Origin of the sequence: Flavobacterium sp. I-STPP5a, assembly GCF_009764685.1 — a bacterium.
Lineage (GTDB): Bacteria > Bacteroidota > Bacteroidia > Flavobacteriales > Flavobacteriaceae > Flavobacterium.
The window spans coordinates 1-57,671 of sequence record NZ_VHLM01000004.1; the positions used below are offsets into that span (position 1 = coordinate 1).

Consider the following 57,671-nt stretch of genomic DNA (forward strand, 5'->3'; position numbering starts at 1 on the left):
TAACCACGACAAACACGAATGTTACGCCAATCACTACAGGAGCAATTTTAGTAGATGCAAACGGAAATGTAACCATTGCAGCGAATACCCCAACGGGAGCTTACACGGTTACCTATACCATCTGTGAATCAGATACGACCACAGGAGTTAATGTAAGCCCATCGAATTGTACTACAGCTACGCTAACGGTAAACGTAGTGGGTCAAATCATTGCCGCAAACGATACTTTAGGCACACCAGCAGCACCATTAGCTTCAGGTACTATAGCAGTAGCAGCAGGAAGTGTTTTAGGAAACGATACCTTAAATGGAGTTGCCGTAACCACGACAAACACGAATGTTACGCCAATCACTACAGGAGCAATTTTAGTAGATGCAAACGGAAATGTAACCATTGCAGCGAATACCCCAACGGGAGCTTACACGGTTACCTATACCATCTGTGAGTCAGATACGACCACAGGAGTTAATGTAAGCCCATCGAATTGTACTACAGCTACGGTAACCGTAAACGTAGTGGGTCAAATCATAGCAGGAAACGATACTTTAGGCACACCAGCAGCACCATTAGCTTCAGGGACTACACCAGTAGCAGCAGGAAGTGTATTAGGAAACGACACCTTAAATGGAGTTGCCGTAACCACAACAAACACGAATGTTACGCCAATCACTACAGGACCAATTTTAGTAGATGCAAATGGAAATGTAACTATTGCAGCGAATACCCCAACGGGACCTTACACGGTTACCTATACCATCTGTGAATCAGATACGACAACAGGAGTTAATGTAAGCCCATCGAATTGTACTACAGCTACGGTAACCGTAAACGTAGTGGGTCAAATCATTGCAGGAAACGATACCTTAGGAACACCAGCAGCACCATTAGCTTCGGGTACTACACCAGTAGCGGCAGGAAGTGTATTAGGAAACGACACCTTAAATGGAGTTGCCGTAACTACAACAAATACGAATGTTACGCCAATCACTACAGGACCAATTTTAGTAGATGCAAACGGAAATGTAACTATTGCAGCGAATACCCCAACGGGACCTTACACGGTTACTTATACCATCTGTGAGTCAGATACGACCACAGGAGTTAATGTAAGCCCATCGAATTGTACTACAGCTATTATAACGGTTGTAGTATACAACCCAATCGTAGCTAACGATGATACAATTCCATCTGCAGGAGGAAATGTTACAGCAAACGATACTTTAAATGGAGTACCGGTAACTACAGCTAATACTGATGTAACACCAGTAACAAATGGACCATTGAGTATTGATGCCGATGGAAATTTAACAGTAGCGCCAAATACACCAAATGGTACGTACACCATCACGTATGAAATTTGTGAAGCAGGAGCGGTACCAGTAAATTGTACCACAGCTACGGTTACTGTTAATTATGTAAATCCATTAATTGCTAGTAATGATACTTTTACTGGAGCAGGAGGGAATGTGTTAGGAAATGATAGTGTAAATGGAGCACCGGCAACCATGACAAATATTGTTGTGACACCAGTAAATAATGGTCCATTAAGTATAGATGCTTCTGGAAATGTAACATTGGCGCCAAATACACCAAGTGGTACCTACATTATCGTTTATGAAATTTGTCAAACAGGAATGACACCTGCAAACTGTACCACAGCTACAGTAACGGTTGTAGTAAACAATATCATTGTTGCCAATAACATTACATTTCCACCAACAGGCGGTAATGTAACATTAAATGATACTGTTAATGGCGTACCAGCCACACCATCTAATACCGATGTAACACCAGTAACAAGTGGTCCATTGAGTATAGATGCTAATGGAAACTTGACAGTAGCTCCTAACACACCATCAGGAACATACACAGTAGTATATGAAATCTGTGAAGTAGGAGCAACACCATCAAATTGTTCACGAGCTACTGCAACAGTAGTTGTAGCAAACCCAATTTTAGCCAATAACAATACATTCCCATCTACTGGAGGAAATGTAACAGGTAACGATACGTTAAACGGAGTACCGGTAACTACAGCTAATACTGATGTAACTCCAGTAACAAATGGACCATTGAGTATAGATACAAATGGTAATTTAACAGTAGCACCAAATACCCCAAGTGGCACATATACGATAACGTATCAAATCTGTGAAGTAGGTGCAACACCAGCAAATTGCACCACAGCTACCGCAACGGTGGTGGTAAACAATGTTATTGTAGCCAATAATGATACACTACCAGCCACGGGAGGAAATGTTCTAGCAAATGATACCATTAACGGAGTGCCGGTTACAGCTGCCAATACCGATGTGACGCCAGTAACAAGTGGTCCATTGAGTATAGATGCTAATGGAAACTTAACCGTAGCGCCAAATACAATAGCAGGAACGTATACCATTACGTATCAAGTATGTGAAACGGGCTCTAATCCGTTGAATTGTACCACAGCCACAGTTACAGTTGTTATTGCAGAAACGCCAATGATTGCCATTGTTAAAACAGCCGTATTCAATGACGAAAATGGAGATGGTTTTGCACAAGCAGGAGAGACCATTACCTACAGTTTTGCGGTAAGCAATACAGGAAACACGCCATTAAACAATGTAACGGTTACCGATGTTTTACCAGGTTTGATACTATCGGGTAATAGCATATCTTTATTGCCAGTAGGAGCGACAAACAATACAGCCTATCAAGGAGTGTATCGCTTGAAACAATCCGACATCAATTTAGGAAGCGTAACCAACCAAGCAACCGCAACAGGAGTTACCCCTCTAGGATTAGTAGTAAGTGATTTATCAGATGATTCTAGTGCTTTAAGTGATAGACCAACTGTACTTGCTATTCAAGGATGCGTGATCGAAGTGTTTAATGCAGTAGCACCAAATGGAAGCGGAGATAATAAGGTTTTCCGCATCAGAGGACTTGAGTGTTATAGTGACAACAAGGTAGAGATCTACAACCGTTGGGGAGTTTTAGTATTTGAAAGAACAGCCTACAACAATGACGATAGAGCCTTTAGAGGAGTTTCAGAAGGAAGAGTAACATTCAAAGAATCTGAAGAGTTACCAGAGGGAACGTATTATTACATCTTGAGGTATAAGGACAGCGCTGCCAACAGTTTCGAAAAAGCAGGATACCTATACATCAACAGATAATAAAAAAGTAAAGCTCATAAGTTTAAAAATGGAAGCAATATGAAGACAAAATTAGTAATATTCGTACTCTTACTTTCGGGTATAGTAAATGCCCAGCAAGATGCTCAGTTTACACAGTACATGTACAATTCTATCAATATAAATCCAGCCTATGCAGGTTCGCGTCAGTCCATGAACATTTTTGCCTTGCACCGTACCCAGTGGGTTGGGCTACAAGGTGCTCCTGTAACCAATACGGCCTCGATTAATACTCCAATCAAAGACACCAAACTAGGTCTAGGGGTATCTATAATAAATGATAGGATAGGGCCTTCAGATGAGAACAATCTATCTGTTGATTTCTCATACTATATCAATACTTCAGAAGCCTTTAAGCTCTCTTTTGGATTGAAAGCATCAGCAAATCTTTTGAATATCAATTTTGATGAATTGAATCAATACGATCCTAATGACTATAGTTTTGAAAATAATATAGACAACAAGTTTTCACCTAATATTGGAATAGGTCTTTATTTGTATTCTGATAAAAGCTATATCGGACTTTCCGTGCCAAATTTACTTGAGACAAAGCATTTTGATAAGTACGCAGGGGTAGGAGCTAGTTCTTACATAGCCAGGGAACGCGTAAACTTCTACTTAACAGCAGGTCACGTATTTGATTTAGATTATAATTTAAAGTTCAAACCCGCCATGATGACTAAGATGGTTCAAGGTGCACCATTACAAGTAGATTTATCAGCTAACTTTTTAATCAATGACAAGTTTACACTAGGGGCCGCCTACCGCTGGAGTGCTGCATTGAGTGGTATGGTAGGATTTCAGGTGTCTGATTCGTGGTTTATTGGGTATGGATACGATATGGAAACTACACGACTTGCGAATTACAATTCAGGATCACATGAAGTATTTCTTCGTTACGAAATATTCAAAACCTATAATAAAATTACATCACCTAGATTCTTTTAATTTAATATAACGTTATGAAATTAAGCGCCAAACATTTCGGATGCTGTGTGGTTTTTTTAGTATCAACAGTAATGGGGTATACACAAAAAAAAGGAGTGGCAACCGCAGATAAAAACTTCGATAATTATTCTTACGTTGATGCTATAGCTACTTATGAGAAGGTGGCAGAGAAAGGGTATAAAGACGAGAAAATGTTTCAAAAACTAGGAGACTCCTATTTTTTCATTGCCGATTTGATCAAGGCAGAGAAATGGTATTCTGCACTTTTTGAGATGAACGCCACTCAAGAGCCAGAGTACTATTACAGGTATTCCCAATCATTAAAAGCCGTAGGGAATTATGCTAAGGCCGATAAGATGTTAGAGCAATTCATAGCAAAATCAGCCGCAGACCAGCGTGGAAAACTCTTTGCTAGTCAGCGTGATTACTTAAAAGACATCAAGGAAAATTCAGGAAAATATGAAATATTTGATGCCGGAATCAACTCCCCGTACTCAGATTATGGAAGCGCTTACTACAACAACACCTTACTTTTTGCTTCGGCGCGCGATACAGGCGGAGTAGCTAAAAAAGTGTTCAAGTGGAACAATGAATCTTTCACTAACTTGTACAGCTCCCAGATAAGTACAGATGGTAGTGTGGGTAAACCAGAGGTGTTTAATAAAAACATCAACAGTAGGTTTCATGAGTCTACACCTGTTTTTACCAAAGATGGTCAAACCATGTATTTCACGCGTAATAATTACCTCAACGGGAAAAAGCAAAAAGACAGCAGACGAGTTATATTATTAAAACTCTACAAAGCCACAAACCAAGACGGAAAATGGGTCAATGTACAAGAGCTACCTTTTAACAGTAATGAGTACAGTGTAGCGCATCCAGCTTTGAGTGTAGACGAGAAAACCTTGTATTTTGCATCAGACATGCCAGGTACCAAGGGCTTATCAGATCTTTTTAAAGTAAGCATCAATGCTAATGGCGCCTACGGGACACCAGAGAACTTAGGATTACCTATCAACACAGAGTCAAGAGAAACCTTTCCGTATATCTCAGCAGACAATAAAATGTACTTTGCTAGTGATGGCCATCCAGGACTAGGCGGGTTAGATGTGTTTGTGATGGATTTGTCCTCAAAAACTCCCGGTAGTACTATAAAAAACTTAGGAACACCTATAAACAGTACCCAAGATGATTTTTCATTTGTGATTGATGCAGAGGATAAAAAAGGATTTGTAACCTCTAATAGAGCGGGTGGATTAGGATCTGATGACATTTATAGATTCAATAAATTTCCTGTTCCTGTTTGTAAGCAAGCACTTCAAGGAGTAATTAAGGATCAAGATACAGGTTTAGTTTTGGCCAATGCCAAGGTAAGTTTGTTTGACGCGAATTTTAATTTGATTAAAGAAATCACCACGCCATTATCAGGGGCCTACAGCTTTGAGGTAGAATGTGAGAAAACGTATTACTTACGTGGAGAAAAACAAGATTACGAAACCAAAGAGAACAAGATTGTAATAGCAAAAGTATCTGGAGCAACACAAGGTCCATTGGCCCTAGAGCCAAGAAAAAAAGCTATTGAAGTAGGTACAGACTTAGCTAAGACCTTGGATATTCCAATACTTTATTTTGATTTAGACAAGTCATTTATTCGAAAAGATGCGGCATTTGAGCTTGAAAAAGTATTAGCAGTGATGCAACAATATCCAAAGATGACCATCGATATTAGATCCCACACCGATTGCAGACAAACCGCAGCATACAACCAAGCACTATCTGATAGAAGAGCTAAATCAACGAAAGCCTGGTTGATCAAAAACGGAATAGCTGCAAATAGATTAACCGCCAAAGGATACGGAGAATCACAACTTGTAAACGATTGTGGATGTGAGCCAACGAACAAATCAAACTGTACAGAGGCACAACACCAAGCCAATAGAAGAAGTGAGTTTATTATTGTATCTATGCAATAATTCTTTTTAAAACAATAAAAATCAAAAAAGGCTATCCAAGTTATATATGGATAGCCTTTTTTGTTGGTTATGCAGTATTAGATAAATGAATGATAGAGTAGGAGTCTATTCTATAATATTAGTAGTTTCTCTCGAATTTTATAGCGTATGTGTTTTACTGTAATTCACCATTAAATTCACAAACTTACTATAGCTTTCCATGCCGTCTTTTTGTTGATTGATCTTCAAGAATTGGTCATAGAAAGCATGAAAACCTTTGTCAATAAAGGTGTCGTATTGCTTCCAGAACTCTTCGCTTTCTTTGTAGTTTTTTAAAACACCGGGATGTATGGTTTTTATTAATTGTTTGTAGATACCTTCATTACGTGCTTGCCAATTTCCTAGACAATAGCGTAAAGCCATACTGTAGCCAGAATATTGGATGTACTTGTCTTCATTTTCAACACAAGCTAGGAATCCAATGAAATTACATTCACTTTCACTAGCATAACCCATTTGGTGTGCCATTTCGTGATTTACAGTCATAGGAAAACCATAAAGCGGTACGAGATCATTTACCTGAGCCTCATTTGTAAAAGGATTTAAATAACCTCCAAATCCCATGTAGGTCAAGGGTAGACTAAATAATGATTTTTTGGTGCTAAGTGTGTTGAATTTAAAAAAAGAATGCTTTTTTGCAATGGCATTATAACCGTTCAAGCTCTTTTTAAAAATTTGTTCTTGTGTGTACGGAATGGAAACTTTTAAACCTTTATTAGTGGTTATGGCATATTGAAGGGTATTAGTTTTTGAAATAATCATTTTTGTAAAAACAAGTAAATCGGTATCCGTGTATTCTTTTTTAATTTTCATTTTTTCAAAAAGCGGTTCACGGTAGTAGTTGAGTGCCCAGAGCACATGAAACAAAAAGTAAAGTACAGATGTAAAACTCAGGATTCTTAAAAGTGTATTTTTCCACTGGGATCTATAAGTTTTTCGGTTGTTCCAAAACCATCTCAAAACGCAAAGAATCAAAATAAAATAAAGACAATCACCAATTGAAAAAGGAATCCTTCCTAAAATTGTGCGCAAGAACTGAGATAATACAGGATACATGCCATTGCTGTACCAACGCTCTATTTGTTCAGGATAGAAAGGGGCAATTTGGAGCAATATAATTTGGATGAGGAAAAAACTCGGGAGAAAATATTTTGTTTTCAAGATAAAAAATTTGAGTTGTAAATATAATTACAATATTAATTAGTGCCTATTGGAATTTAAACTTTGTAACTTTGTATTGTAAAATTAAAACATCAATTACCAATATGAGTCAAGAAATAAGAAATCTAGAGCCAAAAGCACTTTGGAATAAGTTTGCGGATTTAAATGCAGTGCCAAGGCCTTCTAAAAAAGAGGATCGTGTGATTGCTTTCATGAAAAATTTTGGCGAAAGCCTGGGACTTGAAACTTTTGAAGATGAAATTCGAAATGTAATCATAAGAAAACCGGCTACTCCAGGGATGGAAAACCGTAAAGCAATTGTGCTTCAAGGACATTTAGATATGGTGCATCAAAAAAATGGAGAAACTGTTTTTGATTTTGATACACAAGGAATAGACATGTATGTTGATGGTGACTGGGTTCGTGCTCAAGGTACTACTTTAGGTGCTGACAACGGTTTGGGAGTTGCTGCTATCATGGCTGTTTTAGAAAGTAAAGATATTCCTCATCCAGCTATTGAGGCCTTGTTTACTATAGATGAAGAAACAGGAATGACTGGAGCTCTTAACCTAAAAGGTGGTGTTTTACAGGGACAAATCTTACTGAATTTAGATACTGAAGAAGATGATGAAATTGATATTGGTTGTGCTGGTGGAATAGATGTTACAGCTACTGCAGAATATGATGAAGAGGAAACTCCTGAAGGTTCTGTGGGGTATACCATTACCGTGAAAGGCTTGCAAGGAGGACATTCTGGTATGGATATTCATAAAGGTTTGGGCAATGCCAATAAAATAATGAACCGTTTATTGTTTGATGGTTTTGATAATTTTGGGTTGCAAATCTCCGAAATAAAAGGAGGAAGTTTACGCAATGCAATTCCAAGAGAAAGTGTAGCGAAAGTAATCATTGCCGAGGTGTATGACGAAGCGTTTGTGTTTGACATGCAGCAAATTGTAAACGAAATAAAAACCGAACTAAAAACTACAGAGCCTAATCTAGAAGTTGTTTTTGAAAAATTAGAAACAACACCTGCTAAGGTTATGCCTTCAATTGCTCAGTTTTATTTTGTGAGAGCTATGTATACTGCTCATAATGGAGTGTACAGCATGAGTGCTGATTTTGAAAATCTAGTTGAAACGTCAAATAATATAGCAAAGGTAGTTTTAGGTGATGGGCAACTTTCGGTTCAATGTTTAACACGATCTTCTGTAGAGACTTCAAAATTTGATTTGGCAAATGGGTTGCGTTCTGCATTTGAATTAATGGGTTGTGAAGTTGAATTTTCAGGTTCTTATCCTGGATGGACTCCAAATTCTAAATCGGAAATTTTAGATGTTTTAGTTCCTCTTTATGAAAAGCAAAACGGTGAAAAACCAAGAGTGGTTGCCTGTCATGCAGGACTTGAATGCGGTATTTTAGGAACAAATTATCCTGAGATGGATATGATTTCTTTTGGTCCAACAATTCATGGTGCACATTCACCTGATGAGAGAGCTAGTATTTCATCATCACAAAAATTCTGGAAATTTTTTGTAGAAATTTTAGCAAATATTCCAGTTAAATAATCTTAGTAATCAGGAACAGTCTCAGTATTCAGTTTCAAAGAACTGCAAACTGAGACTGTAAACTGAGTATTAATCTCTTTTAGGAGCATTTTTCTTTTCTCTTTTTTCTTCTTTCTTTTCTTTAGCGGTTTTTAAAGGCTCTTTTTTCGCAGTCTTTTTCGCATCCTGACTTTTTGCCATGATAATATATTTAGTGGTTAATGTTCAATTTAGTAAATGTATGTATTATTTTGATTTATTACCTATTTAATTAAAAAATCCCCAATTTTTTTGAATTGAGGATTGATTGTTTTTACCTAAGAAATGTTGAAATTTATTTTTTCTTCAAGATCTTATATTCTTCATAACAGCCACTAATAGCATCCATTATTTGTAGATCATTAGCCGTTTTAATAAAGGAGTCCGAGTAATTACAACGTTGTAAAATTTCAGGAATTTCATCTTTGTCAATGCCTAAAAGTACAGCAATAGTTTCTCTATCATATTTTGATTCTAATAATTTTCGTACCGTGTCATCCTTTTTCATTTCTTTTAACTTCTTCAGCTCTTTTGGATTTTTACCAAAAAAATTATAGAGCATATCAGCTGGATTGAATATGGAACCCAAAACTTTTCCAAAAGCATTTGGAGAGTACTGACCAGCTTCATAACCTTGGGTAAGACCAGAAATGCTATAACGGTAATTTTCTTTTACGGGAATTATTTTGGTATCTACCTCAAGATACCCCGTCAAATTAAAAGGTCTTATGATAACCTCTTCTAGCGCAATGGCTTTCTCTGTAAGTTGAATTTTTGTACTTCGGTTTTTGATCCAGTCATTTGTGACGCGCACACGCAAAGATTGGAAACCTAAACTCGTTATGTGCAATGTATCATTAACTTGAACATCAATCTCAAAATGTCCGCTTTCATCAGTTGTGGCACCACGCACTTTGTTGATGTTGATGATATTTACACTTGATAAAGGTTGTTTAGTTGTATTGCTAAGAATAATTCCATCTACTTTTTGAGAAGGTTCTTTGACTTGAGCTTGAGCTGTAATTGAGAATACAGTAAATAAAAAAACTACAAAATATTTCATACTTTAATTTAAGACTTTAAAAGTAATAAATCAAGATTAAATATTTTGTAGTTCCAGTATAATTATAAGAATATTAACTAAACTTTAGTCTCTTCTTGGTCTTCTTGGTCTTGGTGCATCACCAAAGCTTTCAGAACGTCTAGGTACTCTATCAGATGATCCTTCAGTTCTAGGTCGATCAGATGAAAAACCACCTTCTCTTCTTGGAGCTGCTCCTCTGTCACTTCTAAATCCACCTTCTCTTGGTGCTGAACTTCTATCGCTTCTAAATCCGCCAGAACCTTCTCTTCTTGGAGCAAAACTTCCTTCTCTTCTAGGAGCTGAACTTCTTCCGCCGCCAAAACCTCCACCAGAACTTCTTCCGTTGTGGTCACGTCTTCCGCCACCGTCATTTTTAGAAATCTCAACATTGATTCTACGTCCTTCTAATTGAACGTTATTCAATATTTCCATTACTTTATCAGTATGCTCAGGATCAGTATTAAAGAAAGAGAATCCTTCTTTTACGTCTACTTTGAAAACGTCATCACGACCTAAGTCTAATGTCTCTTTCAAGTAATCTTTAAGTGACATCCAATCAAAGTTGTCTCTAGAACCAATGTTTACAAAATAACGAGTTGCTCCGCCATTATTGTTTTCTCTTGGAGCACCATCTCTATCATCACTTCTTTCGCGTCTTTCACCTGATTGAGTTGAAATATCTCTGTTTTTCTTGTAGTAATTGATAAAACGGTTGAATTCTACCGATACCATTTTCTTGATTAACTCTTCTTTTGTTAAGCCTTCAAGTACACTATTAATTGCAGGAAGGTAAGTATCAATTTCGTGATCAACCTCAGTATCTTTAATTTTGTTAGCTAGGTGTAGTAATTGAATCTCGCAAATTTCTATTCCAGATGGAATTGATTTTTCTGCAAATTTTTGCTTGATGATTCTTTCAATAGATGAAATTTTACGCAATTCGCTTTTAGTAACAATTACAATCGATGTTCCTAAACGACCTGCACGACCAGTACGACCAGAACGGTGGTTGTATGTTTCAATTTCGTCAGGTAATTGGTAGTTTACTACGTGAGTAATGTTGTCTACGTCAATACCACGAGCAGCTACATCAGTAGCAACCAGCATTTGTATTTGACGACCACGGAAAGATTTCATAACTCCATCACGTTGTGCTTGTGATAAATCACCGTGTAATGCAGCAGCACTGTATCCGTCTTCAATTAATTTTTCGGCTACAGCTTGTGTATCTCTTTTGGTACGACAAAAAACTACAGAGAAAATATCTGGGTTAGAATCTGCCAAACGTTTCAAAGCTTCGTAACGGTCACGTGCATTTACAAGGTAAAATTCGTGAGAAACGGTAGCAGAACCTGAGTTTTTAGCTCCAACAGTAATTTCAATAGGATCAGTCATGAATTGTTTTCCAATACGAGCTACTTCAGCAGGCATTGTTGCAGAAAACAACCATGTGTTTTTATCGTCTGGTGTAGTTGAAAGGATGTTTACGATATCTTCGTAGAAACCCATGTTCAACATTTCGTCAGCTTCGTCAAGAATACAATAGTTAATTCCAGTAATGTTTACTAGACCTCTATTAATCATATCTTGCATTCTTCCTGGAGTTGCTACAATAATTTGTGCCCCTCTCTTTATGTCTCTTGCTTGTTCTGTGATGCTAGCTCCTCCGTAAACGGCTACCACATTAATACCTTTTTCGTATTTAGAGTAGTTTTTAAGTTCGTTGGTAATCTGCAAACACAACTCGCGTGTTGGAGATAAAATTAATGCTTGTGTGTTTCTGTTGTTAGCATCAATTTTTTGGATAACTGGAAAACCAAAAGCTGCCGTTTTCCCTGTCCCTGTCTGAGCCAACGCCACCATATCTGTATCTTTTTCCAATAATAGGGGAATCGCTTTCTCCTGTACTTCGCTCGGATTTTCAAATCCTAGATCTAAAACCGCCTTCAGTAACGATTCACTCAATCCTAATTGTTCAAATTTATTCATATGTATTTTTAAAATAGGGTGCAAAATTACTCTAAATTATTCATATAAACTAATGCTATTTCAAGATTTAATGATTTATTATAATTTGATTATCAGAAAGTTATGATTATATGTTTAATTTGGGGTTGTTTTTGATACAAAAATTATAGCTTAGCAACTATATTTTTTAAGTAAAATTTCATTGTTTTTGCTTAACTTTTTTTGTTGAGATGCGCTAGTAGTTGTTTTGTTGCCTTACCTCGATGGCTTATTTCATTTTTTAGTTCTAAAGGTAGTTGAGCAAAAGTTTCGATATATCCCTCTGGTTGGAATATGGGATCGTAACCAAATCCTTGATTACCAATTTTTTCTAGCGTAATTTCTCCTTTGGCAATGCCAGTAAATAAATGTTGTTCACCGTTTATATTTAAAGCAATTACGGTTTTAAATTGTGCGGCTCTAGTTTGTTTATCTGCTAAATTTTTTAGCAATAGATCCATATTGTCTTCAGGATTACGCTGTTCACCGGCATATCTGGCGCTGTACACTCCGGGCGCTCCATCAAGCGCTAGTACCTCAAGACCTGTATCATCTGCGAAACAGTCGTAGCCGTATTTTTGAGTTACATAGTTTGCTTTTAAAATAGCATTTCCTTCTATTGTAAGTGCTGTTTCTGGAATTTCTTCATGGCAACCTATAGTTTCAAGGCTCAATATCGATACGCTATCTGGAAGCATGCTTTGAAGTTCTATGATCTTATTTTTGTTATTGGATGCAAAAACTATTTTCATGATTTTAGTTGAGAATTTTAAATATACTTTTTTAATTAGAAACTCGATTTAAATTTTCTGGGAAATACAAATCAGATAATTCGGTACAGATAAGTATTCTGGCAAATATCTTATTTTCCTAGCTATTTTTGATGCTTTGTGTATATTTCAAAGAAAATAGAACTTTGATATTATTTAGGTTTTAAGTTTAATATTTTTTTTATTTTTATGATTTGATTGTATATTGTTTAAATAAGTTAGGAATTTGTTGTACCCGCATTTGAAGATGCGGTTTTTAATTTCAACTAAATCGCAATCTTACATAAACGTGTTTGATTCCTTTTTTATCTGAGTCGCGCTCATCTATTTCAAGAATATCTGTTAAGGATTTCAACATCGGAGTTAGTTTTGAAAAACCATAATTCCTTGGATCAAACTCGGGTTTCTTTTTTACAATTAAATTTCCAACATCACCTAGAAACGCCCATCCGCTATCATCACCAATATCTTCAATGGTAGATTCAATTAATTCTATAGTTTGCAGGTCTACTTTATTTAAGCTTTTAGGAGATGGTTTTTTAGGATCAGTTGCTGTTCTTTTTGGTTCTTTCTTTTTGATTGCTCCGTCCAAGACTTCAATGTATACAAATCGGTCACAGGCTACAATAAATGAATTAGGTGTTTTTTGTTCGCCAATTCCTATGACCTTCATTCCGGATTCTCGCAATCGAATGGCAAGTCTTGTAAAATCAGAGTCGCTGGATACAATACAAAAGCCATCTACTTTATCAGAATAGAGTAAATCCATGGCATCAATAATCATGGCTGAATCTGAGGAATTTTTGCCTACCGTATAACTGTATTGTTGTATAGGAGTAATGGCATGTTCTAATAATACACTTTTCCAACCGCTAGCATTTGGTTTTGTCCAATCGGCATAGATGCGTTTTGTAGTAGGCGTGCCAAACTTAGCAATCTCTTCCATCATTCCTTTTACATTACTGTAGGGAACGTTGTCAGCATCAATAAGTACTGCTAGTTTTAATTCCTTTGTATTGTTAGACATAAATTTAAATTTATTTTAGTAAGTCAAATATACAAAGTTTATTGTGTTATGGTTGGAATGTTTAGTATTTGATTTGTTCAAAAATGCACTATAAAAAGGGATTCTTAGAATTTTAGTATCATTATGTTTGAATTTTGGCGTTTGAAATATCTTAATTTACGTAGGATTAGATTGCTTGAAAAATAAATTTACTTTCAAGTCCTTTATAAAATTTAAATAATTATTTTTGCAACTTCTTAAAATTAAAATTATTACTTTACATATTATGGTAAAAGATTTATTCGAAAGAATTCAAAACAATAAAGGTCCTTTAGGGAAATGGGCTTCACAAGCTGAAGGGTATTTTGTTTTTCCAAAATTAGAAGGTGAGTTGGGACCAAGAATGCAGTTTGGAGGTAAAAATATTTTGAATTGGAGTTTGAATGACTATTTAGGTCTAGCCAATCATCCTGAAGTTCGTCAGGCTGATACAGATGCCGCTGCACAGTATGGAGCAGCATATCCTATGGGAGCTAGAATGATGAGTGGTCACACTAAATATCATGAGCAGTTAGAGAATGAGTTAGCCTCTTTTGTTATGAAAGAATCAGCTTACTTGTTGAATTTTGGATACCAAGGAATTATGTCCACTATTGATGCATTAGTAACGCGTAATGACATAATTGTATATGACGTAGATGCACATGCATGTATTATAGATGGAGTACGTTTGCACAGTGGAAAAAGATATACTTACAAGCACAATGATCTTGAAAGTATGGAGAAAAACCTGCAACGTGCTACAAAAATGGCTACTGAAACAGGTGGTGGGATTTTGTTTATTACCGAAGGTGTTTTTGGTATGCGAGGACAACAAGGTAAATTGAAAGAAATTGTTGCTTTAAAAGAAAAGTACAATTTCCGTTTGCTAGTTGATGATGCACACGGTTTTGGAACCTTAGGTAAAACAGGAGCTGGAGCAGGTGAGGAGCAAGGTTGTCAAGATGGTATTGATGTATACTTCTCTACATTTGCAAAATCTATGGCTAATATTGGTGCTTTTGTGGCAGCTGATAAAGACGTTATTGATTATTTAAAATACAATTTACGTTCTCAAATGTTTGCCAAAGCATTGCCAATGATTCAAACTATTGGTTCTTTAAAAAGATTGGAATTGTTGCGTAACAACCCAGGATTGAAAGATAAACTTTGGGAAAACGTAAACGCATTACAAAACGGATTAAAAGAGAGAAACTTTAACATTGGTGATACTAATACTTGTGTTACTCCAGTTTATCTTGAAGGAAGTGTGCCAGAAGCAATGGTGATGGTAAATGACCTAAGAGAAAATTATGGTATCTTTTTAAGTATTGTAATCTATCCTGTAATTCCAAAAGGAATTATTTTATTGCGTATGATACCTACAACTACACATACTATTGATGATGTTAATGAAACATTGACAGCATTTGAAGCTATTCGTGAAAAACTAGAAAATGGTACTTATAAAGAGATTGCAAGTAGAACTACTGTTGATTTAGACGCTTAAAATCTTATTCTAAAATTATAAAAACCATCTGTTACTAGACTGCACCCAAAAGTTTAGACAAATTTATAATTAATTTTGATAATAATGAGCCCGATATTGTGTCGGGCTCATTCCCTTTAAATTCAGTTTTATTCTTTCATTATTGTAATATTTGATATACTCTTTAATTTCGTTTTTCAAATGATTGATGTCTTTGAATTTCATAATATAAAACAGTTCTGATTTTAATATTCCAAAGAAGTTTTCAATAATTGCATTATCTAAACAGTTCCCTTTTCGAGACATACTTTGTATTAATCCTTTTTCTTTCAAAAGCATTTGATATTGTTTCATTTGATACTGCCAGCCTTGGTCTGAGTGCAATATTAGATTAGAATTATTAGGTATACATTTAAAAGACTTTTTAAGCATATTGCTTATTTGATTAAAATTGGGTCTTTCCGATAATTCATAACTTATTATTTCTCCGTTAAATAAATCAATAATAGGCGAGAGATACAATTTATTGCCTGAGACATTAAACTCCGTTATATCGGTTGCCCACTTTTGGTTGGGTGCTGTTGCCTTAAAATTTCGCTGTAATATATTAGGAGCTATCTTCCCTTGTTCTCCCTTATATGATTTATATTTTTTTAATCGTATTAAACTTTTTAATCCTAGAACCTTCATTAATCGCAATACCGTTTTGTGATTAATTACAATTCCTTTTTGTTTGATTGCCAAAGTAATACGGCGATATCCCAATCGACCTTTATGGTAGTTGTAAATCTGCTTAATCAATTCTTTAATGTCTTTGTATTTGTCGATTAATTGACTTCTTTTTTCATGGTAATAATAACTACTTCTAACCATTTTCATACAATTGAGAAGAACCTCTAAATCATATTTATGCCTTAATTCCATTATGGTTTGAGCCTTTTGTTTTGATTGGCTTGTTCGGCTTGAATTAAGGCATTGAACTTTTTTAAAATTTCGTTCTCTGCTCGCAAATATTCTAGTTCCTTTAAAAGTTCTTCTTCTCTGGTTAATGGTTTGTCTGTTTTTCGTTGTTTTCTCTTAAAATTCATAGATGCTGGTCTTCCTTTGGATTTAGGTTGTAAACCTACCGAACCTTCTTTTGCATATTCCCTTTGCCAACGTCTTATTATCGAACTTGTGGGAATATTAAATGTTAAACAGGCTTGATTCAAAGATAATGACTTACTTTCAATACTATGTAGAACTTTTAACTTAAAACGTATACTATAACTTGCGTTTTTTTGGACAGGCAAAAGACCTTCGTTTCCAAATTTAAGATGCCACCTAATCCAATCTTTAAGGCTAGTTATGCTTACATCATTCTCTTTAGCGATGACACTTAGTGATTGACGATTTTTTAAAACTTCATTTACACAGCGAAGTTTAAATTCATAATTGTAACTGACTTTTCTTTCCATAAAAATACCCCCAGATAATGTCTAATTATTTGGGGGCAGTTCATACTTTTAAACAGATGGTTTTTTTATGGGTTAATGTTTACAATTCAGCTCTAAAAGTACAACGCTTTTTGTGTACTTGAGGGTCAAAATGTTTCCACAGATTTTGAATGGCAACATTATCTGCAAGTTCAGGAGTTCTAAAACAGTTTAGAATCCCTTTTTCTTTAAAAGTCTCATAACATTCCTTGAATAAAATTGCGGTTACAGCTTTGTTTTGGTATTCGGGTAGTACACCAATAAGGTAAAAAATCACATTTTTACTTTGTTTTCTAGCCTTGAGCATGTGCAAGAACCCAAACGGAAACAACTTCCCTTTGGATTTTTGTAAAGCCTCAGCAAAATCAGGCATTACGATACTAAAAGCGACAATGTTATGATCTTTGTCTTCTACAAACTTTATAAATTCAGGATTGATGAAGCTAATGTATTTTTTCTTGAAATACTCTTTTTGTGTATCAGAAATAGCTACAAAAGAGGATAGGGAAGCGTAGGATTTATTGAATAAATCAAACATTTTATCCACGTGCGGCATTACCTCTTTTGTGGTTTTAAAGTTCAACGGACTCAATTGATATCTTTTTTTAACCAAATCATTTGCCTTTTCAAAAAACTCAAGTTTTACATTTTCAAAAGGGAATTTACTTTCTAAATATTCTTTCTCAACTTTAAAGCCTAGTTCTCTAAAATGGTTTGCGTAATAAGGATGGTTGTACCACGTGATCATGGTGCTAATTTCATTAAAACCCTCAGTCATAACCCCAACTTTGTCAAGATTTGAAAATCCCATAGGTCCCTCTGCATGATCTAGATTGTTTTTTTTGCCTAGTTCGTAAACTTTTTCTAACAGAGCTTTTGTCACCTCAATGTCATCAATTACATCAAACCAGCCAAAACGAACTTTTAATTTCTGTTGGTTTTTTACTTCGCTCCAATTTATGATTGCTGTAATTCGGCCAACGATTTCATTGTTTTTTTTGGCAACATAAAAATAGGCTTCCGCATTTTCAAAAGCTGGATTCTTTGTTTTGTCAAATGTTTCGAGCTCATCCGCAATAAGCGGTGGAACCCAGTAAGGATTGTTTTTGTAAAGGGAAAAAGGAAATTTAATAAACGCTGTTAATTCTTTTTTTGATACGGCTTCGTGTATTGTAATCATGTTGTGTTTTAGAATGTTTTTATTATCCTTTTTTAATTTTTTTGGCTACTTTCTTAGCTTTAGCGTCTTTTTTATCAGGTTTTACATCAATGCGAACTTCTTTGTATTTGCCATCATATCGCCATGCAAAACCGATTCCGCCAAATAAAGCCGAAGGAGTCTCTTTTAAACTAGTACCTATTGATGCGTCTACTTGCATATTTTTGTTGAGTAAATAAGCTGCTCCACCTCTCACAATGGCATCTGCATATAAGTCGCTTTTTATGCCTTGATTTTCTACAAAACCAGACCATTTGTTGTTAAAACCACGTGTAAGTGTAACGGCATAACCATAGCTAGGGAAATCTGTACCAATATAATCTGCTGTGAAATTTGAAACTAAAACCCATCTGCCGTCACCCAGATTGTTTTGAGTAATCAATATTGCTTTTGGTGAGAATTGCGCTGGATATCTACTTGCGGTTGGGTTTCTGTTTGAAAATGCATACGGATTATTCTCTGCCGAATAATTTACACCTACAAAACCAGATACGGCAGGAATTAGCTGTCGCCAGTAAAATGAATGGTTCGCTTTCCAGCTGTAAAGGTTTACTTTTTTCTTATAATTTTTATTTGGGTCATATACTAAATATTTTGCTCCTAGTACAAGTTGTTTAAAATCAGCAATAGCCGTTTTGCTGAATAAAGAGGTATACGTTTCATTTTGATATTGAATGTCAGCTATCAACTCTAAACGCTCCAGAAACAAACCCCAGCGCAATGTGGCATCAATACCAAAACCATTTGCTTCATACTCCAATAAATTGTGTTTTTGATTGATCCCGTAAACTCCTGTTTCAACCTGAATAACTGATTTACCCACGGCAAATGCAGACATGGTTTCTCCGGGTCTATTAGAGTTTATTTCATCGGTATACTGTGCATATTGAATACTTGGAATTGTAAAAAGAGCCGCTACAAGTAATGATTTAAATGTTCGCATGATTGTTTTTTTTGTTTTTGGTCTAACATAGCTTTTCAAAAGTACTATAATTTATCATTTAATTAAGAATGATATCTTAATTTTGTCCCCAAATATAGTTCTGAATTTATTATTTTTGGAAAAAATTACCTTTATGCAAACAGCTTCTTTTAAAAGTGTTTTAAATACAATTTTATTTATCATTGCATTTTACTACATATTCAAATTTTTAGCAAAACTATTTTTGCCATTAATTTTAAAAAAGGTAGTAGAAAAAGCAGGTCAAAACATGCAGCAACAGCAGTATCAGCAAAAATCTTGGAACAATACGCAGCAACAGCCACAACAAGATGAAATAATTTATAACACAGAGAACGTAAAAAAACCTCGCGAAACTAAAAAAGTAGGGGATTACGTGGACTATGAAGAAATAGATTAAAACGTTATGCTTGAACCACATCAATACATTTATTAAATCCAATACAATATAAATTGAAAATAATTAATAAGTTTTACCCACACGCTCTTGCCATTTTTGGTTTTGTCCTTGTTTCCTTGATTTACTTTTATCCAGTTTTGCAAGGAAAACAAATTTTCCAATCGGATATTGTTCAATATACAGGCATGGCCAAGGAGCAAAACGATTTTAGAGCCGCAAATGATGTAGAACCGTATTGGACTAATTCAGCCTTTGGAGGTATGCCTACGTATCAATTAGGTGCCAAGTATTCGCATGATTATATTGGTGCTCTGGATGATACATTGCGATTTTTACCTCGTCCTGCTGATTATTTATTTCTTTACTTTTTAGGTTTTTATGCATTATTATTAGTGCTGAAAATAGATCCTCTAAAGGCCTTCTTCGGAGCCTTGGCTTTTGGATTTTCCACTTATTTGATTGTTATTTTGGGAGTAGGGCATAATGCAAAAGCACATGCAATTGGGTACATGCCACTTGTTGTGGCTGGATTTATTTTGGTTTTCCAAAAAAAATACGTGTTGGGTGGTTTGATCACACTTTTTGCGACAGCATTAGAGATCAATGCGAATCACTTTCAAATGACGTATTACCTCTTGATTTTCCTTTTAATACTTTCTGGGTATTTTATATACAAACACATAAAGGATAAAGAATATAAGACGTTACTATATTCTTTTGGAGCTTTAGCAGTAGCTGGTATTTTTGCGCTTGGTGCCAATGCAACGAACTTGTTGGCTACTTCTGAATATACTAATTTCAGTATCAGAGGGAAAAGTGAGCTTACCTTTAACCCTGATGGAACTAAAAACCAGACTACTTCATCTATGTCTAAAGATTATATTACCGAATATAGTTATGGTGTAATGGAAAGCTTTAACCTTATTGCACCGCGTCTTTTTGGAGGTTCAAATAATGAAAAAGTAGGCAAGGATAGTCACATGTTTGAATTCATGATAGGACAAGGAGTTCCAGAGGATCAAGCAACTGATTTTGTCTCAGGAATGCCTACTTATTGGGGAGATCAACCCATCGTGGCAGCACCGGCTTACATAGGAATTGTAGTTTTCTTTTTGGCAGTAATGGCTTTGTTTTTAGACCAAAGAAAAATTAAATACGTTTTCTTAACAGGTGCATTTGTTTCCTTACTGCTTTCTTGGGGAAAAAATTTCCCTTTAGTAACTGATTTTTTTATTGAGTATATTCCGTTGTATGATAAGTTTAGAGCAGTGTCCTCTAATCAGGTAGTTTTAGAAATGTGCTTTCCAGTACTTGCAATAATGGGATTGCAATCGTATTTCAAATCAGATAAAAAAGCACAGTGGAAATCCTTGTATGAAACAACAATTCTTTCTCTAGGTATACTTCTTATTTTGTTTTTAAGTAAAAGCATGTTTAGTTTTTCTGGTGGTACCGATGCGTATTTTCAAGAAAGCTATGGTCCTGACTTTGTCAACGCTTTGAAGGAAGATAGAATGAGCTTGTTTAGTGCAGATTTGCTTCGCTCTGCTTTCTTTATAATATTGGTAGCTGGAGTTTTATGGCTGTCTTTAAAGGAGAGATTTGCTCAAAATACTGCTATCGTAATTGTAGGTTTATTGATGGTTTCTGACTTGTTTTTTGTTGCTAAAAATTATGTTTCAGGTAAAGATTTTGTGAGTAAATATCAAGTAGAAGCTCCTTTCCAAGAATCTCCATCGGATGCAGAAATTTTAAAAGATACTTCAAATTATAGAGTATTTGAGGTAGGAGATATTATGGGTGCTAGAGCCTCTTATTTTCATAAATCTATTGGTGGTTACAGTGCTGTGAGACCAAGAAGGATGCAGCAATTAATGGATTATCAAATTGTAAAAAATAATATCGAAGTTCTTAATATGCTTAATGTGAAGTATTTGATACAAAAAGATAAAGAAGGTAAAGAATTTCCGGTTGCGAACCCCGATGCAAATGGTAATGCATGGTTTATTAGTCAGGTGAAACAAGTAAATTCTCCCGATGCCGAAATGAAAGCTTTGGATAAATTAGATTCTAAAAATACGGTTGTCATTAATACAAAGGAGTTTCAAGTAAAAAATACGGCTTTCGCCAAAGATAGCGCGGCTACAATATCTGTAGTTACGTATAAACCAAATTACATCAAGTATACTGCTACCAATAAAAATGAAGGCTTCGCCGTATTCTCTGAAGCTTATTATGGTAATGGGTGGATTGCTTACATTGACGATAAAAAAGTAGATCATTTGAGAGTTGATTATCTTTTAAGAGGATTGCCGATACCTGCAGGAAAACATAAAATCGAATTTAAGTTTGAGCCTCAAGTTGTAAAAACGGGTAGTACGATTACGCTGATAAGTGCAGTTGGAATATTGTTACTGCTGATTGGGGGAATTTATTACGAAAAAAAGAAGAACCCGAAGAACGTTGATTAATTAATGTTGTTTTATATTTTCGGAGTAGTTGTCAGGAATATTTTAATTCAACAGGAATAAATTGAAAAATAATAAAGTTTTAATAATTACCTATTATTGGCCACCGGCGGGAGGACCAGGAGTGCAGCGTTGGCTTAAGTTTGTAAAGTATTTACCAGATTTTGGCGTTCAGCCTATTGTTTATATTCCAGAGAATCCTACCTATCCTATTGTGGATCAAAATCTTGTAAGTGAGGTGTCTGATCAAGTAATTATTATCAAGCATAGGATTTTTGAGCCTTATCAATTGGCCTCTTTTTTATCCAAGAATAAAACTCAAAAAATGAATTCCGGGATTATTCCTAATCAAAAAAAGCAATCTTTTCTTGATAAAACTTTACTTTGGATTAGAGGGAATCTTTTTATTCCTGATGCCCGCGTTTTTTGGGTAAAACCATCAGTATCATTTTTAGAAAAATACATTCTAGAAAATGATATTGATACCATTATTACTTCGGGTCCGCCACACAGTTTGCATCTTATTGGATTAGAATTAAAACAAAAACTAAATTTAAAATGGTTTGCTGATTTTAGAGATCCGTGGACTACAATAGGCTATCATAAATCCTTACGGTTATCAAGTTTTGCCGCCAAGAAACATAAAGCTTTGGAGCATCAGGTTTTGAATACAGCCGATACGGTTATTGTAACGAGTAAAACTACTAAAACGGAATTTCAAGCGATTACAAATAAACCAATTTCGGTAATTACTAATGGTTATGATACAGAGCAAGTTGAAAAACAAGTATTGGATTCTAAATTCTCACTGGCACACATTGGTTCTTTTCTTTCTGAGAGAAATCCAAAGATGTTATGGGAAGTGCTGCTGGAACTGCTAGAGGAAATCCCTAGTTTTAAATTGAATTTAGAAATAAAACTAATAGGAGCGGTCAGTCAGGAGGTTTTAGATACCATTTCTCAATTTGAACTTCATTCCTACGTGAATAATTTAGGTTATGTTTCGCATGCTGAGGCTATTGCGCATCAAAGAAAGTCACAGGTTTTGCTGCTAATCGAAATCAACTCTGAAGACACTAAAAGCATTATCCCTGGTAAACTTTTTGAATATATGGTTTCCAATAGGCCAATTATAGCAATTGGGCCTCAAGATTCTGATTTTGCTGAAATTATCACCAATACCAACACAGGTGTATTTTTTGATTATTCTGAGAAAATGAAACTTAAAAGAGTAATTTTGGAATTTTATAATCAATTTTTAGAAGGAAGGTTGCAATCCAATGGAGTTGGTTTACAAAGCTATTCTAGAAAAAACCTTACCAAAGAATTAGTTCAATTGCTTAACAAAATATAGTAAAGTAAAGCCTGTTTGTGTTTTACAATCAATAAATAATGGGAATCGTATTAAATCAATCATTAAAGAATACCATAATTACCTATGTAGGTTTCGGAATTGGTGGGATAAACACTATTTATTTGTATCCTGTTTTTCTTGGGGCAACTTTTTATGGTTTAACTAATTACGTAACTTCTTGTGCAAATGTTATTATGCCCTTATTTGCCATTGGGATGCAAAATACCTTGGTGAAATTTTATTCTCAATATAAAACTGAAGAGGAAAAATGCCGTTTTTTATCCTTTACTGTTTTATTTCCTTTATTATTAATAATTCCAATGTTGTTGATTGGGCTTTTCTTTTACGATGAAATTTTATTCTTTTTGTCCAAAAAGAACGCAATAGTCAAAAATTATATCTGGTTGATACCATTTATTGGGTTGTGTATGGCGTATTTCGAGATTTTTTATGCTTGGGCAAGAGTTCACATGCACTCCGTTTTTGGTAATTTTATTAAAGAAGTAGGTTTGCGATTGTTTTCGTTATTTCTACTGATAGGAGTTTATTACAAATGGCTCACGGTTGAAGGATTTGTTTACGCAACAGCTGGATTGTATTTTTTGGCATTTCTAGTCACCATGTTCTATGCATTTAGCATACAAAAACCCACTTTTCAGTTTACAATACCCGTAAACACGAAAGAAATATTAACATATACTTTTTATATTATATTGTCAGGTAGTGTTGCTAATTTACTTTTGGATGGAGATAAAATGATTCTTAATCAATATATGCATATTGAGAATATTGCCTTTTATTCTGTTGCAACCTATATTGCGTTAGTAATTTCTGTTCCAAGTAGAGCGATGCATCAAATAGTGTATCCTATCACTGCACGACTAATGCACGAAAATAAGCAAGAAGAGTTAAATGATCTTTACAAGAAAACTTCGATTAATCTTCAGGTAGTTGGTGGTTTGGTTATGTTGGGTATTTTTGTTAATATCAATCAATTGTATGACATGGTTCCCAAGGAGTACAGCGGAGGTATTTTGGTGGTTTTTATGATTGGGATTTCTAAATATTTTGATTTGATATTGGGGAATAATAATGCGATAATTTTTAATACGAAATATTACCGAACAGTTTTGTTTTTGGGCGTAGGTTTAGTAGCATTAACCATAGGGTTGAATATGATTTTCATCCCAATATATGGTATTATGGGTTCTGCTTTTGCTACTTTATTATCGATTACAATATACAGTTTGGCGAAGTTGCTTTTTGTTGTCAAACGATTGCATTTATATCCTTTTACAAAGCAAACTTTACATTCGTTATTAATTACATTTTTGTTATTCCTTATGTTTTATTTTTGGGAATTTCCTTTTAATCCTATTATAAATATTTTATTGAAATCAATCTTGATTACAATTTTATATGTGTATGTTAATTACAAATTTGTTGTCTCTATTGAGATTAACGAAGCTATAAATGTTGTTCTTAGGAAAATTAAGATTTTATAGTTAGGCAATATAGATGTAAATGGCGTTATTTAAATTGTTTTTAGTCTATTTCTTGTAATTAAATTTTCTTGCTGTTTTCCGTTTGAATTTTGATCAAAAATAATTGAAATATCACTAAAAGTGGGTATTGCTGTTGAGTGATTAAGGTGGTAATTTTGTCGTGCGTTATAAAATTATATAATAGTACACAAGCACTCATTTAAATGGTAAATACTACTTCACAAGCAGAAAACACGGACGCTAACTTAGTTAAATTTTCAACCCTATTGAAAGGAAAAACTAAAGAAGGATTTGTAGTTGTAGAACGCAATGATAAACTCCCTTACGCGGTGTTGTTAAAAAAGAAAAAAAAGGTAAACCACATCTATAATTTTGCCATATTTTGTGCCACTCTGGGACTGTGGTCTTTCGCATGGATTTACATTACCCAAGTATCATCAAAAGCGAAAAAGATTTTAATTGCAATAGATGAAGACGGAAATCCATTTGAAGAAAAATGCTATATGGGATAATTTTTCTTATTTTTGAAATCAATATTCAAATATTTAAAAGACTTATTATGAAATGTAAATTACTTATCCTAGCAGCTTTTCTGCTAAACATTAGTATTGCTGTTGCACAATCTCCTGGAGAAATTGACAATCAAGAATCGATTACTATTAATGATGATGTAGTTTCGCCAAAAAAGAACAACGTCAAAATCAGTTTAACAAGTTTAATTTTTGGGAACTATCAATTCCAGTACGAAAGAAGTTTAACCAAGCATATTGGTGTTGTTGTAGGGTACAGTTTTATTCCAAAAGCGGCTGTACCATTTAGAACACAATTAAATGACTTAACAGCAGATAGTGAAGATACTCAAGGTATTTTTGAAAATGCAGAACTGGGTTACAAAGCTTTTACTCCTGAGGTTAGATTTTATTTAGGAAAAGGATACGGGAAAGGTTTTTATTTAGCACCTTTCTATAGAAATGTAAGGTATGATATTACTAATGTAAATTTTACTTTCAGTAGTGATATTGTAGGTTTTACACAACAAAATCTTTCAATGGGAGGAAAATTGACCGCTAATTCTTTTGGATTACAGCTTGGAGCACAATTTAATTTAGGGAAACACATCATCCTTGATTGGTGGATTGTAGGTCCTCATTATGGTACTTCTAAGGGTGATTTTGTAGGGATAACTGATAGAAACTTAACAACATTTGAACAGCAAGAGTTGAAAAAAGAACTGGATAACATTGAACTTCCATTATCTGATATGAAAACAGAAGTTAATGCTCGTGGCGCTAAGATTAGTGTGAGTGGCCCATGGGGTGGTGTAAGAAGCGGAATTAGCTTAGGATACCGATTCTAAATAACATAGAACAAATATTTAAAGCCGATATACTTGAAAAAGAATATCGGCTTTTTTATTATTTTAGAACTGCTTTTAAATACGTTCCAGTAATTGATTCTTTATTTTTCACCACCTGCTCTGGAGTACCAACCGCTAATAGTTTCCCGCCATTTTCTCCACCTTCAGGACCAAGATCAATTAACCAGTCGGCACATTTTATTAAGTCAAGATTGTGCTCAATTACTATTATAGAATGTCCTTTCTCAATTAAAGCATCAAAAGATGCCAATAGTTTCTTGATATCATGAAAATGTAAGCCAGTTGTAGGTTCATCAAAAACAAATAAAGCTTTGTCTTTTGTGGCTCCTTTTACTAAAAATGATGCCAGTTTTATACGTTGTGCTTCTCCGCCAGAAAGGGTAGAGGATGATTGTCCTAGTTGTACATAACCCAAACCTACATCTTGCAGCGGTTGCAATTTTTGAGTTATTTTAGTTTGTTTCTGAGCTGTAAAAAAAGCAATTGCATCATCAATGGTCAAGGTTAGAATTTCATGAATGTTTTTCCCTTCAAAAGCTACCTCTAAAACTTCTTTTTTAAATCGTTTGCCATGGCAGGTTTCACAGGGCAATTGCACATCAGCCATGAATACCATCTCTACGTTGATAGATCCTTCTCCTTTGCAGGTTTCGCAGCGCCCACCATCAACATTAAATGAAAAATGTTTTGCTTGGTATCCTCTAACTTTTGAAAGTTTTTCTTTGGCATACAATTCCCGAATGTCGTCATATGCTTTGATATACGTTACCGGATTTGATCTTGAACTTCTACCTATGGGATTTTGATCTACATATTCGATATGTTTTATTTGCGAAAAAGAACCTGATATTTCTGAGAATTGACCTGCTTTTTCACCAATATTTTCTAGCTTTTTTTGCATAGCTGGAAAAAGAATTTTCTTTACCAGTGTACTTTTTCCACTACCTGAAACGCCAGTAATCACCGTTAAGACATCTAGCGGGAATGTAACATCAATATTTTGTAAGTTATTTTCACGCGCTCCTTTGATTTCTATGAAGTTCTTAAACTGTCGGCGTTTTTTTGGTACCGAAATTTCTAAATCACCATTCAAATATTTTGCAGTAAGTGATGTAGATTTTAAGATCTCTTCAAATGTTCCTTGAGCCACTAAATTTCCACCAAGACTACCAGCTTCTGGGCCAATGTCAATGATCATATCTGCTGCTTTCATGATGTCCTCGTCATGCTCTACAACAATTACAGTATTACCTAAGTCGCGTAAAGAAAGCAGAACGTTTATTAATCTTTCAGTATCTTTTGGGTGTAAACCTATGCTTGGCTCATCCAAGATATACATAGATCCAACCAGGCTACTGCCAAGTGAAGTAGCTAAGTTAATACGTTGTGATTCACCACCAGACAGTGTCGCTGAGTTTCTATTGAGTGTTAAGTAATCAAGACCTACCTCGGTTAAAAAAGACAATCTGTTGTTGATTTCAATTAGCAATCTATTTGCTATTTGTTTTTCATAAGAATTTAATTCTAATTTTTTGAAAAAAGTAACCAAGTGTTTTATTGGTAAATCAACCAAATCAGAAACTGTTTTTTGATTAATTTTAACATAGGAAGCTTCTACGCGCAATCTTTTTCCTTTACATGCAGTACATTTTGTCTTGCCTCTATAGCGAGAAAGCATTACTCTATTTTGGATTTTATAGTTTTTTTCTTCAAGCTCTTTAAAAAAATCATCTAAGCCTTGAAAATAGCCATTTCCTGTCCAAAGAACTTCTTTTTGTTCTTCAGTAAGTTGATAAAAAGGTTTGTGAATGGGAAAATCAAATTTATAAGCTTTGTTAACTAACTCGTCACGATACCAACTCATACTATCACCACGCCATGGAAAAATAGCATTTTCAAAAACAGATAAAGTGGTGTTGGGTACTACAAGCTCAGCATCTATTCCAATAATGTTTCCGTAGCCTTCGCACACTGGGCAGGCGCCATAAGGATTGTTGAAACTAAATAAATGAACATTTGGTTCTAAAAAAGTGATGCCATCCAGTTCAAAATTATTTGAAAAAGTATGTTTGATATGGGTGTTTAATTCTTGTAAGTAGCAAACGCCTTTCCCTTCAAAAAAAGCAGTTTGAACCGCATCGGCAAGGCGGTTGTAAAATTCTTCCTCAACTTCGGGATCTTGGTTAACCACAATACGATCCACTATTAAATAAATTTCTTTATCGTTTATAGCTTCAGGAACAGCATCCAGCCTAATCATTTCATTGTTCACCAATATTCTAGCAAAACCCTGTTGCAAAAGAACATTAAGCTTGTCATGTAGTTTGCGTCCAGGTTCTAAATGAATGGGTGCTAATAACAGCCATTTACTGTTTTGTTCTAGCTTTTTCACTGCATTTACTACATCAGTTACTGTGTTTTTTTTGACTTCAACACCAGAAACTGGGGAATATGTGCGTCCTATTCTTGCAAAAAGTAATTTGATATAGTCGTAAATTTCAGTAGAGGTGCCCACTGTAGAACGGGCATTTGTAGTGTTGACCTTTTGTTCAATGGCAATAGCTGGAGCAATACCTTTAATATATTCTACCTTTGGTTTATCGAGTCTGCCAAGAAATTGACGTGCATAAGATGATAAGCTTTCTACATACCTGCGCTGTCCCTCGGCGTACAAAGTATCAAATGCTAAGCTAGATTTTCCAGATCCTGAAAGACCTGTAATAACCACTAGTTTATTTCTAGGTATAGCAACATCCACGTTTTTTAAATTGTGTACTTGCGCTCCTTTTATAATGATATTTTTCTTTGGGTCTAATTTAGAAAGGTCAACTTGCATAAAAATGATAATTTTTACAAAAGTAATCAATTTTGAACAGAGATTTCAGGATGAACAACTCACAAATAATGATTAAAACGGAGTTTTAAAAGTCATTTTTAGCCTTGTATGGTATTTATGTTTTCCATCCGATAAATAAGTACTATTTTTAGATTTATTTTTGATAAAACAAACTGAAGAACCATTGAAAACAAAGTTATACCTTATTCTTTTTTTATGCTGTTTTTGTGCCTTTTCACAAGAGTTACCTCCTATAGTAAAATATAGCTCTGCTACATATGGTGCTGGAAATCAAAACTGGATGATTACTCAAGATAAAAAGCAATTTATTTTTGTAGCCAATAATGATGGTCTACTGGAATTTAACGGAGCTAATTGGGAATTGTATCCTTCTCCAAACGAAACTATTATACGATCTGTAAAAGTTGTAGGCGATAAAATTTTTTCGGGTGCTTATATGGAATTTGGAATTTGGAAACGGTTGAATAATGGTAAACTAAAATACAATTCCTTAAGTCAGAAAATAAAAAACAAGATACTTGATGATGAACAGTTTTGGAATATTTTAGATTTCGAACAATGGGTTGTTTTTCAATCTTTAAATAGAATGTATATTTATGATACTAAAGCAGACACTTTTAAAATAATTAGTCCAAAAAACAATATCACAAAGTCTTTTCGTACTAAAGATGCAATTTATTTTCAAATTGCAAACGAAGGTCTTTTTGAAATAGAAAGTGGCACCTATCGTCTTGTAAGTAATGATAAAATTGTATTGCAAAATAAGTTGGTTAATATTTTTGCTGATGCTGATGGACTCCTTTTACAAACGCAACAAAATGGTTTTTTTAAACTGGCAGATAAACGCCTGAAAAAATTTGAAACAGATGTAGACAATGAGTTTGCATCTGGAAATATTTATTGTAGCCAAAAATTAAGTGATGGTAGCTTTGCTTTGGGAACTATTTCAAATGGTGTTTTTATACTTGATTCAGCAGGTAAATTGAAATTTCATATTACACAAAATAAAGGTTTGAGTAATAATACTGTTTTATCACTCTATGAAGATGTGGATCAAAATGTATGGTTGGGCCTTGACAATGGTATCAATTGTATCAATTTGCGTTCACCCATACAAAATTATAGTGATGATACAGGAATATTGGGCACCGTTTATACCTCTTTAAAATGTAACGGAAATTTATATGTAGGAACAAATCAAGGATTGTTTTTTAAAAAGGATTCTGTACAGGAGGAATTTCGTTTTGTGAGTGGTACTAAAGGTCAAGTTTGGTCTTTATTTGAACATGATGGTACGCTTTTTTGTGGTCATGATTCAGGTACATTTATTGTTGAGAATGGGATGGCTAAGAATATTTTTTCGGCATCTGGAACTTGGAAATTTGAGGCGTCTCCAAAAGACAAGGCACTTCTTTTACAAGGAAATTATTACGGTATTTCAGTTTTAGAAAAAAGAAATAATCAATGGATTTTTAGGAATAAAATTAAAGGTTTTGATTACTCTTCTAAGTATTTTGAGATTTCAAAAAATTCAGATGTGTACGTAAGTCATGAATATAAAGGGATTTACAGACTAGAACTTGATAAAGATCTATTGAAAGTAAAACAAGTACAGGCATATAAAACCCCTCAAAAAGGGAAAAATGCAAGTTTAACTACCTTTAATAATAATATTTATTACGCTAATAAAGCCGGTATTTTTAAACTTAATCAAAATTCAAAACAATTTGTAAAAGACAAAGTTTTGAGTGCTGTTTTTGAAAAAGATGAATATACTTCAGGAAAATTAATTGTTGATAATTCAAATAGAATTTGGTTGTTTTCAAAAAATTACATTCATTATTTTTCGCTGAGTAAGTTTAGCAATCAACTTGTTCAAAATGTAATTCCCATACCAGCAGCTTTGACAAACTCTATGTTGGGGTATGAAAATATAACTCAAATATCTCAATCTAATTATTTAATAGGAACAACGGATGGATATTATGTTTTGAATTTAAAAGAATTGGGTTTAAAGAATTATAACGTTTCATTTTCTGGAATAACCACCAACAAGCAAAATGAATCGTTTCAAAACCAAAGTATCTTGAACGAAGGAAGTTTTGATCATGATGATAATAACATTACTTTTTTTTATGCCGTACCAGAGTTTAATAAATATATAAATGTAGAATTTCAATATTTGCTGGAAGGATTTCAGGACGAATGGAGTGAATGGAGCGCTAAGCCCACAGTGAGCTTTAAAAATCTTCCTCCAGGAAATTACACCTTAAAAGTTAGAGCAAAATACGCTAATTCCACTTTAGATAGTACCATATCCTATTCGTTTAGGATAAACAAACCTTGGTATTTTACGCATGTTGCGCTTTTGATTTATTTAATATTAGTAGTGTTTTTAGCAAGATTTATACACAAAGCCTACAAACGTTATTATGAACAATTGGAAAAAAAATTAATAGAAGAGAATAATCTCTTGCTTGAAATAAAAGAGTTGGAGAACGAGCAAGAGGTTATGCGAATAAAAAACGAACAACTTTCTCAAGTAGTTGATTCAAAAAATAAAGAATTGGCTGCATCTACCATGAGTTTAAATAGTAAAAATGAGTTGTTGGCTTTTATCAAAGAGGATTTGAAAAAAACAACTGACGATGGGAATAAAAGTATAAAATCTGTTATATCTACCATAAATAAAAATATAAGTCAAGGTGACAGTTGGAATATATTTAAAGAAGCATTTGACAGTACTGATAAAGATTTCTTGAAAAAAATGAAAACAGCACATCCTTCTTTAACTCCTAATGATTTAAGATTATGCGCTTATTTACGACTCAATCTATCTTCAAAAGAAGTTGCTCCTTTATTGAACATATCGGTTCGAAGTGTAGAGATAAAACGATATCGTTTGCGTAAAAAAATGGAATTATCTCATGAGCAAGGACTTGTAGAGTACATTTTAGCTGTATAGGTTGCAGCTTTTTGGGTCAAAAAAACTATACATTACCACAACATTAACGTTGTCGTTGATTTTTTTTTTTGGATTTAAGATTTTATTAAGATTTAGATTTTACAGTAAATTAGGAGCTAAATTGAGAAATCATCATTAATATTAGGTTTTTTTTGTGTTGTATGTTTTTTGTTGAGGTTGTAATTTACTAATTAGCAGTCTTTAAGTGTTAATTTTATAATTCACGAAAAACATAAATTATGAAGTCAAACTATCTATTAATCTTATTTCTATTCATAACCACTGTAGGTTTCTCTCAAGGGTTTGTCGTAGGAGGAGTTGTCAAAGAGGCAAGTTCTGGTTTACCAATACCAGGGGTAAATATTCAAGTAAAAAATTCTTCATCAGGAACCACAACAGATTTTGATGGTCGTTTTTATGTAAAAGGCGTTTCCCCTAATTCCGTTTTAATATTTTCTTTCGTAGGTTTTAAAAGTGTAGAATATAAGGTTACACAAGCCACACAAAACCTTTCTATTGTTTTAAAAGAAGATACAAATACATTAGATGAAATTGTTGTCATTGGTTACGGATCACAAAAAAAGCGAGAAGTAACAGGAGCCGTTTCTGTTGTTGATAGCAAAACGCTTGAGGTCTTAAAACCAGTTAGAGTAGAGCAAGCGTTGCAAGGAACCGTGTCTGGAGTAAATGTTACTTCTACATCTGGAGCACCTGGCGCAGCATTAGATATAAGAATTAGAGGTATTGCTACCAATGGAGAAAATAGACCTACTACTATTATAGATGGTTATGTGGGAGAGTTAGGATTATTAAATCCAAATGATATTGAAACCATCACCGTACTAAAAGATGCACAGGCCGCAATTTATGGTACTATTGGTGCCAATGGTATTATCTTAATAACCACTAAATCCGGTAAGAAAAATTCAAAATCCAAAATAAGTTATAACGCTTATACTGGTTTTCAAGAAACTTCAAGAAAGTTACCCATGCTGAATGCAACCGAGTATGCTTTGTTACTTAACGAAAGTTATGCTAATGGTGGTAACGCAATTCCTTTTCCAAATGTATCAGGTTTGGGTAAAGGTACTGACTGGCAGAATGAAATTTTTAGTACTTCAGTTCCAATAATCAATCATGATATTTCTTTCTCTGGAGGATCTGATAAAATAACCTATGCAGTAAGTGGTTCTCACATTGATCAAGAAGGGATCATTGGAGAAAAAAAATCAGGCTTTTTAAGAAATACTGCAAGAATTGCACTTGGTGCTGATGTTACGGACAGATTGAAGTTAAAAACCAATGTTATTTATACTTATTTTACTAGAAATACACTTAATGAAGATGGTTTGGGTTCAGTGTTATTTAATGCATTGAATATGCCGTCTACGCTAAAACCGTATGATGCTACTGGTGATTTTACATTGGCAGGCACAGGGCTTGGTAACGAAATAATAAATCCTTTAGCTCAAATTGCAAATACCTATAACGATTATAACTTCAAGAAGTTAAATGGAAATTTTGGGTTAGATTATAAACTATTTAAAGATTTTGTGATTACGAGTTCTATTGGATTTAATTCATCTAATAGTGAGTCTAAAACTTTTGCAAAGCAAATTAGTTATGGCGGAAAAGTTTTTGATGTACTAAGAAGTAGTGTTACTCAAAGTAGCATAAACGATAACAATTATTCTTTCGATATTTACGGTACTTACACAAAAAAAATTGCTGAGGATCATAATATTGCGGCAACAATAGGAAACACCATTTTTAAAGAATATGGCAATGGTTTGTTTGCCACAGGTTTTGATGTTCCTTATAATTCTTGGAAATTTGCTGATATTGCTTTGACTAGAGGAGTAGCAGCGGTTGTAACAAACAGTTCTTATAATTATGATGAACGACGACTTTCTTATTTTGCAAGAGGTCAGTATGATTATAAAGGGAAGTATCTTTTCTCGGCAATGATTCGTCGTGATGCTTCGACAAAATTTGGACCTGGTAATAAGGTGGGGTACTTCCCGTCATTCACTGCAGGTTGGGTGCTGTCTGACGAGAGTTTCTTTGGACAAGATAAGTTTGTTAATTTCATGAAATTTAGAGGAAGCTATGGAACTTTAGGAAACGATCAAATTCCTAATAATGGTTACATTTCACAGTTAAATGGTGAAGCTACTTATGTATTTAGTGATGTTTTAGTAAATGGTTTTGCCGTAGGACAAATTCCAAACGCTAATTTAAAATGGGAGGAAGCCCGCAAGTTTGACGTAGGAGTAGACTTGAGATTTCTCCAAAATAAAATGTCATTTGTAGCGGATTATTTTATTGATACTCGTACCGATTTATTAATCCCTTTTATTCCAGTTTCTGGTATTAATGGTGCTGCTGCACCTGGATCTAAACCACCTACAATAAATGCTGGTACAGTAAGAAATACGGGTTTAGAACTTGCTCTAGATTATAAAAATAAGTTTTCAGATTCCTTTTCGTTAAGTGTGGGTTACAATGTCACTTTCCTGAAAAACGAAGTGCTAGAGGTAAACAATGGCATTGGTTATATTGAGGGAGGATCCTTTGGAGTTGGTCAACAACCACCATCAAGAATGGAAGTAGGCAGACCAATTGGATATTTCTACGGCTATAAAACAGATGGAATTTTTCAAAATCAAGCCGAAGTAAATGCGCATCCATCTCAATTATCATTAGGAGCAGAAGCAAGTCCAGGTGATTTAAGGTTTGTAGATGTAAATGGTGATGGTGTTTTAAATGCAAGTGATAGAACAAATATTGGTGATCCAATTCCTGCAGCTACAATGGGTTTTAATGTTCAAATGAACTACAGAAATTTTGATTTTGCCATGTATACTTTTGCCTCTGTAGGCAATGATATGGTTCGGAATTATGAGCGAAATCTAACAGATGTTAACAGGCTCAATTACGTATTAGACCGATGGACTGGTGAAGGAAGTACAAATTCAACTCCTAGAGTTACAACAAGTGCAACAGGAAACTCTAATTTTTCAAGCTTTTTTGTAGAGGACGCTTCGTATGCAAGGATCCAAAACATACAATTAGGATATGCAGTTGATACAAAGTTTATTGAAAAAACTGGTCTTTCAAAAGTTAGGTTGTATGCGGGTGTCAACAACTTGTACACTTTTACAAAGTACAAAGGTTTTGATCCTGGCGCGTCTAATGGAGAGCCAATAGGTGGCGCGATAGACAAGGGTTTTTATCCTATTCCAAGAACTTACCTGTTAGGTTTGAACATTAATTTTTAATCTGAATTAAAATGAAAAAATATCTTTTTAGTACCGTAATGATAGCAGCTATAGCCACGGCTATCATTTCATGTAGCGATGAGTTCGTAGACAGACCTGTTGAATATTCTATTGATTCTGAAAATTATTTCAACTCAAAAGAAGACTATGACAAAGCATTGATTGCTGCATATGATTTATTACAGTCTAGTTATATGAATGTTTTAGTTGGTGAAATAGCCTCAGACAACACTTTAGCAGGAGGTGAAAATGCATCAAATGAGCCAGGTATTCAGCAAATTGATGATATGATTCATACGCCAGTTAACAAGCAATTAAAAAACCTTTGGGATTGGATGTTTGCAGGTGTACAAAGAGCAAACTATATTTTAGAATTTAAAAATAAAACTGATTTTCAAGGAAAAAACCAAATTATTGCTGAAGCTCGATTTCTTAGAGCGTACTATCATTTTGAATTAGTAAAATGGTTTGGTGGTATCCCTATGAAAGGAGACTTAAGGTTTGTTCCAGGCGATGAGAAAAAAACTCCTCGTTCTTCAAAAGCAGAAGTTTATTCATCTATAGAAGCCGATTTAATTTTTGCCTCTGAAAATTTAGCACCAACAACCACTCAAAAAGGAAGAGCAACGCGCGGAGCTGCACTTGCTTTATTAGGAAAAGCTTATTTGTACCAAAATAAGTTTGCGCAAGCAGCACCTATTTTTGATAGAGTTATAACATCTGGAAATTACTCGTTAGTTTCAAATTACAATTCGATATTTGAGAATGAAGGTGAGAACGGACCAGAATCTGTTTTTGAAGTACAATATACAGATGTTGAGGGTGCCAATTTTGAATGTCTTCAATGTAGTGAAGGGAATGTTGCCGTAGGTTTTAGTGGTCCTCGTAGTTATAGTGGAGATTTATTTACTTCTGGATATAGCTTTAATGTTCCTACCCAAAAAATTGTTAATGCTTTCGAAGCCGGTGACAATCGTAAAGCAGTTGCTATCCTAGATATCGAGGCTTGGGCAACCAGTACAGGAGCAACTTTTGGAAAAGGATACGAGCATACTGGTTTTTTTAACAGAAAGTACATACCTAGAAAAAGAAGCACAACTGCTCAAAATGATTTAAACTTGACAAATCCTAACAACTACCGTGCTATTCGATATGCCGATGTATTATTAATGGCAGCAGAGGCTTTCAACCGCGGTGGAATAGACGATGTAAAAGCAAGAGGATACCTAAATTTAGTTCGCAGACGTGCTTTTGGGGACTTGAATCATGACATCGCCTCTTCTGGCGCAGCTTTAACAGATTTTATTTTAGCCGAAAGAAGAGTAGAATTAGCAGGAGAGGGACATCGTTTCTTTGATTTAGTTCGTACTGGTAAGGCAGCGCAAGAAATTCCTGGTTTTACGGCTAATAAACACGAACTATTTCCTGTCCCTATCGAGGAAATTCAATTTTCTAATGGGAATTGGAAACAAAATCAAGGGTATTAAAAAACTAACATAATTTAGATATGAAAAAGTTACAATTAATTCTAAGTATTTTCATTCTGACCCTTTCTTTTGGGTGTACGGAGGAAAATAATGATGTAGATTTAGAAACTATAGGTGCGCCAAAAAACGTGTCGGCACTCACAACCATTACACAAGATAATTCAGGTAATGTTACTTTTTTGCCAAAAGGTGAAGGAGTAACTCAATTTGAAATCTTCTTTGGAGATGCCACAGCAAAGTCTGTTATTGTGAATCCTGGCGGGACATACACCCACAAATACCGAGAGGGAGTATTTAAAGCAAAAATCATTGGGATAACTCTCAACGGTAAAAAAACCGAAACCATTCAAGACGTAACGGTCTCTTTTTTAGCGCCTAGAAACTTAGTGTCGACTGTGGCAATTGGTAGTAATTTAAGCGTAAATGTTTCTGCAGAAGCAGAATTAGAGACTTTTTTTCAAGTTTATTTTGGTGATGTCCCTAACCAAGTTCCAGTAGATTTCATGCAAGGTCAAGTAATTACGCACACCTACAAAACCCCTGGAACCTACAATGTACGTGTTGTAGCATTGAGTGGTGGTGCAGCAACTACTCAAAAAATAACTCCAGTCACGGTTACAAATTTATTTGCTGCTCCAGTTCCTACAATTCCTTCTGCTAATGTTATATCTATGTTTAGCGATAGCTACACTAATGTTGCGGTTGACACTTGGAGAACTTCTTGGTCACAAGCAACTTTAGAGGATATTGATATCAGTGGAAACAAAGCAAAAAAATACAGCGCATTAAATTTTGTGGGTATAGAGGCTACTTCTTCTCCTATAAACGCATCGGCTATGACATTTTTTCATATTGATATTTGGTCATCAGATGTAACAGAATTCAAAGTAAAACTAGTTGATTTTGGTGCAAACGGAACCTTTGACGGTGGTGATGATAGAGAACACGAAATAACTATTGCCAATCCTAAAAAAGAGGAATGGGTCAGTTTAGACATTCCATTAAGTAATTTTACAGGATTAACTACACGTTCGCACATTGCACAATTAATTTTAGTAGGAGCTCCAGCAGGAAGTAATACAGTTTATGTAGACAATGTGTTTTTCTACAACACTGCAGGCTCTGTTACTGCAGCGCCAACACCTACACGTCCTGCATCAAGTGTGATTTCTATGTTTAGTGATGCATATACAAATGTAGCTGTCGATACTTGGAGAACTTCTTGGTCTAGTGCAACATTAACTGATTTGAGTATAAGCGGAAATGCAACTAAAAAATATAGCGCCCTAAATTTTGTGGGTATTGAGGCTACTTCAACTCCTATAAATGCAACGGCTATGACTCACTTTCATACTGATGTTTGGTCTTCTGATTTTACACAATTCAAGATTAAATTAGTTGATTTTGGTGCCGATGGAGCTTTTAGTGGAGGCGATGATGTTGAACATGAAATAACAGTAAATTCTCCAGCCCAAGGATCATGGGTTAGTCTTGATATTCCATTGAGTCAATTTACGGGCTTAACAACTAGAGCGCATATAGCACAATTAATTTATGTTGGAGCACCATCTGGTAACAATACGGTTTATATTGATAATGTTTACTTTCATAACTAATTAGGGTTTTAACTTTTAGAACTAGCATTAATAGTTAGTGTGCATTATTACAATTTGAATTTTAAAAAATAAGAAAATGAAAAAAATACTAATCAAAATAGTTTCTGTTTTTATCCTGCTTTTAATGGTGAATTGTCAGGAGGATAATCTAGGATTTGGAGCCATAGATGCCCCCTCAAATCTAAAAGTGACTGCTGAAATTATTGGAAAATCAGCCGCATTTCCAAATGGAGATGGATCAGGAAAAGTAAAATTTGTAAGTACCGCCGAAAACGCAATTTCATATAAATACGTTTTTAGTGATGGAACAAGCAAAAATCAACCAAGCGGAATTCTTGAATATCCATTTGCTACTCCTGGCACCAACACATACACTGTAACCATCTTAGCATCAGGTGCCGGAGGAGTTACTTCTAGCACCACAATAGAGGTTACTGTGTTTAGTAACTTTAAGGATGAAGTTGCTGTTCAATTGTTAACTGGCGGATCTAGTAAAAAATGGTATTGGGCACAAAGTGAACCAGAGCATTTGGGCGTAGGTCCTAATGTGGCTTGGTCTGATCCTACTTTTGGAACACAAAATTACTATCCCTCTTTTTATAGGGCTGCAGCCAATGAAAAAGCTGCGACTTGCTTGTATAAAAGTGTAATGACTTTCTCTAAAGTGGGACAGCAAATGAAATTTGAATTGGATAACAAAGGACAAACGTATTATAATGCAGCTCTTAAGGGCGTTAGTGAAGATGCATGTTTTGACTTGGTTACTGCAGGATTAAAAATAGTTACTCTTAGTAAATCAGATTCTTTTGTTTCTAAAAATCCAGGAGCTAGCACCCAAACTAGGGGAACCGTTTTAAATATTGCTGATGGAGGTTTTATGGGGTATTTTGTAGGTTCAAGTTCTTATGAAATACTTTCTTTAACGGATAACAGAATGAGAGTAAGAGTAATTCAAGCAGGAAATCCGTTTTTAGCATGGTATCATACCTTTACAACTACACCTCCTGCTGGAGCAGTTACACCACCATCTGCAAATTACAATGTATTGAAATTTAGCGATGAATTTAATACTGACGGAGCACCAGATCCTACTAAATGGGGTTATGACTTAGGTGCAGGAGGTTGGGGTAATAATGAATCTCAGTCTTATACAAGTGCTAGTGATAATGTAGTTGTAACCGGTGGCAACTTAAAAATTACTGCTAAAAAAGTGGGTTCAGGTTATACATCGGCTCGATTGAAGTCTGAAAATAAATTTGAATTTACTTATGGTAAGGTTGAGGTGAGAGCTAAATTAACAACTGGGGCAGGTACTTGGCCAGCAATATGGATGTTGGGAGAAAATTATGCTACTAATGCTTGGCCAGCCTGCGGAGAAATTGATATCATGGAATTCAAAGGAAGTCAACCTACAACTATTTACGGAACTTTACATTATCCCGGAAATTCAGGAGGTAATGGTAACGGAGCTTCAACTACAATAGCTAATGCTGCTTCTGAATTTCATATTTACAAAACTATCTGGAGCCCAGAATCAGTTAAAATATATGTTGATGATGTTTTGTTTCACACGGTTGCAAATACAAGTGCGTTGCCATTTAACAAAGATTTCTTTTTGATTTTAAATGTTGCAATGGGAGGAACCTTTGGAGGTGCTATTGATCCAGCCTTTAGTCAGTCCTCAATGGAGATTGATTATGTAAGAGTATATCAATAAGCACATTTAAATTAGCAATAATAGTAAAAGGTAGGTTTTTTTACCTGCCTTTTGCTTTAATAAACATATCACAAATGAAGTATTCATTTCTATTTATATTAGGTAGCCTATTTTTTGTAGTTGCTTGTAGTAAAAAAATCACACAACCATCAACTCCCTTGGCGCGAAAAAACGCTTTAGATATAAAGGTTGATTCTGTACTTCAATTGATGACTCTTGATGAAAAAGTTGGTCAACTCAATCAATACAATGGTTTTTGGGACATTACGGGACCCACTCCAAAAGAAGGCCAAGCCGCAAAAAAGTATGAAGACCTCAAAAAAGGCTTAGTAGGTTCTATGCTTAACGTAAAAGGGGTACAGGATGTTCGCGCTTTGCAAAAAATAGCTGTAGAACAAACCCGTCTCAAAATCCCTTTGCTTTTTGGCTTTGATGTAATTCACGGGTATAAAACAATTAGCCCTATTCCACTTGCCGAAGCCGCAAGTTGGGATTTACAAGCCATACAAAAATCAGCTGCTATTGCTGCCGAAGAAGCTTCGGCAGAGGGATTAAATTGGACTTTTGCTCCCATGGTTGATGTGGCTCGTGATGCACGCTGGGGTCGTGTTATGGAAGGAGCTGGTGAAGATCCATTCCTTGGAAGTAAGATTGCGGTGGCTCGCGTACAAGGTTTTCAAGGAAATGATTTGGCTGCGACCAATACTATTTTGGCTTGTGCCAAACATTTTGCAGGTTATGGTTTTGCTGAATCAGGAAGAGATTATAACACGGTAGATGTAAGCGAAAATACGTTGCAAAACATCATTTTCCCTCCTTTTAAAGCTGCTGTTGATGCTGGCGTGCGTACTTTTATGAATTCCTTCAATGAATTGAATGGCATACCTGCTACTGGTAATGCGTATTTACAGAGGGATATTCTAAAGAAAGAGTGGAATTTTGATGGTTTTGTAGTTTCAGATTGGGGTTCTATTAACGAAATGATAGCTCACGGATATGCCAAAGATAGCAAACATGCTGCCGAAATTGCCATCAATGCAGGATCTGATATGGATATGGAATCAAGCGCTTATGTAGACCATTTAGTGGCATTGGTTAAAGAGGGTAAAGTAAAAGAGAGCTTTATTGATGATGCTGCAAGACGTATATTGAAAGTGAAATTTGAATTGGGACTTTTTGATGATCCCTATAGATATTGTAATGAACAAAGAGAGCAATCCACAGTAGGTAAACCCGAGTTTCATGAAGGTGTTTTAGACATGGCAAAAAAATCTATTGTGCTTTTAAAAAATGACAATGATATTTTACCATTAAAAAAATCGGGTCAAAAAATAGCGTTAATTGGTGCTTTAGCAAATGATAAAACAAGTCCATTAGGAAGCTGGCGAATTGCAGCTGAAGACAATACGGCGGTTTCCGTTTTAGAAGGATTGCAAAAATACTCTGGAAATCAATTGACTTTTTCAAAAGGTGCAGATGTTGCAGTGGGACGCACTCAATTTATTTGGGAAACTAAAATCAACACTACTGATAAAACCGGATTTGATGAAGCTATTGCAAATGCAAAACAGGCAGATGTTGTGATTATGGTATTAGGGGAACACGGTTTGCAATCTGGTGAGGGTAGAAGTAGAACAGATATTGATTTACCAGGTGTGCAGCAAGAATTACTAGAGGCAGTGTATAAAGTGAATCCTAATATTGTTTTGGTTTTAAATAACGGCAGACCTCTAGCTATTCCGTGGGCTGCAGAAAAAATTCCTGCAATTTTAGAGGGATGGCAGTTAGGCACTCAAAGTGGTAACGCTATAGCGCAAGTACTATATGGAGATTACAATCCGAGTGGAAAACTACCAATGTCATTCCCGCGCAACGTGGGGCAGCTACCTTTGTATTACAATTATAAAAATACTGGAAGACCTATAATGAATGAATCTGAAAGTGTTTTTTGGTCTCATTATATTGACGAAAAAAATTCACCTCAATTCCCATTCGGACATGGTTTGAGTTATTCTAAATTTGAATATTCAGGTTTTGATGTGTCTTCTAATGCTTTCGCAAAAGGTGGATCTATTCGAGTATCGGTCAATGTTAAAAACACAAGTAATGTAATAGGTAAAGAGGTAGTGCAGTTGTATATTAGAGATTTGATTGCCAGCGTTACGCGCCCCGTAAAAGAACTTAAAGGTTTTGAATTGATAGAGTTGCAACCTAATGAAACTAAAAAAGTAGTGTTCACAATCAATGAAAAAACGATTGAGTTTTTTACCGCCAATAGAAAGTGGGAAGCCGAAGCAGGAGACTTTAAAGTCTTTGTTGGAGGTAGTTCTGTAACGCAATTCGAAAAAGATTTTCAATTTAAAAACTAAGCATTTATGAAATATATATTGGTTTGTTTTCTAATTTTCACTTGTTCATTCGCACAAGTGGGTACACGCAAATTAGTTTGGGAAGAACATTTTGATGAAAAATCATTAAATGAAAAAACTTGGAATATCGAGTTGGGTGACGGTTGCCCAAATTGTGGTTGGGGTAATAATGAAAGACAGTTATATACGGCTGATAATCATAAAATTGAAAAAAGTTGTTTGGTAATTACTGCAAAAAAAGAAGCAGACAATAAATACACATCTACTAGAATTACTACCAAAGGGAAAAAAGAATTTCAATACGGTAGATTTGAAGCAAGAGCTAAACTTCCCGTAGGGCAGGGGGTTTGGCCTGCTTTTTGGATGTTAGGCTCTAATATTGATCAAGTTGGGTGGCCCATGTGTGGAGAAATTGATATCCTTGAATATGTGGGCAAGGAGCCAGATATGGTTTTTACATCGTTACATACTCAAGACAGTCATGGAAATACTATTAACACTAAAAAAACAAAAATAGAGTCTATTGAAGAGGGTTTTCACCTGTATGCTATAGAGTGGACACCGGATAAAATTGATTTTTTTGTAGATGCAAAGTTAGTGTATACCTTTCAGCCCGAATCAAAAACCCAAGCTGTTTGGCCATACAATCAGCCTTTTTATTTTATTATAAACATGGCTATAGGAGGTGATTTTGGAGGGCCCAAAGTTGATGATGCAATTTTTCCTCAAAAATTTTATATTGATTACATCAAAGTGTATCAATAATGAGCAAATTATTTTCAACTCTGAACACTAAAGAAAGCCAAGTTTTTGGCTTTTTAGTGTTTTTTGTTGATAGTTTAAAATTTCATTGACAATTTCACCACATTATAAATTTATTTATATAATTTTTATTCTTTTTTTTGCATTTAAATGCAATATTTTGTTAAATTTGAATTAAAATTAACCACGAAAAAACCAAAGCCTATTCTATAAAAATACTTTTTTGAGAAATCATACCCCAATTTATTAAATTAAAAAAGTACTATTATGGTTAATATACAACTCAACGATGCGCTTTTAGTAAAAGAATATGTGTCTGGAAACGAGGATGCATTAGCAAAACTAATTAAAAGGCACGAGTCTAAAATCTACGGTTTTATTTACTCTAAAATTCCCGATAGAGATATCACGAATGATATTTTTCAAGATACTTTTATTAAAGTAATCAATACTTTGAAATCTAATTCTTATAATGAGGAAGGCAAGTTTTTGCCATGGGTAATGCGAATTGCTCACAATTTGATTGTAGATCATTTTAGAAAATCAAAAAAAATGCCTTTGTATAGAGAAACGGAGGAGTTTTCTATTTTTTCAATCATGTCTGATGATTCACTATCTATTGAAAATAAAATAATCGCAGATCAAGTACAAATTGATATAAAAAAAATTATTGAAGAGCTACCCGCTGATCAAAAAGAGGTATTAATCATGCGCATGTATCAAGATATGAGTTTCAAGGAAATATCAGAAGTTACAGGTGTGAGTATCAATACTGCGCTAGGAAGAATGCGTTATGCTTTACTTAATTTGAGAAAAGTTATAGACAAACATCAAATTGTTTTGACTACGTAATACTATACCTTTAATTCTTACGTTATAATTTAAAATAAAAGCGTGGAATTTATGGCAAAATTATACTCAAAAAAGGCAAATGCATTACCTTTAATGAAACCTAAAAAAGAAATAATTTCTTTTTTGCTTAGTTATTCAAAAGCTCTTACGGTCATTAAGATAGACAATAGATGCTATGAAATTGTATCTAATTAATTGTAGATTTAATGTAAGTTTTAAAAAGTAAAACCACTAATTTATAGTGGTTTTACTTTTTTTTGATATTCGTTGATTACCTTTTTTCTGCCAATAGTTTTGGTGATAATATCTTTTTCTAAATCCCAACCTCTCGCGGGTGAATATTCTCTTCCGTACCAAATAATTTGAAGGTGCAGGTCGTTCCATATATCTTCTGGGAATATACGTTTCGCATCTTTTTCTGTTTGAACAACATTTTTACCATTCGTTAAATTCCAGCGGTACATTAATCTGTGAATGTGCGTATCTACAGGAAATGCAGGTACTCCAAAAGCTTGAGACATGACCACACTAGCCGTTTTATGGCCCACAGCAGGAAGTTCTTCTAGAAATTCAAAACTTTGTGGGACTTCGCCGTTATGTTTTTCTATTAGAATTTGTGATAATCCGTGTATTCCTTTGGATTTCATTGGCGATAAGCCGCAGGGTCTTATGATTTCTTTAATCTCTTCTACACTCATTTTTACCATATCATACGGATTATCTGCTTTGGCAAAAAGTATTGGGGTTATTTGATTTACCCGTACATCAGTACATTGAGCAGATAATAAAACAGCTATCAATAAGGTATAAGGATCTTTATGATCTAGTGGTATGGGAATTGTAGGGTACAATTCTTTTAACGTATTTATAACAAAAGTTACGCGTTCCTGTTTGGTCATTATTCCTAAATTTGGATTGTAAAGAAAATCATTTCTAATTGTAAATGCAACTTACAAACCATTTCACTATTAAATATTATTACAATGACAACATTAACTAAAGGGGATAAAGCTCCAGATTTTATAGGTTTAGATCAAGACGGTAAAAAACATCAATTAGCAGATTATGCGGGTAAAAAGCTAGTTGTTTTTTTCTATCCAAAAGCAAATACTCCTGGATGTACAGCTGAAGCTTGTGATTTGAGAGATAATTTTGAACGCTTTCAATCTAATAATTACGCATTATTAGGAGTGAGTGCCGATAGTGCAAAGGCTCAAGCTAAGTTTAAAGATAAATATGAATTTCCTTTCCCTTTACTTGCTGATGAAGATAAATCAGTTATTCAAGCTTTTGGAGTTTGGGGACCAAAAAAGTTTATGGGTAAAGAATACGATGGAATTCACAGAACTACTTTTGTTATTAATGATGAAGGTTTTATTGATGAGGTTATAGCTGATGTGAAAACCAAAGTACATGCTGCTCAAATCTTAAAATAATACAATTTAGGATTTACATAATTTCATCAAAATAAAAAATCCAGTATTCAAGATTGTATTCTTGTGTACTGGATTTTATATTTAGAGCTAAAATTAATTGCTTTAGTTTAGGACTTTTTGAGGAGTATAACCAAATAATTGGTGCTCTTTAATGATTTCAGCAATACCTGACGGCAACATACTTTCCCATCCTGGTTTACCGTGGTTGATCATGTTGAGTACTTCACGAGAAAACACATTTAAGATTGTAGGATCATAATCATCAATATCAACTACTTTCCCATTGAATTTAAAGAATTTGTAAAGTTCTTTCATTCGTGGATGTACCTTCAAATTGTCAGAGTTAATTATTTCACCGTTTTCTCCTATCATTGGATACAAGAAAACTTTCATATCGCGATAGAATAATTTCCCAAAAGCTTCAAGAATTCCTCCGCTTAAATGGCGATAGTATTTTTCGTCAAAAATATCAATTAAGTTATTAACTCCCAATGCTAGACCCATTCGAGCCTTAGTATAATTAGCAAAGTATTCTACAACTTTATAATATTCTTGGAAATTAGAGATCATAACGGTTTGTCCTAGTGAACATAAAAGCTCAGCTCTATCCATAAAATCCCTTTCGTTGATCTCCCCGTCAGAACGTAAATTAGATAATGTGATTTCAAAAACAACTAGTGTGTTATTCTTGTCAACTTTGTTTTCATTCAAAAACATCTTTAAGGACTTTTCATACATGTCCATATTTACCTTGGTCACAGGACGAAAACTTCCTCTAAAAGCAAGTATGTTTTTCTTGTATAAAATGGCTGCGGGAAGGATGTTTTTGCCATCAGGGTTAAACATCACGGCATCTGTCATGCCATTTTTCACAAGTTGTAAACTCATCAATCTGTTGTCTACATCCGCAAATCGAGGTCCAGAGAAATTTATGGTATCAATTTCAAGTTGGTCTTTATCAAGGTGATCGTATAAATAACGAAGTAATCTTTTAGGATCATTGTATTTATAAAAAGCTCCGTAAATTAAGTTTACACCTAAAATCCCTAAGGTTTCTTGTTGTAATCTTACATCGGTTTCTTTAAAACGAATGTGAAGTATAATTTCATTGTAATCTTCATCAGGTTCAATTTGGTAGCTAATTCCTACCCATCCATGGCCTTTAAATTGTTTGGCAAAATCTATTGTAGCAACGGTATTTGCATAACTAAAAAACATTTTATTAGGATGTTTTTCTCGGCTCAATCTTTTTTCTATCAGGTTTACTTCATGCGAAAGCATTTTTTTTAACCTGCTCTCTGTTACGTACCTACCATCTGATTCTACACCGTAAACGGCATCACTAAAGTCTTTATCATAAGCAGACATGGCTTTTGCAATTGTTCCAGATGAACCACCAGATCTAAAAAAATGTCTTACAGTTTCCTGTCCAGCTCCAATTTCAGCAAATGTCCCATAAATATTTTCGTTCAAATTGATACGAAGCGCTTTGTCTTTTATTGATGGGATTTGTTCGATGATTTTATCACCTTTTAATTTTATCTCTGTATCCATTTTTTTTAATTCCTAATATGATACAAAGTTAATGAAATAGGTTATTATAGAAAGATAATTAACCCTATTTTTGCAAATAAAATCTATTGAATTGAAAGTATATTTTTTAGGAACGGGCACCTCTCAAGGCATTCCTGTTATTGGGAGTAGCCATCCCGTGTGTAAGAGTGCTGATTTTAAAGACAAAAGGTTGCGAGTATCAGTTTGGATATCGTGGGATGACTATTCCTATGTTATTGATTGTGGTCCTGATTTTAGGCAGCAAATGCTAGTATCTAATTGTCAAAAAGTAGATGCTATTTTGTTTACTCACGAGCATGCAGATCATACCTCGGGGCTTGATGATATTAGGCCTTTTAATTTTAAACAAGGAGAGATTCCTATTTATGCTCATACACGAGTGATTAATAATCTTAAGGAGCGTTTTGCGTATGTTTTTGAAACCATCAATAAATACCCAGGAGCACCTTCTGTAAAAACGATAGAGGTCATCAATAACCAGCCGTTTGAACTGGGTGAAAAAATGATCGTTCCTGTTGATGTACTTCATGGGAGTTTGCAGGTTTTTGGTTATCGAATTGATGATTTTGCCTACTTAACAGATGTGAAAACAATCAATAACGAGGAGGTTTTAAAATTGAAAAATTTGAAAGTTTTAGTGATCAATGCCTTGCGAGAAGAGCCGCATGATACACATTTCAATTTGAAAGAAGCTTTAGATTTCATAAATTTGGTGCAACCAGAAAAAGCATATCTCACACACATTAGTCATGTATTGGGCTTTCATGAAGAGGTAGAAAAACAACTTCCTGAGAACGTGTATCTTGCCTATGACAATTTGGAAATTATAATTTAATTAAACTAAAAATGAAAAAATCATTCTTATTGTATTTGACTATTCTCGCAGTTTTGTCTACTATTTTTACGTACATGTTTTTGAGCAAAGAGGTTGCATTTGAACAAAAACGTTACGATAAAACCACTAAAAAATTGAGAGATAGCATTGCATTATTGTCAAATGAGTTGCAAAGTGCTAATTACTTTTCATTAGAAAAAAATGAAAATGCACAAAATTATTTTGAATCTGGGTCGAATGATAAAATGATTCAATATGAAAAATTAATTCCTTTTGTCACTGAAAAACTTTTGGATTTTAATGCCAACCCAAAAGGGAATCCTTATACAGGTCAAGATCAAATAGGGGCAAATAAGTTTATCATTAACAAAGTGAAAATTTTAAATCACAGATGGATTATTGCTGATTATAGCGATGGAGAAATGTGGGGAGAAGTTCTGCTGAAATACTTTGTGAATGATGATGAAAGTATTTCATTCGAAGTAAATCAATCATTCATATATCAGAAATAAAAAAAAGTCGCAGTTGAAATAAATTTAACTGCGACTTTTTTATTTAATTTTCAAGTAACCAATTCTTGAAATCATAAAAGTTTTGTGGCGCTACACCATGTCCCACCGGATATTCTTTGTAAGTGGTGTTGATTCCCAAATCTTCCATTGCTGATGGTGTTTTTCTTGCCCAATCAATAGGTATTACTTGATCAACGGTTCCATGTGATGCAAATATTTTTAAAGTATCAAAATTGTTTTTTTGATAACCGTCTTTAATAATCTCTGCATTGAAATACCCGCTCATGGCAACGATTTTTTGCACTTTTTCAGGGTAAGATAAGGCAACAGCATAGCTTAAAATAGCTCCTTGGCTAAAGCCAATTAAGGCAATATTTTGCGCATCAATGGGGTAAGTTGCGGTTAATTCATCTATAAATTGAACAATAACATCTCTAGATATTCTGGCTTGATCGTGATCTGAAAATTTATTCTCATCAGCATCAAAGTTGATGGCGTACCAAGCGTAGCTTCCGTATTGCATGTCATACGGAGCTCTAGCCGAAATTACATAATACTGCTCCGGAAGTTCTTCGGCAAATGAAAATAAATCAGCTTCATTACTTCCATAACCATGTAGGAGTAACAAAAGTGGGTTTTTGTCTAAAATTATTTTGGGTTCTCTTATTTTGTATTCAAGTGATAATGCCATTGTGTTTAAGATATATTTGAAAGCCATTTTTGATAATATGTACCTAACAGAGGTACCGGTCTTGTTTCTCCTTTTATTGCGCTTGTAATTCCGTATGACCACAATACAAATGTAAAGATCCACATGGGCGCTGAGATCATTAAACTATCAAAGTTACTTATGATCAAACCGAGTGAAATAAAAGTTAGTGTGATTCCTAATCCTTGCCTGATATGAAATGATGCAAATTCATTTTTATCTTCGGAATTCATGGACATGGCTATAAAAACGCCAATTCCTAAAATGTAGCTTGTAATTGCGGCTGTCTTACCAGATTCTATATTTGATGTATTCATCTTCTACGCTAAAATTAATTGGTCTTGATTGATAATTCCGTACACTTTTCCTTGTATTTCAGTCCCCAGAAAAGCTGAATTTTTTGATTTTGATAAAATAGATGATTTGCTAAAAACACTTTTAAAATCAGGGTTGAAAAGTGTGAGGTTAGCCCTAGCACCATTTGCAATAATTTCTTCGGTTATACCAAAGGTTTTTTTACCAGAAGTTAATTTTTCAACAACTACTTCAAGTGGTAAAACGGTCATTAGAGCACTAAAACAACTTTCAAGGCCAATAGTACCATTTTTTGCTCCATCAAATTCCATTTTTTTATGTTCAATATCTATCGGATTATGATCGGTAGTAATCATATCTATTGTTCCATCAAGGACTCCATTGAGTAAAGCTTGACGGTCGCTTTCGGTTCGTAATGGAGGTGTAACTTTAAATCTGGTGTCAAATTCTTGTAGTTTTTCGTCAGTGAGTACTAAGTGGTGTACAGCAACACTACAACTGACCTGAAGGCCTTTTGATTTAGCGGCCTTAACTAATGCTATAGATTTTTCAGTAGATAAAGTAGGTAGGTGTAATTTTCCTCCTGTGTACTCTAGTAAATATAAATTTCTAGCAGTGTGAATTTCTTCGGCTAGATTTGGTATGCCTTTTAACCCAAGTTGAGTTGATACAATTCCTTCATTTGCAACTCCATTACCTTTAATATGTTCATCCTGTGAAAAAGCAATTATCAATCCATCAAAGTCTTGAACGTATTGCAATGCAATTTTTAGTAAATTGGCATTTTCTGTACTTTTATTATAATCACCAAAGGCTACTGCACCAGCATTTTTCATATCGTATAATTCGGCAATATCTTTTCCTGCGCTTTCTTTTGTCATAGCACCTATGGGATAGAGTTGCGTTGCAGTCTGCGTTGCTTTGCTTTTTACAAAATGTATTTGGGATTGATTGTCAATTACAGGATAGGAGTTAGGTTGTAATGCAATGCTTGTAAATCCGCTTTTTGCCGCTACTTGTAGCCCGTTAAGTATGGTTTCTCGATCCTCAAATCCAGGTTCTCCAAGAGAGACACTGCTGTCAAACCAGCCTTGTGAGAGATGTAAATTATCTAGTTTAATTTCTTGAATTTTATCTGGATTTTCAAGATTAGTTCCTATTTCTTGAATGTATCCATCTACAATTAAAAGATCTGAAATGGTGTTATGAAATGAACTTTTTGGGTCAATAATTTTTGCATCTCGGATAATTAATTTCATATTTAAGGAACTTTTTTTATGATTTGACAAATTTGAGAATTACCATTTCTAAGAGTAGAAATAGTAGTGCAAATATAACAAACCATTTCCAAATTTGGTTATCGGTTCGGTTTGTTTGTAAAGCATTAAAGAATGATGTAATAGATGATTCTTGGTTCAAATCAGCTAGTACGTTATCATTGTTTTTAATTAAATCACTCTCTGATCTTGCGTAGTTGAAACTGAGATTTTCGATCCATTCTTTTTTGGAGAAAACACTAAAATTTCCAGCTTGTTTTGGGTAATCATTAAAAGTCATTTTAACCTTAGTGCTCAAGATTTGTTGAATTGGAATAAATTGCTCTTCGGTTCCTTTAATGGTTACAATAGCGTCTTTTTGTAAAGCTGCATCTGTAATGTGAGGTAAATTACTTCCTATGGTATAGGCAATAACTCCGTTATTTTGGTTGTTAATCACCATTTTATAAAAAGTAGGTACAATCAATGGTGACTGCTGAAAATTAGAATTTTCAACATTTAAAGGTGCTGCAAATACGGCTACTGTAGCTACTGAGTTTGTTATGGAGGTGAGAAATGGACTCTGGTCTTCATAAGATAATGCTGCTGGACTCGAATTGCTTAAACGATAATATATTTTGGTCTTCGGATATTGAAAATTGGTTATTTTTGATTCGAATACATTATTGAATATGGGATGATTAAAGTTGATTTTAGTAATTTGCTTTTCCGTTTGTTCTAAAGGACTGTATGAAAGTGAACCAAAATTTTTGAAAAATGAATTGTACGTTTCGATTGAACTTTCTGATGACGGTATTACAACAACGTGTCCGCCCTTTGACACAAACGATTTTAAAGTAGTTGCTAAGGCTTGAGGTATTTCATTCAATTCATTTAAAACAATAGCATCCTGCTGCTCTATACTGTTGTAATCCAGTGTGCTTAAAGAATAGTTTTTATACACAAATTCATCAGGAGTGTAAATTCGGGTTAAGAAATTACTTTTTAATGGATCTCCTACACTAATTACATTTGCTTTTTTATTTTTTGAAATGCTAAAATAAAGGATGTTGTCATAAGCAAGACCATTGTCTTGAATAGATATATATCCATGAAATGATTTTTTCGGGATGGTAAAAGTGATATTTTTTTTCTTGCTATCTAGGTCAACAGTAGTTTTTGCAATTAATTTATTGTTGTCAAAAATAGAAATGGGAACACCAGGGAATTTATCGCCATAACCAGTGACTTGCACCGTAATTTCATAAAAATTTTCGACCGTTTTACTTATGAACACGCTATCTACAGATGCGTTGTTTTTTTGTTCCGCTTCAGAAAGTATGAATAGAGGATTCATATTTTGATCGCTAGTTTTTACCTGTTTTTCGGTTATTGATAATCCGTCTGTAAGGACTACAACATCTTTGTTATATGGGGATTTATGAGCTTTTACCTTTGCTAAAATATTATCTAGATTGAATGCCTCAGAACTGTATTTTAAATTTTGTAAATTACTTCGAACTGATTTTATATCGGTGTTCCAAAAGTTTTCGGAATTTGTTAATAATGAAAATGTAATGTTTTCTGGAGTTTCCTCAAGCAGTTCTTGAACAGCTCTTTTTAATAGTTCGCCTTTCTTTCCTTTAGCCTGCATGCTGTAGGAATTATCTAGAATAATAAATAGTTCATTGTTTTTATTTTTACTGTCTTTTGAGGAAAAAAAAGGCTGAGCAAAAGCAATGATAATACATGTCAATAGTAACAATCTGCAGGTTAAAAGAAGCCATTTTTTTATTTTAGAGCTTTTTCTAGTTTGAATGGTGAGTGCCTTTAAAAACCGAACATTTGTAAAGAATTCGGTTTTAAACTTTCGCAATTGAAAAAGATGAACCAATATTGGTATAAGTAAAAGGAATAAAAAATATAAAACTTCAGGGTGCTTAAAATGCATACTGTGATGGTATTGACTAGAATGTGTTAAAACTCCAATGGATTTCATTGGATTATAATGGAATCAAAAATACAAATTTGTTGACAGTTTATCAGCACGTTTCGTAAATTTTGGATAATAAATAATTTTACATTTGCGTGCATTTAATCTTTATTTTAGCCTAAATGGAAATATTTACACTATGAAAAAATCTTTAGTTTTCTTGATACTCCTTGTTTTTAGTGTTACGGTCAAAGCACAGAATAAAAAAATCAATTTATTAATTGGAACTTATACTCAAAATTGCGACAGTAAAGGCATTTATGTTTATGACTTTGATACTTCAAATGGAGATTTCATTTACAAAAACGCAACAGATAAGACAGTTAATCCAAGTTTTTTTACAGTGTCCAGTCAAAATAAATTTGTGTATTCTGTGAATGAATTTGGAAAAGAAAGTACAATTAGTGCTTTTAATTACAATGCTTCCAGTGGTGCTATTCAGTTTTTAAATAAGCAAAGTGCTATGGGTGCTGATCCGTGCTATATTATTAACGATAACAAAAACGTCATTGTAGCAAATTATTCTGGAGGTTCGATCAGTGTTTTAGAAAAAAATAGTGACGGTACGCTCCAAAAAGCCAAACAAGTCATTCAACACTACGGAAAAGGTTTGAATCCCAAACGCCAAGAAGCACCTCATGTGCACATGGTCTCTTTTTCACCGGATAAAAAATTTGTTTTGGCTAATGACATGGGAACTGATAAAATATATTCCTACAGTTATGATCCACTTTTAAAAACTGATGTACTTCAAATAAAAGATAGCATCTCCGTAACAGCAGGAAGTGGACCACGGCATTTAACTTTTAGTAAAAATGGCAAATTAGTTTACGTTCTGCAAGAGCTTAGTGGTATGATTACAGTGTACAGTTATAAAGAGGGTAAACTAGTTAAAAGAGATGAAACGACTATTTTAGCAGCAGGTTTTAAGGGAGATTTTACAGCTGCAGATATTCATTTTTCTCCTGATGGAAAGTTTTTATATGCTACTAATCGTGGTGAAGCCAATACTATTTCAATTTTTAAAGCCAATGCTAATGGGACACTCCAATTAGTGGAGCACGTTTCAACATTAGGAAAAGGACCACGTAATTTTGCAATAGATCCTACAGGTGCTTTTTTATTAGTTGCACATCAATATTCAAATGATGTAATTATTTTTAAAAGAAATATAAAAACGGGAACGCTAACCAATACAGGTAAAAAAATAGAATTGTGTGCGCCTGTTTGTCTTGTTTTTACAGATAATAAGTAAATGTATTATACTAAAAAGGGCTGTTGTAGCAGCCCTTTTTAAGTAATTTATTTTTTATCTTTTCGTTTTTTATCTCTGGTCTTTAACATGTTTCTATTAACAGATCCGTGAGTTTTTTTCTTAGTAACTCCTGGACCTCCTAAGTTCACCTTTTTGTTTTTCTTACTTTTTTCTTGAAAAGCACCATCACCGGCTAGTTTTTGTTTTTTCATCAAAAACTTGATGGGTTGTCTTTCTTTCTCAGGCTCAATTAATTTTGAGGATACTTCAACTGTTTCTGGGAATTCTTCAATAGTAAGCTCCATATCCATCAGGAGTTCTATCTCAATTTTAAACTCCTCTTCGCGTGGAGCTATTAAACTGATTGCAGTACCTGTAGCATCTGCACGACCAGTTCTACCTATTCTGTGCATGTACAATTCCGGCAATTCGGGGATTTCAAAATTGACCACATGTGTTATATTTGAGATATCTAAACCTCTAGCCATAATATCTGTGGTAATCAAACCTCTTAAGTTTCCTTCTTGAAAAGAGGCCATGGTGCTCAAACGATAATTTTGTGATTTATTAGAGTGAATGACACCAAACTGTCCATCAAAATCTTCTTCTATGCGATCGTGCAGTAAATCGGATATTTTCTTGTTGTTTACAAAAACAAGAACGCGACTCATATCTGGTGTGGTAGATAATAAGTGTTTTAATAAATTAACTTTCGTGTTAAAATTAGGAACGTTGTAGGTGATTTGTGTAATGTTTTCTAACGGAGTTCCTGACGCAGATAGTGTAACTTCTTCGGGATAATCAAAGAAATCATTCAAAATAGCATCTACTTCATCAGTCATTGTGGCTGAAAAAAGAATGTTCTGACGTTTCTTTGGCATCATTGCCAAAATAGCGGTCAGTTGGGTTCTAAAACCTAAATTAAGCATTTCATCAAACTCATCAATTACGAGTTTTTGCATTTCCTCAAATCGGATTACGTTATCCAATGTTAAGTCCATTATTCGGCCGGGTGTTCCAACTAATATGTCGCAACCTTGGTAAACAGTTGTTTTTTGTGTATTGATGTTTACACCACCAAAAATACCAATAGTTCGAACCGACATGTATTTTGTCAATTTCTCAACCTCTTCCACTACTTGCACTACAAGTTCGCGCGTAGGTACTAGGATCACTATTTTAGGAGTATGGCCAGGAGTAAATTTGTATAATTTGAGTAAAGGAAGTAGGTAAGCAAATGTTTTACCAGTTCCCGTTTGCGCAATTCCCATCATATCTCTACCAGACATGATTACTGAGAACGTTTTTGCTTGAATAGGGGTAGGTGTTGTAAATCCTAAATCATCGATCGCTTTCTGTACGGATTTAGGAAGATTGAATTGCTCAAAAGTAGTCATTTGCTTAAATTTTTTGCAAAGATAGTCTTTTTGAAAGTAATCAAGCAAATGTGTTAATTTACAGTCTTTTTGATACTGGTAAAGTTATAAATACGTCTTAGAAAACGTTTTAAAAACCCTCAAAAACGCCTAGGCCAAATAAGGCAAAATCATACTTTACAGGATCTTGTGCATCAAATTCGCGAAGTTTAGCGTCTAATTCTGCAAGAGCTTTTCCATCATTTTGTTTTCGAGAAAGCAACTCCAATTTTCTAGCCACATTACCGGAGTGTACATCTAGCGGGCAAGATAGGGAAGCCGTTGAGATGCTTTTCCAGATGCCCAGATCAACGCCAGTTTTGTCATTTCGAACCATCCACCTTAAATACATGTAGAAAAGGGTAATTTAGATGGTATTAATCAAATAATACTAGTTCATTTGGATTTAGGTCAACACTTTCTCCAATCATACCCGAAACAGTAGTATTTCCTTCATAGCCAGTTAAGTCTTCTTCATTGAATGGTATGCCCTTGCGGTCGTAATTAGCTTTAAGCATTTCTACATCTTCTGCAAGTTGTTCCTTATTTAATGCTTTCTCTCGATAATGTGTATGCCAATACCACTTCAAACCTTTCCAGTCTGTGGTAAATGTAGATTCCTCAGAATAATTTCTATATTTAATAACTATAAAGTAATATCCAGATTTGTTTTGCTTTGAATGATGTATTTTGATGCTCTCAATCAAAGAATGCACCAAACGTTTAATCTCATCAAATTGAATATAATCAGTATAAGTTTCTATCAAAGTTTTGGTTCTTGAGATTCTGGTCTCATTTTCCATTTCTAAAACTTTTATTTGGAGGTCTTCAATTTCTAAATTTAATTTAACCCTTTTTAGTTTTGTTAATTTGTAGTCTTCTTTAAAAGTTTCATCATCCTCCAAGTCTGGGTCTCTTAATAATTTTACTAAGCGTTCAAGCTGTTTATCCAACTGAACTAATTCTTTCTTCTTACTATCTAGCTTTTCTCTTAGTGGAATTGATAGATTACTCTTTGGAGCCTCGAGCAATAATTCTTTAAGATTCTTATTTTTAAATAAATGCTGAATAATAAAATTTTCTAATTTAGGGAGTGAAATAGCCCTACTATCTTGACAGTCTTTATGCGGTGGTCTCTTTCCTTTGCATTTATAAGAGTTGTCATTTCCTTTAGGTCTTTTTTTTCCTAACACTTCATTACCGCAATGTCCACATTTTATAATTCCATTTAGTAAATAATGATAATCTGCTCTTTTACCGACATTTTTAATATTTTTGGGAAGGTTCTCATTTACCTTATCCCATAAATCATCCTCTATGATTTGAACATCAATTTTTACTTCAATTCTTTTGTTGATATCTTTCTTGTTCCAAATTCTGATACCTTTATAGATAGGGTTTGTCAGCATGTCATAAACCACATTTCCTCTCCATTTTACATTGCTTTTTTCAAATTCTGTAACATTCTTTGTGAATTCATTTATCCTTTTTATTTTTCCTTTAAATCTATTAAATTTTGTTGGTGCCCCTTCTTCGTTTAGGATATTGGCAATCGTATAACTACCAATTCCTTGAAGTGATAAATTGAACATTTTTCGAATGTACTGAGCTTCTTCTTCAAAAATTATAAAATTATTATTTTCATCACGTTGATAACCGTAAGGTTTCATTCCATGAGTTTTCCCTTTTAGTGTTTTACTGTAATTCGCTAATTTTACTTTTCTAGAGGTAATTTTAGCATAGTATGAATTGACTAATGAAATTAAGTTACTACCTAAAATGCTTTCGTCATTACTAAAATCAAAATCAATTCCGTTTGGATAAAATTTACATTTATGCGCTATGCATTCAGCGGAAAAAATATTCCATACAGTGGAATTGCGTTCAATTCTAGACTGGTCTATGCAATAAATGTTGGTAATGACACCTTTTTTTAAATCGGACATCATATCCGCAAGTGCTGGTCTATCTTCAATAGCTAGAGTTCCGCTCATTCCTTCATCTACATAATATCTATATTGCAAACCTAAATGATTAGCCAATTTGAAACCACCCTGTTGTTGGGTTTCGATAGAATAATCGGTTCCATCTGCCTTGTTTTTGGATGTACGACAATAAATAGCGAGCATAAATATATTTTTTACAAATATAACAAATGGTTTAATAAGGGTAATTAAGGTAGTTAAATAAAATTTATCTTATTGTAGTTTTATAGATGCAATGATGTCAAACCTTTCCGTTACATTTTCTTAATCTTTTGCACTTTCATAATAATCTCCCATCATAGTTTCTAAATCGGTGCTGAATTTTTTACCATGTTTAATTAATCTCAAAGTCGTCCACTTACTTTTAGCATCCAAATCTAAATTATGCTTTTTAAAAATCTCATTTTTTAGCCAACTTTTAAATTCAACAAATGCTTT

42 protein-coding genes and 1 pseudogene (1 of these 43 running past the window's edge) are annotated in these 57,671 nt (G+C 34.3%); 23 read left to right on the forward strand and 20 right to left on the reverse strand.

Features of this window, described 5'->3' with window-relative positions; translation table 11 throughout:
* The 3 genes from FJV36_RS00290 to FJV36_RS00300 all read left to right on the forward strand — a co-directional run.
* Positions 1 to 3,161, forward strand: a 3,161-nt coding sequence (locus tag FJV36_RS00290) for an Ig-like domain-containing protein (RefSeq protein WP_158980750.1), incomplete at its 5' end; no start/stop codon positions are given.
* 39 nt (positions 3,162 to 3,200) lie between these two features.
* On the forward strand, positions 3,201 to 4,127 hold the full coding sequence (locus FJV36_RS00295; protein WP_158729010.1) for a type IX secretion system membrane protein PorP/SprF: 927 nt from the start codon (positions 3,201 to 3,203) through the stop codon (positions 4,125 to 4,127).
* A gap of 14 nt (positions 4,128 to 4,141) precedes the next feature.
* Positions 4,142 to 6,100, forward strand: coding sequence for an OmpA family protein (locus tag FJV36_RS00300; RefSeq protein ID WP_199250898.1), 1,959 nt, complete (start codon positions 4,142 to 4,144; stop codon positions 6,098 to 6,100).
* A gap of 138 nt (positions 6,101 to 6,238) precedes the next feature.
* On the opposite strand, the gene FJV36_RS00305 is transcribed toward FJV36_RS00300, so the two are convergent.
* Positions 6,239 to 7,195 (reverse strand): DUF3810 domain-containing protein, encoded by a 957-nt coding sequence (locus tag FJV36_RS00305; protein WP_370514387.1) that lies wholly within the window; start codon positions 7,193 to 7,195, stop codon positions 6,239 to 6,241.
* A 209-nt stretch (positions 7,196 to 7,404) separates the two neighbouring features.
* On the opposite strand from FJV36_RS00305, the gene FJV36_RS00310 reads away from it, so the two are divergent.
* Entirely contained in the window at positions 7,405 to 8,868 is a 1,464-nt protein-coding gene (locus FJV36_RS00310; protein ID WP_158729012.1) for an aminoacyl-histidine dipeptidase, read from the forward strand.
* Positions 8,869 to 9,181: 313 nt separating this feature from the next.
* Here the strand turns inward: FJV36_RS00310 and FJV36_RS00320 are convergent, their stop codons facing one another.
* From FJV36_RS00320 to FJV36_RS00335, 4 genes are all read right to left on the reverse strand, one after another.
* Positions 9,182 to 9,949 (reverse strand): carboxypeptidase-like regulatory domain-containing protein, encoded by a 768-nt coding sequence (locus tag FJV36_RS00320; RefSeq protein WP_158729013.1) that lies wholly within the window; start codon positions 9,947 to 9,949, stop codon positions 9,182 to 9,184.
* 84 nt (positions 9,950 to 10,033) lie between these two features.
* Positions 10,034 to 11,959: a DEAD/DEAH box helicase gene (locus FJV36_RS00325; protein WP_158729014.1), complete on the reverse strand. Its 1,926-nt coding sequence runs from the start codon at positions 11,957 to 11,959 to the stop codon at positions 10,034 to 10,036.
* Between the two features lie 191 nt (positions 11,960 to 12,150).
* Positions 12,151 to 12,729 (reverse strand): non-canonical purine NTP diphosphatase, encoded by a 579-nt coding sequence (locus tag FJV36_RS00330; RefSeq protein ID WP_158980752.1) that lies wholly within the window; start codon positions 12,727 to 12,729, stop codon positions 12,151 to 12,153.
* A gap of 280 nt (positions 12,730 to 13,009) precedes the next feature.
* The gene (locus FJV36_RS00335) at positions 13,010 to 13,774 is read right to left on the reverse strand and encodes an NYN domain-containing protein (RefSeq protein WP_086454205.1); all 765 of its coding nucleotides are present in this window, start codon (positions 13,772 to 13,774) and stop codon (positions 13,010 to 13,012) included.
* A gap of 265 nt (positions 13,775 to 14,039) precedes the next feature.
* Here FJV36_RS00335 and FJV36_RS00340 point away from each other — a divergent pair, with 265 nt between their 5' ends.
* Entirely contained in the window at positions 14,040 to 15,302 is a 1,263-nt protein-coding gene (locus FJV36_RS00340) for a pyridoxal phosphate-dependent aminotransferase family protein (RefSeq protein ID WP_158980764.1), read from the forward strand.
* A gap of 69 nt (positions 15,303 to 15,371) precedes the next feature.
* Here FJV36_RS00340 and FJV36_RS00345 read toward each other — a convergent pair whose 3' ends face one another.
* The 4 genes from FJV36_RS00345 to FJV36_RS00355 form a co-directional block, all read right to left on the reverse strand.
* Positions 15,372 to 16,295, reverse strand: a complete 924-nt coding sequence (locus tag FJV36_RS00345; RefSeq protein WP_370515717.1) for an IS3 family transposase — start codon at positions 16,293 to 16,295, stop codon at positions 15,372 to 15,374.
* Entirely contained in the window at positions 16,205 to 16,738 is a 534-nt protein-coding gene (locus tag FJV36_RS16605; protein WP_370515716.1) for a transposase, read from the reverse strand. Before FJV36_RS16605 ends, FJV36_RS00345 begins: the two co-directional genes overlap by 91 nt.
* Positions 16,739 to 16,817: 79 nt before the next feature.
* Positions 16,818 to 17,936, reverse strand: a complete 1,119-nt coding sequence (locus FJV36_RS00350) for a GTP cyclohydrolase (protein WP_158980756.1) — start codon at positions 17,934 to 17,936, stop codon at positions 16,818 to 16,820.
* A 22-nt stretch (positions 17,937 to 17,958) separates the two neighbouring features.
* Positions 17,959 to 18,918 (reverse strand): transporter, encoded by a 960-nt coding sequence (locus FJV36_RS00355; protein WP_158729018.1) that lies wholly within the window; start codon positions 18,916 to 18,918, stop codon positions 17,959 to 17,961.
* 133 nt (positions 18,919 to 19,051) lie between these two features.
* Here FJV36_RS00355 and FJV36_RS00360 point away from each other — a divergent pair, with 133 nt between their 5' ends.
* From FJV36_RS00360 to FJV36_RS00385, 6 genes are all read left to right on the forward strand, one after another.
* On the forward strand, positions 19,052 to 19,336 hold the full coding sequence (locus FJV36_RS00360) for a DUF4834 family protein (protein ID WP_158729019.1): 285 nt from the start codon (positions 19,052 to 19,054) through the stop codon (positions 19,334 to 19,336).
* A 53-nt stretch (positions 19,337 to 19,389) separates the two neighbouring features.
* Complete coding sequence (locus FJV36_RS00365; RefSeq protein ID WP_158980758.1) at positions 19,390 to 21,807, forward strand: YfhO family protein; 2,418 nt, start codon at positions 19,390 to 19,392, stop codon at positions 21,805 to 21,807.
* Between the two features lie 61 nt (positions 21,808 to 21,868).
* The gene (locus FJV36_RS00370) at positions 21,869 to 23,158 is read left to right on the forward strand and encodes a glycosyltransferase family 4 protein (protein ID WP_158729021.1); all 1,290 of its coding nucleotides are present in this window, start codon (positions 21,869 to 21,871) and stop codon (positions 23,156 to 23,158) included.
* A 38-nt stretch (positions 23,159 to 23,196) separates the two neighbouring features.
* Positions 23,197 to 24,663: an oligosaccharide flippase family protein gene (locus tag FJV36_RS00375; RefSeq protein ID WP_158729022.1), complete on the forward strand. Its 1,467-nt coding sequence runs from the start codon at positions 23,197 to 23,199 to the stop codon at positions 24,661 to 24,663.
* A 203-nt stretch (positions 24,664 to 24,866) separates the two neighbouring features.
* Positions 24,867 to 25,175, forward strand: coding sequence for a hypothetical protein (locus FJV36_RS00380; protein ID WP_199250899.1), 309 nt, complete (start codon positions 24,867 to 24,869; stop codon positions 25,173 to 25,175).
* Between the two features lie 47 nt (positions 25,176 to 25,222).
* Positions 25,223 to 26,020: a DUF3575 domain-containing protein gene (locus tag FJV36_RS00385; RefSeq protein WP_158729023.1), complete on the forward strand. Its 798-nt coding sequence runs from the start codon at positions 25,223 to 25,225 to the stop codon at positions 26,018 to 26,020.
* A 58-nt stretch (positions 26,021 to 26,078) separates the two neighbouring features.
* On the opposite strand, the gene uvrA is transcribed toward FJV36_RS00385, so the two are convergent.
* Positions 26,079 to 28,877 carry an excinuclease ABC subunit UvrA gene (gene uvrA, locus FJV36_RS00390; protein WP_158729024.1) on the reverse strand — a complete coding sequence of 933 codons (2,799 nt, stop codon included), beginning with the start codon at positions 28,875 to 28,877 and terminating at the stop codon, positions 26,079 to 26,081.
* A gap of 184 nt (positions 28,878 to 29,061) precedes the next feature.
* Between uvrA and FJV36_RS00395 the strand changes: the two genes are divergently transcribed.
* The 8 genes from FJV36_RS00395 to FJV36_RS00430 all read left to right on the forward strand — a co-directional run bounded on the left by FJV36_RS00395 (position 29,062) and on the right by FJV36_RS00430 (position 43,947).
* Positions 29,062 to 31,863 carry a triple tyrosine motif-containing protein gene (locus tag FJV36_RS00395; RefSeq protein WP_158729025.1) on the forward strand — a complete coding sequence of 934 codons (2,802 nt, stop codon included), beginning with the start codon at positions 29,062 to 29,064 and terminating at the stop codon, positions 31,861 to 31,863.
* Between the two features lie 239 nt (positions 31,864 to 32,102).
* Entirely contained in the window at positions 32,103 to 35,144 is a 3,042-nt protein-coding gene (locus tag FJV36_RS00400) for a TonB-dependent receptor (RefSeq protein ID WP_158729026.1), read from the forward strand.
* 11 nt (positions 35,145 to 35,155) lie between these two features.
* Positions 35,156 to 36,631, forward strand: coding sequence for a RagB/SusD family nutrient uptake outer membrane protein (locus FJV36_RS00405; RefSeq protein ID WP_158729027.1), 1,476 nt, complete (start codon positions 35,156 to 35,158; stop codon positions 36,629 to 36,631).
* Between the two features lie 20 nt (positions 36,632 to 36,651).
* Positions 36,652 to 38,247, forward strand: coding sequence for a PKD domain-containing protein (locus FJV36_RS00410; protein WP_158729028.1), 1,596 nt, complete (start codon positions 36,652 to 36,654; stop codon positions 38,245 to 38,247).
* Between the two features lie 76 nt (positions 38,248 to 38,323).
* A complete protein-coding gene (locus tag FJV36_RS00415) occupies positions 38,324 to 39,964 on the forward strand; it encodes a family 16 glycosylhydrolase (RefSeq protein ID WP_158729029.1) in 1,641 nt (546 codons plus the stop codon).
* A 74-nt stretch (positions 39,965 to 40,038) separates the two neighbouring features.
* Positions 40,039 to 42,333 carry a beta-glucosidase BglX gene (bglX, locus tag FJV36_RS00420; protein ID WP_158729030.1) on the forward strand — a complete coding sequence of 765 codons (2,295 nt, stop codon included), beginning with the start codon at positions 40,039 to 40,041 and terminating at the stop codon, positions 42,331 to 42,333.
* Between the two features lie 6 nt (positions 42,334 to 42,339).
* Complete coding sequence (locus tag FJV36_RS00425; RefSeq protein ID WP_158729031.1) at positions 42,340 to 43,098, forward strand: family 16 glycosylhydrolase; 759 nt, start codon at positions 42,340 to 42,342, stop codon at positions 43,096 to 43,098.
* 264 nt (positions 43,099 to 43,362) lie between these two features.
* The gene (locus FJV36_RS00430) at positions 43,363 to 43,947 is read left to right on the forward strand and encodes an RNA polymerase sigma factor (RefSeq protein ID WP_158729032.1); all 585 of its coding nucleotides are present in this window, start codon (positions 43,363 to 43,365) and stop codon (positions 43,945 to 43,947) included.
* A gap of 236 nt (positions 43,948 to 44,183) precedes the next feature.
* On the opposite strand, the gene nth is transcribed toward FJV36_RS00430, so the two are convergent.
* Complete coding sequence (gene nth / locus FJV36_RS00435) at positions 44,184 to 44,846, reverse strand: endonuclease III (protein WP_158729033.1); 663 nt, start codon at positions 44,844 to 44,846, stop codon at positions 44,184 to 44,186.
* An 84-nt stretch (positions 44,847 to 44,930) separates the two neighbouring features.
* On the opposite strand from nth, the gene bcp reads away from it, so the two are divergent.
* Entirely contained in the window at positions 44,931 to 45,383 is a 453-nt protein-coding gene (bcp, locus tag FJV36_RS00440) for a thioredoxin-dependent thiol peroxidase (protein ID WP_158729034.1), read from the forward strand.
* Positions 45,384 to 45,485: 102 nt separating this feature from the next.
* Here bcp and FJV36_RS00445 read toward each other — a convergent pair whose 3' ends face one another.
* A complete protein-coding gene (locus tag FJV36_RS00445) occupies positions 45,486 to 46,937 on the reverse strand; it encodes a TonB-dependent receptor (RefSeq protein ID WP_158729035.1) in 1,452 nt (483 codons plus the stop codon).
* Positions 46,938 to 47,028: 91 nt separating this feature from the next.
* On the opposite strand from FJV36_RS00445, the gene FJV36_RS00450 reads away from it, so the two are divergent.
* Complete coding sequence (locus tag FJV36_RS00450; protein ID WP_158729036.1) at positions 47,029 to 47,793, forward strand: MBL fold metallo-hydrolase; 765 nt, start codon at positions 47,029 to 47,031, stop codon at positions 47,791 to 47,793.
* 11 nt (positions 47,794 to 47,804) lie between these two features.
* A complete protein-coding gene (locus FJV36_RS00455; RefSeq protein WP_158729037.1) occupies positions 47,805 to 48,305 on the forward strand; it encodes a hypothetical protein in 501 nt (166 codons plus the stop codon).
* A gap of 43 nt (positions 48,306 to 48,348) precedes the next feature.
* Here the strand turns inward: FJV36_RS00455 and FJV36_RS00460 are convergent, their stop codons facing one another.
* Genes FJV36_RS00460 through FJV36_RS00475 form a run of 4 tightly spaced genes read right to left on the reverse strand, consistent with a single transcriptional unit; the run spans position 48,349 to position 52,536 of the window.
* Positions 48,349 to 48,996 carry an alpha/beta hydrolase gene (locus tag FJV36_RS00460; RefSeq protein WP_158729038.1) on the reverse strand — a complete coding sequence of 216 codons (648 nt, stop codon included), beginning with the start codon at positions 48,994 to 48,996 and terminating at the stop codon, positions 48,349 to 48,351.
* Between the two features lie 5 nt (positions 48,997 to 49,001).
* Positions 49,002 to 49,331: a hypothetical protein gene (locus FJV36_RS00465; RefSeq protein WP_086454177.1), complete on the reverse strand. Its 330-nt coding sequence runs from the start codon at positions 49,329 to 49,331 to the stop codon at positions 49,002 to 49,004.
* A 3-nt stretch (positions 49,332 to 49,334) separates the two neighbouring features.
* Positions 49,335 to 50,588 (reverse strand): dihydroorotase family protein, encoded by a 1,254-nt coding sequence (locus FJV36_RS00470; protein WP_158729039.1) that lies wholly within the window; start codon positions 50,586 to 50,588, stop codon positions 49,335 to 49,337.
* 16 nt (positions 50,589 to 50,604) lie between these two features.
* Positions 50,605 to 52,536, reverse strand: a complete 1,932-nt coding sequence (locus FJV36_RS00475; RefSeq protein WP_158729134.1) for a BatA and WFA domain-containing protein — start codon at positions 52,534 to 52,536, stop codon at positions 50,605 to 50,607.
* A gap of 181 nt (positions 52,537 to 52,717) precedes the next feature.
* On the opposite strand from FJV36_RS00475, the gene FJV36_RS00480 reads away from it, so the two are divergent.
* Positions 52,718 to 53,833, forward strand: coding sequence for a lactonase family protein (locus FJV36_RS00480; protein ID WP_158729040.1), 1,116 nt, complete (start codon positions 52,718 to 52,720; stop codon positions 53,831 to 53,833).
* A 47-nt stretch (positions 53,834 to 53,880) separates the two neighbouring features.
* On the opposite strand, the gene FJV36_RS00485 is transcribed toward FJV36_RS00480, so the two are convergent.
* The 4 genes and pseudogenes from FJV36_RS00485 to FJV36_RS00500 all read right to left on the reverse strand — a co-directional run.
* A complete protein-coding gene (locus FJV36_RS00485; protein WP_158729041.1) occupies positions 53,881 to 55,230 on the reverse strand; it encodes a DEAD/DEAH box helicase in 1,350 nt (449 codons plus the stop codon).
* Between the two features lie 109 nt (positions 55,231 to 55,339).
* A pseudogene (locus FJV36_RS00490) lies at positions 55,340 to 55,600 on the reverse strand (DUF2400 family protein); the annotation flags it as partial.
* A 25-nt stretch (positions 55,601 to 55,625) separates the two neighbouring features.
* Positions 55,626 to 57,377: a recombinase family protein gene (locus FJV36_RS00495; protein WP_158729042.1), complete on the reverse strand. Its 1,752-nt coding sequence runs from the start codon at positions 57,375 to 57,377 to the stop codon at positions 55,626 to 55,628.
* A 120-nt stretch (positions 57,378 to 57,497) separates the two neighbouring features.
* On the reverse strand, positions 57,498 to 57,671 hold the end of the coding sequence (locus FJV36_RS00500; protein WP_158729043.1) for a hypothetical protein. 666 nt of this gene lie beyond the right edge of the window; only the last 174 of its 840 coding nucleotides appear in the window; its start codon lies off the right edge, out of view — the gene reads right to left on this strand; its stop codon occupies positions 57,498 to 57,500.

Coding starts and splice junctions, on each gene's coding strand:
- uvrA (WP_158729024.1), bottom strand. CDS start 28,877: ATGCAAGTTGACCTTTCTAAATTAGACCCAAAGAAAAATATCATTATA.
- FJV36_RS00305 (WP_370514387.1), bottom strand. CDS start 7,195: ATGTATCCTGTATTATCTCAGTTCTTGCGCACAATTTTAGGAAGGATT.
- FJV36_RS00425 (WP_158729031.1), top strand. CDS start 42,340: ATGAAATATATATTGGTTTGTTTTCTAATTTTCACTTGTTCATTCGCA.
- FJV36_RS00385 (WP_158729023.1), top strand. CDS start 25,223: ATGAAATGTAAATTACTTATCCTAGCAGCTTTTCTGCTAAACATTAGT.
- FJV36_RS00445 (WP_158729035.1), bottom strand. CDS start 46,937: ATGGATACAGAGATAAAATTAAAAGGTGATAAAATCATCGAACAAATC.
- FJV36_RS00485 (WP_158729041.1), bottom strand. CDS start 55,230: ATGACTACTTTTGAGCAATTCAATCTTCCTAAATCCGTACAGAAAGCG.
- FJV36_RS00310 (WP_158729012.1), top strand. CDS start 7,405: ATGAGTCAAGAAATAAGAAATCTAGAGCCAAAAGCACTTTGGAATAAG.
- FJV36_RS00430 (WP_158729032.1), top strand. CDS start 43,363: ATGGTTAATATACAACTCAACGATGCGCTTTTAGTAAAAGAATATGTG.
- FJV36_RS00400 (WP_158729026.1), top strand. CDS start 32,103: ATGAAGTCAAACTATCTATTAATCTTATTTCTATTCATAACCACTGTA.
- FJV36_RS00475 (WP_158729134.1), bottom strand. CDS start 52,536: ATGCATTTTAAGCACCCTGAAGTTTTATATTTTTTATTCCTTTTACTT.
- FJV36_RS00330 (WP_158980752.1), bottom strand. CDS start 12,729: ATGAAAATAGTTTTTGCATCCAATAACAAAAATAAGATCATAGAACTT.
- FJV36_RS00325 (WP_158729014.1), bottom strand. CDS start 11,959: ATGAATAAATTTGAACAATTAGGATTGAGTGAATCGTTACTGAAGGCG.
- FJV36_RS00410 (WP_158729028.1), top strand. CDS start 36,652: ATGAAAAAGTTACAATTAATTCTAAGTATTTTCATTCTGACCCTTTCT.
- FJV36_RS00375 (WP_158729022.1), top strand. CDS start 23,197: ATGGGAATCGTATTAAATCAATCATTAAAGAATACCATAATTACCTAT.
- FJV36_RS00380 (WP_199250899.1), top strand. CDS start 24,867: ATGGTAAATACTACTTCACAAGCAGAAAACACGGACGCTAACTTAGTT.
- FJV36_RS00300 (WP_199250898.1), top strand. CDS start 4,142: ATGAAATTAAGCGCCAAACATTTCGGATGCTGTGTGGTTTTTTTAGTA.
- bglX (WP_158729030.1), top strand. CDS start 40,039: ATGAAGTATTCATTTCTATTTATATTAGGTAGCCTATTTTTTGTAGTT.
- FJV36_RS00355 (WP_158729018.1), bottom strand. CDS start 18,918: ATGCGAACATTTAAATCATTACTTGTAGCGGCTCTTTTTACAATTCCA.
- FJV36_RS16605 (WP_370515716.1), bottom strand. CDS start 16,738: ATGGAAAGAAAAGTCAGTTACAATTATGAATTTAAACTTCGCTGTGTA.
- FJV36_RS00470 (WP_158729039.1), bottom strand. CDS start 50,588: ATGAAATTAATTATCCGAGATGCAAAAATTATTGACCCAAAAAGTTCA.
- FJV36_RS00340 (WP_158980764.1), top strand. CDS start 14,040: ATGGTAAAAGATTTATTCGAAAGAATTCAAAACAATAAAGGTCCTTTA.
- bcp (WP_158729034.1), top strand. CDS start 44,931: ATGACAACATTAACTAAAGGGGATAAAGCTCCAGATTTTATAGGTTTA.
- FJV36_RS00465 (WP_086454177.1), bottom strand. CDS start 49,331: ATGAATACATCAAATATAGAATCTGGTAAGACAGCCGCAATTACAAGC.
- FJV36_RS00295 (WP_158729010.1), top strand. CDS start 3,201: ATGAAGACAAAATTAGTAATATTCGTACTCTTACTTTCGGGTATAGTA.
- FJV36_RS00350 (WP_158980756.1), bottom strand. CDS start 17,936: ATGATTACAATACACGAAGCCGTATCAAAAAAAGAATTAACAGCGTTT.
- FJV36_RS00480 (WP_158729040.1), top strand. CDS start 52,718: ATGAAAAAATCTTTAGTTTTCTTGATACTCCTTGTTTTTAGTGTTACG.
- FJV36_RS00360 (WP_158729019.1), top strand. CDS start 19,052: ATGCAAACAGCTTCTTTTAAAAGTGTTTTAAATACAATTTTATTTATC.
- FJV36_RS00415 (WP_158729029.1), top strand. CDS start 38,324: ATGAAAAAAATACTAATCAAAATAGTTTCTGTTTTTATCCTGCTTTTA.
- nth (WP_158729033.1), bottom strand. CDS start 44,846: ATGACCAAACAGGAACGCGTAACTTTTGTTATAAATACGTTAAAAGAA.
- FJV36_RS00335 (WP_086454205.1), bottom strand. CDS start 13,774: ATGTCTAACAATACAAAGGAATTAAAACTAGCAGTACTTATTGATGCT.
- FJV36_RS00405 (WP_158729027.1), top strand. CDS start 35,156: ATGAAAAAATATCTTTTTAGTACCGTAATGATAGCAGCTATAGCCACG.
- FJV36_RS00495 (WP_158729042.1), bottom strand. CDS start 57,377: ATGCTCGCTATTTATTGTCGTACATCCAAAAACAAGGCAGATGGAACC.
- FJV36_RS00460 (WP_158729038.1), bottom strand. CDS start 48,996: ATGGCATTATCACTTGAATACAAAATAAGAGAACCCAAAATAATTTTA.
- FJV36_RS00455 (WP_158729037.1), top strand. CDS start 47,805: ATGAAAAAATCATTCTTATTGTATTTGACTATTCTCGCAGTTTTGTCT.
- FJV36_RS00320 (WP_158729013.1), bottom strand. CDS start 9,949: ATGAAATATTTTGTAGTTTTTTTATTTACTGTATTCTCAATTACAGCT.